We start from the raw sequence: 40976 nt of genomic DNA, 5'->3' as shown, positions 1-40976 counted from the left end.
GAGCTCTCCGGCCCGGTGGCACCTCCCGCCTCCCCTGCCGGGTGGGCGGGGAGGCGGGAGGTGCCACCGGGCCGGAGAGCTCCGGGCAGCCTTGAAGGCTATACCCGGGCTATGGGCTCCGTCCAGCGGCCGCCGCGATCCGGCGGTTCCCCCCGCCTCCGCCGTCAGCGGACGCGGACCGAGAGGCAGGTGACGCAGCCCTCGAGCTTCTCGAACTCCGAGACGTCCACGGTGAGGACGCGGTAGCCCAGGCTCCGCAGCAGCTCGGCGCTCCGGGGAGCGGAGGCGGCCATCAGGAGGGTGTCGTCGTTGAGGACGACCACGTGGGCGCCCGCCTCCTCGGGCATCGGCAGGAAGGAGGGGAACAGGCGCGGCTCGTCGACGACCGGCTCCCAGCCGATGACCGTGCCGTCGGGCAGCGCGGTCACGGCGCTCTTGAGGTGCAGCACCTTGGTCAGCGGGACCGCGACGACGTCGTACCCGCGGGGGCGGAGGATCGCGCGCAGCTGGGCTACCCCCGCCGCGTCGGTCCGGCCTCCGCGGCCGACGTAGACCGTCGATCCCACCTTGAGGACGTCGCCGCCGTCGAGCGTGCCCGGCTCCTCGATGCGGTCGACCGTCAGGCCGAGGGCGCGGACGGCCTCCTCGGCGCCCGCCGTCTCTCCGCGGCGGGACTCCGCTCCGGATCGGGCGATCACGGCGTGGTCGCCGAAGACGACGACCGCGTCCTCGAGGAAGACGGAGTCGGCGAGTCCGGGCGCCGGTGCGGCCTCGACCGTCTCCCAGCCGGCCCGCTCGAGCAGGTCGACGTACGCCTCCCACTGCTGCTGGGCGCGCTGCTGGTCGACGGGGACGCGCTCGAGGTGGGTGAGCTCGCCCGCCGAGAGGTCGGCGGCCGGGGCCCGGACGATCGCGATGCGGCGGTCGGTGACGACGGCGGCCGGAGCGCCCGTGGTGCGGAGGCGGTTCCAGAGCGTGTGGCCGACGCTCGCCGCCGAGACGGTGAACGCGAGCAGGAAGACGAGGTTGAGTCCGGCGAAGGTCTGGAAGATGGAGGCCCAGACGGCGCCCGTGACGGCCTCGCCGGTGGCGCTGGCTTGGACGAGCGTGCCGAACACGGCTCCGACCACACCCGCGACGAGTCCCGCGAGGGCGGCGCTCCAGGTGCGTCCGAGCATCCCCGCGACGGCGAGGACGAGGACGACCACGAAGCCGAGCACGCTCGAGAGCAGGAAGTAGGCGTTGACCTGCGGGATGGAGCCGGGCTGCAGCTGGTTGCCGATGAAGAAGGCCAGCAGGTTGGCGAGGTGCGCCACGAGCGCGGTCGCCGCGGCGGCGAGCAGCGCGACGAGGATCCGGCGGCCCGTCCCGGGCGCGCGGTCCCGGTTCGGGGCGATCGTGGAGGCGGCGGTCGGGGTGTCGGGAGTGGACGCGGGCGTCGAGTCGGAAGGCACCCGGTGACCCTACGCGCCCCCGCCCGCGCCTCGCCTGTCGATCCCCTAGCAGCCCCCTAAGAGCCACTCACCGCACCGCAGAGCGGTTTCAGCGGGAATCGCGTGCCAAGCGATTCCCGTGACCGGCGACGCCCCCACTCCATGGAAAGCCTCACGTCGTGACGCCGACCACGCCCCGCCGCGCGAGGAGCGGCCGGGAAACCGCCCACCGCAAGGCAGAGCCGACTCAGCGGGAATCGCGTGCCAAGCGATTCACGCGGTCGGCGACGCTACCCGCTCTACGGAACGCACCCCGTCGCGAAGCCGACCGCGCCCCGCCGCGCAGGGAGCGGCGGGGAAGACGAGCACCGCAAGGCAGAGCCGGTTCAGCGGGAATCGCGTGCCAAGCGATTCCCGCGACCGGCGACGCGACCCGCTCTACGGAACGCGCCCCGTCGCCGAGCCGACCGCGCCCCGCCGCGCAGGGAGCGGCGGGGAAGACAAGCACGCCAAGGCAGAGCCGGTTCAGCGGGAATCGCGTGCCAAGCGATTCCCGCGACCGGCGACGCACCCCGCTCTACGGAACGCACCCCGTCGCGAAGCCGACCGCGCCCCGCCGCGCAGGGAGCGGCGGGGCGATCGAACACCACTTCTTCCACCGAGTGACGGGCGCGGAGCGCCCGTCACTCAGTGGAAGAAGTGCCGCTCCCCCGTCGTGTACATCGTGACGCCGGCGCGGGCGGCCGCGTCGATGACCTCGGCGTCGCGGACGGACCCGCCGGGCTGGACGACGGCCTTCACGCCGGCGGCGAGGAGCACCTCGAGGCCGTCAGCGAAGGGGAAGAACGCGTCGGAGGCGGCGACGGAGCCGGGGGCGCGGTCGCCGGCGCGGGTGACCGCGAGGTGGCAGGAGTCGACGCGGTTGACCTGGCCCATGCCGACGCCGACGGAGGCGCCGCCCTTGGCGAGGAGGATCGCGTTCGACTTGACGGCGCGGCAGGCCTTCCACGCGAACTCGAGGTCGAGCATCGTGTCGGCGTCGGCGGGCTCGCCGGCGACGAGCTGCCAGCCGGAGCTGACCTCGCCGGGGCCGCCGATGAAGCGGTCCGGCTCCTGCAGCAGCAGGCCGCCGGAGATCTGCTTGAACTCGCGCTCCACGGGGGCGTAGAAGTCGGGGAGCTGCAGCAGGCGCAGGTTCTTCTTGGTCTTCAGCACCTCGAGCGCCTCGGGCTCGTAGCCGGGGGCGACGAGCACCTCGGTGAAGATCTCCTTCACCGTCTCGGCCATGGCGAGGGTGACGGGCCGGTTCGCGGCGATGACGCCGCCGAAGGCCGACACCGGGTCGCACTCGTGGGCGCGGCGGTGGGCGGAGGCGATGGGGTCGATCGCCTTCGAGCTCGCGATCGCGATGCCGCACGGGTTCGCGTGCTTGATGATCGCGACGGCGGGCAGTACGAAGTCGTACGCCGCGCGGACGGCCGCGTCGGCGTCGACGTAGTTGTTGTAGGACATCTCCTTGCCGTGCAGCTGCGTCGCCTGCGCGATGCCGGTGCCGTCGGGCGAGACGTAGAGGGCCGCCTTCTGGTGCGAGTTCTCGCCGTAGCGGAGGACCTGCTGCAGGGTCCCGCGGATCTCGACCGAGCCCTCGACGCCCTCGGCCGCCTCCTGCCCGGCGAACCAGGCGGCGACGGCGGAGTCGTAGGAGGCGGTGTGCGCGAAGGCGCGGGCCGCCAGGGTGCGGCGCGCGGCGAGCGTCGTGCCGCCGTCGGCGAGGGCGGTCTCGATCCCGGAGTAGTCGGCCGGGTCGACGACGATCGCGACGTTCGCGTGGTTCTTCGCGGAGGCGCGGACGAGGGCCGGGCCCCCGATGTCGATGTTCTCGACCACGGTCGCCGGGTCGGCGCCGCCGGCGACGGTCTCGCGGAACGGGTACAGGTTCACCACGACCAGCTCGAACGCGGCGATGTCGAGCTGCTCCAGCTGCTCGCGGTGCGAGGCGAGCCTCAGGTCGGCGAGGATGCCCGCGTGCACGGCCGGGTGCAGCGTCTTCACGCGGCCGTCGAGCGACTCCGGGAACCCGGTGACGGCCGAGACGTCGGTGACCTCGTGGCCGGCTCCGCGGAGGGTCGCTGCGGTCGAGCCGGTGGAGACGAGCTCGACGCCGGCCGCGGCGAGCGCCGCTCCGAGCTCGAGCAGGCCGGTCTTGTCGCTGACCGAGATCAGCGCCCGGCGGACGGGGACCCGGTCGCGGTCGTCGTAGCTGCTGGGATCGTGGGCGGTGATGCTCATGCGCGGGCGAGCTCCTCGAGGTCGACGGTTCCGTGGGCGATGTCGAGCACCGTCTGCACCAGCAGGCGACGCTCGATGGTCTTGATGCGCTCGTGCAGCGCGTCCTCGCTCTCGCCGGGGAGCACGGCGAGGCTCTCCTGGGCGATGACGGGTCCCGTGTCGACGCCGGTGTCGATCACGTGCACGGTGACGCCGGTCTCGGTCGCGCCGGCGGCGAGGGCGTCGCGGACGGCGTGGGCGCCGGGGAAGAGGGGCAGCAGGGCGGGATGCGTGTTGATCATCCGCGGGCTGAGCGCGTCCACCACCACGGGCGGCAGGATGCGCATGAAGCCCGCGCAGACGACGAGGTCGGGCTCCCACTCCTGGATGCGCCCGAGCAGGGCGGCGCCCCACTCGTCGCGGGAGGAGAAGTCGCGCGGCGCGACCGTGAAGGCGGGGACTCCGCGCTCCTCGGCGTGGCGGAAGCCCTCGGCGTCGGTGTCGCTGCCGACCGCGACGATGCGGGCGGGGAAGCCCTCGTCGCCGGCGGAGTCCAGCAGGGCGCGGAGGTTCGATCCGCCGCCGGAGAGGAGCACGACCAACTTCAGCACTGCGCAAGTCTAGGGGGACGCCTCCGCCGGCGTCAGCCGCGTCGGCTGCGGCCCGCGGCGAGGCCCAGGCCCGCGGCCAGCGCGAGCTCGAGGGCGGCGACCGCCCCGACGACGAGCGGGTCCGGGCCCACCTGGGCGAGCCGCCCGGGCCCGGCGGCGCCCGCCGAGAACCAGGCGAGGAGCCCGAGCAGCAGGCCGCCGACCACGCCGATCCCGCCGGCCGCGGCCGCGCCCCAGCGCAGAAGCGAGCGTCCGTCGAGCGCCTCGATCACGCCGCGCCGCAGCCGCCATCCCGCGGCGAACCCGGCGAGCAGCGGCACGAGCAGCCCGAGGAATCCGAAGGCCGAGTCCCCTGCGGGCAGTGCGGCGAGGACCGGGATCGACGGGATCGGTCCGAGCAGCGTCCCGGCCGCGCTCACGGAGGAGCCGGTGCCGAGGGCGAAGCCCGGGCCGATCAGCCAGCTCGCCGCCCAGATCACCAGGTTCGGGAGGAACGCCAGCTGCCCGAGAGTGAGGGCCAGGCCGCCGAGCGCCTCGGCGCCCAGGCTCTCGTAGAGCGCTACGACCGAGGTGTAGTGCACGACCAGCAGCACGGCGATGAGCACCGCCGCGACGCCGACCACGCCCGCCGCGGCGAGCGCTCCCCCGCGCAGCGACGCGAGGACGAGCCCGGGCCCCGGCGCGGGGACGCGGTCGAGCGCGGAGGCGGCCAGCTCGCCGAGGGGGTCGGCCTCGTCGCTGCGGGCGGAGTGGAGCGCTGCTCCGACGAGCACCCCCAGCGCGAAGACGAGCGGCGGCAGCAGCGTCCCCTGCAGGGGATCGACGGTGGCGGCCGGGTCCGCGGATCCGAGCGAGACCAGGAGCGCGATCGCCAGGTAGGTCGCGATCGCGACGAGGACGCCGATGGCCCGGAACGGCGACTCCTGGGCGCGGCGGCCGGTGCGCGCGCCGAGCAGCACGGTGAGGAGTGCGAACGCCAACGGAGCGATCGTCACCGGGAAGGCGTCCGCGCCTCCGGGCAGCGCCACGGCGAGGGCGGAGTCGGGGGCCAGCGCCGCCTGCAGGTCGGCCCCGTGGCCGAGCAGCCAGGCGTCGGCGGCGACCCGCCAGAACACGCCGAAGTCGACCGTCGTGTCGTACTGCACGGCCCAGAGGACGGTCAGCGGGACGAGCGGGATCGCGATCCCGATCAGCGCCGACAGCGCGGCGTCGAAGGCGGCGAGGAGGGCGACGGTGATCCGGTTCATGGGCCTGACGAGCCTAGCGGCGGCGCGCTCGGAGGCGGGTCAGGGGCGCGCCGCCCGGCCCTCTAGTGTCGGAGCCATGACGGGGACCTCGGACGCACGGACGGAGCGCGGCCTGGACCGCCTCGTGAACTTCTCCGACGCCGTCGTCGCCATCGCCATCACGTTCCTCGTCCTCCCCCTGGTCGACGTGGTCGAGGAGGGCCGCGCGGCCGATCTGGGGTCCCTCCTCACAGGTCACTACGGCACCCTCTCCGCCTTCTTCATCACGTTCGCCGTGATCGGGCGGCTGTGGGCGGTCCACCACTCCGTCTTCGAGGGCGTGGCCCGGTACTCGCCCGCGCTCGTCGTCGCGAACTTCGTCTGGCTGGCCGCGGTCGTGCTGCTCCCCTTCGCGGCGAACCTGATCTCGAACGTGCTCGACACCGACGGCAGCGTCATCGCGCTCTACATCGGCACGATGATCGCGGCGAGCGCGGCGACCCTCGCGATGCAGCTCATCGTGCGCCGCGACCCGGATCTCCTGGCCCTGGGGGCGGAACCGCGGCGCTCCCTCTCGAGGTCGCTGATCGTGATCAGCGTCCTCCTCGCGGCCCTCGTGCTCGCCGTCGCCGTGCCGGCCGTCAACATGTTCGCGCTCCTGCTGCTCCTGCTCTCGGGTCCGATCGAGCGCCTGGTGCACCGCGGTCGCCCCGGAGGACGAGCGGCCCACCGCCGGACGGAGCGCGGGCTCGACCGGCTCGTCAACTTCTCGGACGCGACCGCCGCCATCGCCATCACCGTCCTCGTCCTGCCGCTGGTGCAGCTGGCTCCAGAGGTCGCCCGGGAGGGCGGCGGAGTCCCGGCGCTGCTCGCGGAGCACCTGGACTCGGTCCTCGCCTTCGCGCTCTCCTTCGCGGTCATCGCCGTCTTCTGGATCCCCCACCACCGCGTCTTCGAGATCGCCGGGGACTACGACGGCGCCCTGGTGTGGCTGGACCTGCTCTGGCTGGCCGCGCTGGCGTTCTTCCCGTTCTCGACGAGCGCGCTGGCGCTGTTCCCGGACTCCCGGGCGACGTTCGGGCTCTACATCGGCACGATGGCCGCGATGAGCGGGGCGCTGGTCCTGATCGAGCTGCGCCTCTCCCGGCACCCGGAGCTCAGGCGGCCCGGCACAGGGCCCCTGCCGCTCGCGCCCGCCCTGCTGCCTCTCGCGCTGCTCCTCGTCGCACTGGCGCTGGCGCTGCTGGTCCCGTCGGTCGGGCTCTGGTGGCTGCTTCTGCTCCTTCTGCAGCGGCCCGTCCGGGCACTGCTCGCGCGGCGCTGATCCTCAAGCCCCGGGCGTCCAGCCCAGCTGAGGGGCGATGCGCTCGGCGACGGCGCGCAGGATGCGCCGGTGCGACTCCACCCCGCCGACCGCCGGGAGCGTCACCGTGAGCGCGTCCGCCTCCGCGAGCGCCGGATCCGCGGCGAGCGATGCGACGATCCGCTCCGGGCTCCCGACGTGGAGGGGGCTGAAGCGCATCGGGGCGGCGATGATCGACCGGTCGGCCGTGCGGGGGCGGCCCTCGTCGTCCATCCGCGCGAGGTAGCCCTCGATGAAGGGGCGGTGCGCCTCCTCGTCGGCGGCGTCGAGCAGCGGCAGCACGATCCGGCCCGCCGTCACCCTCGACGTGCGCCCCGGGTGCGCTGCGGCGAAGGCCTCGCGGTAGGCGCGGATCTGCACCGCCTGCTGCTCGGCGAACGGCAGGCCCGTCTCCTCCGTGTTGAGCGTGGACACCTGCAGGTGCATGCCCTGCTCGCCTGCCCGGACCGCGGAGGACACCGTTCCCGCCCCGTACCAGAGCCGGTCGGCGAGGCCGGGCGCGTGCGGCTGCTGAACCAGCGGAGCGCCGACCGGGACCGACATCAGGGCCGACTCCGCGACGCCGAGCACGGCGCCCGAGAGCGCCTCGCGGAGTCGCGCGATGCGCTCCTGCGCCTCCTCGCGGAAGTCGCGCTCGGCCTGCCCGAATACCCCGTCGAAGACGGAGGCGAGATGCGCGAAGCCGCTGCTGACGCCGAGGTCGAGGCGTCCGCCCGAGAGCAGGTCCACGGTCGCGGCGTCCTCGGCGAGGCGCACGGGCGACTCGTAGCGGGCGCCGATGACCGCGGTCCCGAGGCGGAGGCGGCGGGTCCGCTGGGAGGCGGCCGCGAAGAAGGTCATCGGAGACGCGAGGTAGCGCTCGAAGTGCCGCACGCGGACCCAGCCGGTGCCGTAGCCGAGCTCCTCGGCGAGCTCGAGCAGGGCCAGCCCGTCCTCGAGGCTCCGCGCGGCGTCGCCGGGCCGCTCGGGGCCCTCCGGGTACGGCACGAAGGTCAGCAGGTCGAGTCCGAGGCGGCGGGTCACGCTGCGACGCTACTCCGGCCGGACCCGCCCCGACGACGGAACGGACGGCGCCGCCCGCCGGAGCAGGGGCACCGTCCGTTCCGACGGTGGTGCGGGGAGGACGGGCGCTAGAGCGCCGCGTAGACCTCGCGGAGCAGGGCGGCCGTCTCGGACGGCGTCTTGCCGACCTTCACGCCCGCGGCCTCGAGGGCCTCCTTTTTGGCCTGCGCGGTCCCGGCCGAGCCGGAGACGATGGCGCCGGCATGGCCCATCGTCTTGCCCTCGGGGGCGGTGAAGCCCGCGACGTAGCCGACGACGGGCTTCGTGACGTTCGCCTTGATGAAGTCCGCGGCGCGCTCCTCGGCGTCGCCGCCGATCTCGCCGATCATCACGATCGCCTTCGTCTCGGGGTCGGCCTCGAACGCGGCGAGCGCGTCGATGTGGGTCGTGCCGATGATCGGGTCGCCGCCGATGCCGATGGCGGTCGAGAAGCCCAGGTCGCGCAGCTCGTACATCATCTGGTAGGTCAGGGTGCCCGACTTCGAGACGAGGCCGATCGGGCCCTTGCCGGTGATCGTCGCGGGGGTGATGCCCACGAGCGACTCGCCCGGCGTGATGATGCCGGGGCAGTTGGGGCCGATGATCCGCGTCTTGTTCCCCTTCTCCTGCGCGTACGCCCAGAACTCCGCGGAGTCCTGCACCGGGATGCCCTCGGTGATGACGACGAGGAGGCCGATCTCGGCGTCGATCGCCTCGATGACGGCGTCCTTCGAGAAGGCGGGCGGCACGAATGCGATGGAGACGTCGGCGCCGGTGGCCTCCATCGCCTCCTTCACGGTGCCGAAGACGGGGAGCTCGACGTCGCCGTGGGTGACGGTCGTGCCGGCCTTGCGGGCGTTGACGCCGCCGACCACGTTCGTGCCGGCCTTGAGCATCAGCGCGGTGTGCTTGGTGCCCTCGCCGCCGGTGATGCCCTGGACGATGACCTTGGAGTCCTTGGTGAGGAAGATCGACATGCTTGTTCTCTGATTCCTTGAGTCGTCGGGTCCGTTACGCGGCGGCGAGTTCGGCGGCCTTGTCGGCGCCCTCGTCCATGGTCGCGGCGAGCGTGATGAGCGGGTTGGCGGCGGCCTGGAGGATCGCGCGGCCCTCCTCGACCTTGTTGCCGTCGAGGCGGACGACGAGCGGCTTCGTGGCCGAGTCGCCGAGGATCTCGAGCGCCTGGAGGATGCCGTTGGCGACCGCGTCGCACGCGGTGATGCCGCCGAAGACGTTGACGAAGACGCTCTTGACCTGCTCGTCGCCGAGGATCACGTCGAGGCCGTTCGCCATCACCTGGGCGGAGGCTCCGCCGCCGATGTCGAGGAAGTTGGCCGGCTTCACGCCGTTGTGCCTCTCTCCGGCGTAGGCGACGACGTCGAGGGTCGACATGACCAGGCCCGCGCCGTTGCCGATGATGCCGACCTCGCCGTCGAGCTTCACGTAGTTGAGGTCGTTCTCCTTGGCCTTCGCCTCGAGCGGGTCGGCGGCGTCCTTGTCCTCGAGCGCGGCGTGGTCCGCGTGGCGGAAGCCGGCGTTCTCGTCGAGCGAGACCTTGCCGTCGAGCGCGACGATGTCGCCCTCCTCGGTGAGCACGAGCGGGTTCACCTCGACGAGCGTGGCGTCCTCGCCGGTGTAGACGTCGTAGAGCTTCACCAGGACGGGCGCGACCTTGGCGATCAGCTCCTCCGGGAACTTCGCCGCGCGGGCGATCTCCTCGGCCTTGGCCTGGTCGATGCCCTGGCCGGGGACGACCTCGACGCGCGCGAGGGCGTCGGGGCGCTCGACGGCGAGCTGCTCGATCTCCATGCCGCCCTCGTAGGAGGTGAGCGAGAGGTAGGAGCGGTCGGCCCGGTCCAGCAGCACCGAGAAGTAGAACTCGCGGTCGATGCGCGCACCGCCGGCGACCATGACGCGCTTGACGACGTGGCCCTTGATGTCGAGGCCGAGGATCGACTGCGCCGCGGCGAAAGCGTCCTCGGGGGTCTTCGCGACCTTCACGCCGCCCGCCTTGCCGCGGCCGCCGATCTTGACCTGCGCCTTGACGACGGTGACGCCGCCCAGCTTCTCCGCCGCGGCGCGCACCTCCTCCGGCGTGTCGGCGACGATGCCCGGGAGCACGGGCACGCCGTACTTCTCGAACAGATCACGGGCCTGGTATTCGAAGAGATCCACGCTGCATTCCCATTCCGCGCCGAGCGCGCTTGCGTTTCGAGTTCGAGGTGGCCCGGACGACGCCGGAGTCTCGGCACTGTCCCTGGGCCGCGCCGAGTCTACTCCGCACCCGCCGCGGGCTTCCCGTGCGGTCGCTCCGCGCCCGCCGGACGCCCGCCGGGGGTCACCGGCCCCTCCTCCGCCCGCCGCTCCCGCGTAGCGTGGAGCCATGTCGTCGGCCACCCGCACCCCGGACGTCTTCCGCGAGGGCGTGTTCCTGCTGGCGGGGGCGCGCGCGATCCTCCTCCAGATTGCGCACCCGGCGGTCGGGCAGGGCGTCGCCGACCACTCCGACTTCGTGCACCGGGCCGTGAACCGCCTGCACGGGACGCTCTCCTACCTCTATGTCCTGCACTACGGCACTCCCGAGGACGTCCGCGCCGTCCGCCGCCGCGTGAACAGGGCGCACGTGCCCGTGCGCGGCCCCGGCTACACGGCCTTCGACCCGGAGCTGCAGCGCTGGGTCGCGGCGACGCTCACCCAGTCGATGCTGCAGCTCTACGAGGGCGCCTTCGGTGCGCTGAGCAAGGAGGAGGCGGACGACATCGTGCGCCGCTCCGTCGTCGTCGGCGCGGCCCTGCAGATGCCCGCGGACCTCTGGCCCGACTCCCGCACCGCGTTCGACGCCTACTGGGAGCGGGAGCTGGAGCGCCTCGACGTCACGCCCGCGGCCCGCCGCGTCGCCCACGACCTGCTGGGCCCGAGCATCGCCGCCTGGTACCTGCGCCCGCTCGGCCCCTACCTCCGCCTGATCACCGCCGGCCTGCTCCCGGCGGCGCTCCGCGAGCCCTTCGGCTTCCACTGGACCGCACGGCAGGAGGCGCGGTTCGAGCGGGCGCTCTCGCGCACCTTCGCCGTCTACCGCCTGCTTCCCGCGATCGTGAGGACGGCGCCCAGCCGCTACTACCTCGCCCGGGTCCGACGCGACGCTCAGAAGCCGGCCACGACCTCCCAGCCCGCGTAGGCGGCGAGCTCCAGCCCGAGCGCCTGCGCGGCCGCGCGCGCCTCGTCGATCCCGCGCTCGTCGCGCACGTCGACGGTGACCGGCACGCTGTCGCCGAACCCCGCGATCTCGACCCGCGCGCTCGTCGGACCGCTGTAGAGCGGAACGTGCGCGTCCGCGGTCCGCGCGCCGACCACTCGCGAGCCGGTCGCCTCCGCGATCACCGCGAGGGCGAACGGAGCCGTCACCACCGCATCCGTGTAGAGCGTCGCCTCGCCGCGCATCGCGCCTCCCGTCGTCCGACCCGCGGAACCGGGCCGCAGCAGTCCGACTGTAGGCAGCCGCCCGCGCCTCCCGCACCCCCTTCCGCTCGGCGCCGGGATGCGCACTCCCCGCCCGTCCGTGCTGAACATCCGGTGCGGATCGCTCGACGCGGCCGCCCGGCGGATCTACGGTGAAGCACCCGGCATCCGCCGCGGCGGTCAACGACGACTGGAGCCTTGATGAGCATCACCGAACCCCGCACGGCCGAGGCCCCCGCCGCTCCCCCGCCCGCCGCCGGCTTCGGCACCCTCTCCGTCGCGGCCATCCTGGCGGAGGCGGCGCGGCGCACCCCTGACACGATCGCCATCCGCGTCGGCGAGCAGGCCGTCGACTACGCGACCCTCTGGCGGCAGACCTGTGCCTACGCCGGAGCCCTGCGCGCCCAGGGGATCGGACCGGGCGATCGCGTGGCCCTGCTCGTCCCGAACGTCCCCGACTTCCCCCGCGGCTACTTCGCCGTCCTCGCGCTCGGCGCCGTGGTGGTCCCCGTGCACGCCCTGCTCAAGCACGACGAGATCGCCTACGTCCTGCGCGACTCCGGAGCCGTCGCGCTCGTGTGCGCCGCTCCGCTGCTCGCCGAGGGGGCCGCCGGAGCGGACCTCGCCGGCGTCCCTGTGCTGAGCGTGATGGTGCCCGACGGCACCGCCTCGCCCCTCCCGCGCCTGGAGGACCTCGCCGCGGAGGCGACTCCGATCGACCGCTACGTGCCCCGCTCCCCCTCCGACACGGCGACGATCCTCTACACCAGCGGCACCACCGGCCGCCCGAAGGGGGCGGAGGGGACGCACTTCGCGATCGTCTCGCAGTCGGACGTGCTGCTGATGAACACGTTCGACCTGCACCGCGGCGACGTGGTGCTCGGGGCGCTGCCGCTCTTCCACACCTTCGGGCAGGTCTGCGCGATGAACACGGCCTTCCGCACCGCCGCGACGGTCGTCCTGGTGCCGAAGTTCGACGGCGACGCCGCGCTCGAGGCGATGATCGCCCACGGCTGCACGGTCTTCGAGGGCGTGCCCACGATGTACGTCGCCCTGCTCGACGCCGCGACCCGGCGCGAGGACCGGCCGCCGCTGCGCTACGCGGTCTCGGGAGGCGCTGCCCTGCCCGTCGCCGTGATCGAGCGCTTCCGCGAGGTGTTCGGCGTCGAGATCTACGAGGGCTACGGGCTCACCGAGACCTCCCCGGTCGCCACCTTCAACCACGTCGGAGTCCCGCCGCGGCCGGGCACGGTCGGCACGCCGATCTGGGGCGTCGAGGTCGAGGTCGCCCGCCCCGACGTGACCGACCGCGTCGAGCTGGTCCCCCGGGGCGAGCTCGGCGAGATCGTGGTGCGCGGGCACAACCTGATGAAGGGGTACCTCGGCAACCCGGCGGCGACCGCGGAGGCGGTGATCGACGGCTGGTTCCGCACCGGCGACCTGGGCACGAAGGACGAGGAGGACTACGTCCGCATCCTCGACCGCACGAAGGACATGATCATCCGCAACGGCTACAACGTGTACCCGCGCGAGGTCGAGGAGGTGCTGATCGGGCACCCGGCCGTGCAGAACGCGGCGGTCTTCGGGATCCCGGACGAGCGCCACGGCCAGGAGGTGATGGCCGCGGTGATCCTCGCCCCGTCGGCGACCGCCACCGCGGAGGAGCTGATCGCCTACGCCAACGAGCACCTCGCCGCCTTCAAGTTCCCCCGCCGCGTCGAGTTCGTCGACGCCCTCCCGCTCGGGCCCAGCGGCAAGATCCTCAAGCGGGAGCTCGTCGCGCGCTACGCAGGCTGACCACTTCCGCGAGATGCCACTCGGGTGAGCCCGCCACGGCGTGCCTCCCACTCGAGTGGAATCTCGCGGAAGGCGACCAGAGGGCACACGGGAAGGGACGGACGTCAGCCGAGCAGGGACCAGACGGTCCCGGCGAGGACGGTGCCGACCGCGGCGCCCGCGAGGACCTGAGCGGGGGTGTGCGCACCGAGGCGCACCCGCGACCAGAGCACCCAGAGGACGATGGGCACGCTGATCAGCAGGGAGAGCGGTCCGTAGGCGATCAGCACGACGACGGCGCAGGTGGCGACCACCGCCGCGTGCCCGGACAGCTTCCAGACCAGGTTGACCACGCCGACGGCGAGCACCACGGCCACCGTCACCACGCCGAACGTGGTCACCGCGGCAGGAGCGCCGAGCACGGCGAGCAGTACCAGGCCGGCCGCGATCGACACCAGCGCCAGCGCGATCGGCAGCGCCCGCTCGCGCCGGTCGGGCACGTGATGGTCGCCGTGGATCCGGCCGGTGCGCATCAGCAGGCGGATGACGAGGTAGGGCACCACGCCGACGAAGAGCGCCGCGAGCGCTCCCCAGGCGACGCCGAGCAGGGGCGGATCCGCGACGCGCGCGCCGACCACGACCGGCACGAGCACCGCGAGGACCGCCGGGGAGAACACCTCCGTCGCGAGCCGCGCGGCCGCCGATCCGGCCGCCACCGGACTAGATTTTCTCGATCGGCGCGACCTTGATCAGCAGCTTCTTCGCGCCCACCTGGTCGAAGAGCACGTGCGCGACGCGCTTCGAGCCCTCGCCCGTCACCGCGTTCACGCGCCCCTCACCGAAGTCGGTGTGCCGGATGCGGTCGCCCGCGATCAGCTCGAGGTCGCCGTTGTCGCGCACCATGCCGGTGATCCGGTTCGGGAACTCGCCCTTGGCCTTCGGCGCCGCGGCGAGCGCCTCCCGGAACTCGGTGTTCGATCGCGACTTGCCGAAGCCGGGCCGCTGAGCGTTCAGGGCCCGGGGCTGCGTGCCGCCGCGCGAGGTCGCCGCGCCGGGCGACTGGCGCCACTGGATCAGCTCTCCCGGGATCTCCTGCAGGAACCGGCTCGGCATCGCGACCGACGTCTCGCCGTACTGCGCGCGGGTCATCGCGAGCGAGAGGTAGAGGCGCTTGCGGGCCCGGGTGATCCCCACGTAGAACAGCCGCCGCTCCTCGGCCGGGCCGCCGGGCTCGTTCGCCGAGATGCGGTGCGGGAGCAGGTCCTCCTCGATGCCGGTGAGGAACACGGCGTCGTACTCGAGGCCCTTCGCCGTGTGCAGCGTCATCAGCGAGACGGTGCCGGAGTCGTCGTCGAGGTCGTCGGCCGCGGCGACCAGCGAGACCTCGGTGAGGAAGTCCACGAGCCCGCCGTCCGGGTTGTTGCGCGCGAACTCCTTGGTGACGGCGATGAGCTCGTCGACGTTCTCGGCGCGGGCCTCGTCCTGCGGGTCGCGGCTGGCGCGGAGCATGTCGAGGTAGCCGCTGCGGGTGAGGAGCGCCGTCAGCACCTCGTGCACCTTCGCCTCGCCGCCCTCCCGTGCGGGGTCGAGCATCAGCGCGCACTCGTCGAGGAGGGTCGCGAGGTCGACGATCGCCTTCGTCACCTTCGGGCCCATCCCGAGCGAGCCGGCGTTGCGCATCGCCTCCCGCAGGGTCACCGCGTTGGTGTCGGCGAACGACTGCAGCTGCGCCTCCGTCGCGGGGCCGATGCCCCGCTTCGGAGTGTTCATGATGCGCCGCAGCGCCAGCACGTCGGCCGGGTTCGCCACCGTGATCAGGTACGCCAGTGCGTCCTTGATCTCGGCGCGCTCGTAGAACTTCGTGCCGCCCAGGATCCGGTAGGGCAGCGCGGAGCGGATGAAGATCTCCTCCAGCGCGCGGGTCTGCGCGTTGGTGCGGTAGAAGACCGCGATCTCGTCGTAGCCCGTGCCCGCCGCGTGCAGGCGGGCGATCTCGTCGACCACGAACTGCGCCTCGTCGTGACCCGAGTACCCGGTGTAGCCGACGATCTTCTCCCCGTCGCCGCTGGAGGACCAGAGGTTCTTCGCGCGACGGTCGAAGTTGTTCGAGATGACGGCGTTGGCCGCCGAGAGGATGTTCTGCGTCGAGCGGTAGTTCTGCTCGAGCAGGATCACGCGGCAGCCCGGGAAGTCGCGCTCGAACTCGACGATGTTGCGGATGTCGGCGCCGCGGAACGCGTAGATGGACTGGTCCGAATCGCCGACGACGGTGAGCGAGGCCCCCGGGATGGAGCCGTCGGCCGTGACCGGTCCGCGGTAGGGGCGGTCGAACTGCGCCGCCGCCATCGTCGCCGGCGGCACGGGCCGGGTCAGCTCGTGGATCAGCGAGTACTGGGCGTGGTTCGTGTCCTGGTACTCGTCGACCAGCACGTGGCGGAAGCGCCGCTGGTACTTCGCGGCGACGTGCGGGAAGGCGCGGAAGAGGTAGACGGTCTGCGCGATCAGGTCGTCGAAGTCGAACGCGTTCGCCCCCTCGAGCGCCCGCGAGTAGGCCCGGAAGACCTGGAGGAACATCTCCTCGTTCGGGTCGCTGAGGTTCGCGGTGCGGGCGTAGGAGTCGACGTCGGCGAGCTCGTTCTTGAGCTTGGAGATCTTCGCGGAGGCGCTCGCGACGGTGATCCCGAGCGAGTCGGCCTCGAGGTCCTTCACGATGCGCTTGAGCAGGGCGCGCTGATCGCCCGAGTCGTAGATCGTGAACGACTTGGTCATGCCGAAGTTCTCGGCCTCGCGGCGCAGGATCCGCACGCACGCGGAGTGGAACGTCGAGATCCACATCCCCTCGGCGCTCTGCCCCACCAGCTTCTCGACGCGCTCGCGCATCTCGGCCGCGGCCTTGTTGGTGAACGTGATCGCGAGGATCTGGCTCGGCCAGGCCTCGCCGTTGCCCAGGAGGCTCGCGATGCGCCGGGTGAGGACGCTGGTCTTGCCCGAGCCCGCACCCGCGACGATGAGCAGCGCGTCTCCGCGGTACTCGACCGCCTCGCGCTGCTGGGGGTTCAGCCCCGCGACGAGCTGCTCGTGCGCCGGGTCGGTGCGGGGCGCGTCCCCGGGGCCGCCGGGGGGACCGACGATGACCGGGGTGGCGCGGGAGTCGCTCGGATCGAAGAGGAAGCTCATGTCCCTCCGAGTGTAGATCGCCCCTCCGACACCGGGAGCGGTCAGGCGGTCCGCTGACGCGGCGCGGGCGAGGTGAGCGCCCCACCGACGTCCAGTCCGCGCCACGCGAGGGAGAAGCCGAGCACGGCGAGCGCCGACGTCGACACCGCCAGGAGCTGCAGGAGCGCGAAGGCGGTGAGGTCCTTCGTGTCGTCGGGGTAGTACTGGATGCCCTGGACGGCGAGAGCCGCGAGCAGCACCACCACGATCACCGAGCACACCAGGAGCAGCCGGTTCACCCCGCGCCGCGCGGGCCTCTTCGGCGCTCGGCCCACCTGGGCCCTGGTGGTCAGCCACGCGCAGGCGGCGGAGGCGGAGGCGAGCGCGACGAGGTCGGCCCCGAGGACGTCGCTCGCCCGGTGCCAGGAGGCGGCCATCGTCAGGTTGCCGACCAGCACCACGACCGCGCCGCCCAGCGCGAGCACGACGGTCCGCGCGCGCCCGGGGACGACCATCGCCAGGGCGAAGACCACCGAGACGGCCGCCGCGGTGTGCCCGCTCGGGAAGCTGCCGCCGGTGTACCAGGAGTCGGTGTCGACCAGCTCGGGCCGCTCGAGGACCACGTTCTTGAGCAGCTGGGTGAGCCCGGCCGTGACGACGATCGAGCCGACGGAGGCGACGGCCAGCGCCGGGCGTCTCCGGATCAGCGCGATCGCCGCGACGAGCAGGGCGCCGACGACCATGGAGAGCGGGGTGACGTCCGCGAGCGCCCCCGCGGCGGCGCCGGTGGCCCGGCCGAAGACGAGGTCGGCGCCCCGGAGCCCCGAGTTCTCGACGCCCTGGCCCTGAGGGGTGAGCACGGCGAGCCAGTAGACGACGGCGACGCCGATCACGGCGAGGACGGCGGTGGTGATCCAGCGGCGGGTGATGCGCTCTCGGGTGGACACGGGGCCTCCTCTCGAGGGTCGGGCGGGCGGTGGTGAGCCGATGATGCCAGCGCAGCCTCCGCGTCCGCTCGGCACGCGCCGGACGAGAACCCGATCGGCGGACCGGTCAGCCGCGGAGCAGGCGCTCCTGCTCGGCCGCCCGCGCCTCGATCGCCAGATCGGGCTGGTCGGCGAAGACGCCGTCCACTCCCGAGCGGAGGATCATCGCGAACTCCTCCTGCCAGCCGCCGTACTCCGCCGGGTCCTTCCCGCGGCGGTGCACCTTCTCGAGGAACCGGTTCTCGGCGCGCAGCGTCCAGCAGTAGACCTCGAGCCCGGCCGCGTGGGCGTCCTCGACGAGCGGACCGGTCCCCGTCGCCCGGCCGGCCGCGTCCCGCGAGAAGAGCATGCTCTTGTCGACGCTGATCCCGTCGACGGCTCCGGCGAGGTTCCGCAGTCCCGCCGGCGTGGTGAAGGCGGAGTAGGGGGCCGCGTCGGCGCCGTGGGCGGCCACGAGGTCGGGCGGGGCGCCGCGCGACTCGAGCAGGTAGATCCGGCGGGTGCCGACTCCGCTCACCGCGAGCCGCTCCAGCACGGTCTTCTCGAAGCTCTCGATCGTGAGCCGCGGGTCGCGCGGACCCCAGCCCGCGGCGGCGAGCTCCTCGCGCAGCAGCACGTCCAGCGGCAGCCCTATCCCGGCGAAGTACGTCGCGTGCTTGATCTCGGCGACGAGCCCCGGCGGAGCGAGCGGATCGTCCTCCGCCGCCCGGTCCAGCAGCGCCAGCAGCTCGCTGAAGCGCAGCAGCGGGAACTGGCCGTCGAACGTGGCGCTGGAGCTGCGCACCGCCGGCAGCCGCTCGCGGGCCCGCAGCTCCGACAGCTCGTCCCAGGTGAAGTCCTCGGTGAACCAGCCGGTGATCTCGCGGCCGTCGATCCGCTTGGTGGTGCGGCGCGCAGCGAACTCCGGGCGCTTCTCGACGTCCGTCGTGCCGGAGATCTCGTTCTCGTGGCGGAGGACGAGCACGCCGTCGCGGGTCGCCACCAGATCGGGCTCGAGCGCATCGGCGCCCAGCGCGATCGCCAGCTCATAGGCGGAGCGGGTGTGCTCCGGTCGGTAGCCGCTCGCTCCGCGGTGGCCGATGACGAGCGGTGACTGACGCGCGGGCATGCCGCGATCCTACGGGCGGCACTGCGCGGCACGCAGCGGAGTCGAGGTCCGCTCGAAGAGAACAGCCAGACTCTGAGAGGTGCTCTCAGATATGGTGGTGTCCATCGTCGCAGTCCTCTCGGATCCGCGGCGCACCCCGCACCCACAGCGACTCAGATCCGCGAGTTCCCTCGGAGACCAGCGCACCTGAGAGAAGAGGAACCATGGCAAGCAACAATCCGGCCTTCGGACGCCCGGAGTTCAGCAACCGCGGCTACGCCGGCCGCGTGCAGGACCTCCCGGACGTCTCCCCCGGCACACTCGACCAGATGTACTCCCGTCCGGCCGCCGGCTCCGTCGAGACCGACCGGATGACCGTCGAGGACACCCTCGCCAAGACCGCCCTCGCCTTCGTCGTGCTCCTCGCGGGTGCGGCCGTCGGCTGGTTCGTCCCGGGCCTGATGCTCCCCGCCGTGCTCGTCGCGCTGGTGCTGGGCATCGTCAACGCCTTCAAGAAGCAGCCGTCGCCCGCCCTGATCCTCGGCTACGCCGCGACCCAGGGCATCGCGGTCGGTGCGATCTCGAAGTTCTTCGAGAGCGCGTACGCCGGAGCGGTCGTCCAGGCCCTCATGGCGACCGTCATCGTGATCGGCGTCACCCTGGCGCTGTTCATGAACGGCAAGATCCGCACCTCGCCGAAGCTCAACAAGATCTTCTTCATCGGCATGATCAGCTACGCGGTGTTCTCGCTGGTGAACCTGGGCCTCGGCCTCTTCGGCGTCGGCGGCGGCTTCGGTCTCCGCACCGGCTTCATCGGCATCGTGATCGGCCTCATCGCCGTCGCGCTCGCCACGTACTCGCTCGTGATGGACTTCGAGTTCATCCAGCAGGGCGTGCGCAACCGCCTCCCCCGCATCTACGGCTGGACCGGCGCCTACGGCATCCTGGTCACCGTCGTCTGGATGTACCTGGAGATCCTGCGCCTCGTCGCGATCTTCCGCGAGTAGCACGGCGCACCACGTCCGACGGGCGCTCGACCTCCGGGTCGGGCGCCCGTCGTCGTTCCCGGCCCCAGCGTCGTTCCCGGTGCACTGCCGGGAGCGCCTGGCACGATGGAGGGATGAGCGCCGCAGACTCCCGGATCGTCGGCCTCGACGTCGCACGCGGCCTGGCCGTCCTCGGCATGTTCGCCGCCCACCTCGCCCCCGTCGAGAGCGAGATGCTCTGGAACGGCCGCAGCTCCGTCCTCTTCGCCGTGCTGGCGGGAGTGTCGATCGGGCTGATGACGGGCGGCGCACAGCGCTCCTCGCGGCCCTGGCAGGACACTGGATCGATCCTGCTCCGCGGGCTGTACCTGCTCGTCATCGGCGTCGCCCTCACCCTGCTCGGGACGCCGATCGCGGTGATCCTGCCGCACTACGGGGTGATGTTCCTCGTCGCGGCGCTGCTGCTCTTCCTGCCGCGGGCGGTCCTCGCCCTGCTGGTCGCGGTCGCGGCGATCGCCGGGCCCCTCGCGGTCGACGCGCTGACGAGCGCCGGCGGCTCCTGGCTCTCGACCCTGTCGCCCGACGAGGCGCTCCTGGCCGCGCAGCCCCTCATCTGGCTCACCCAGTACTACCCGGTGCCGTCGTGGCTGGCGTACGTGGTACTCGGCCTCCTGATCGCGCGCTGCGACATCCGGTCCGCGACCACCCAGCGCTGGGTCGTCGTCGGCGGCGCCGTCTCGGCCGTGCTCGGCTACGGCGGCGGGCTGCTGCTCGGGGGTCCGGAGGCGGTGGAGGCGCACGCCAGCACCACTGCCGAGCTGCTCGGGGCGGGCGGGGTCGCCTGCGTCGTCCTCGGCGCGCTGACGGCTCTGCTGCAGCGGCTGCCGCTCCTGGCGCGGGCGGCGACTCCGATCGCGGCCGTCGGTGCGATGCCGCTGACGATCTACTCGCTGCAGCTCGTGGCGCTGGCGGTGTACCTGGTCCCGTACGAGCCGTTCGACTTCGAGGCGTGGCGCAGCTGGGCGCTGCTCGGCGTCTTCGTGGTCGGCTCGATCGTCGCCGCTCTCCTCTGGAGGCGGCTCGTGGGGCAGGGCCCGCTGGAGTGGCTGCTCGCGCGCGCGTCGCTGCGGCCTCGGGGTCCGCGCGCGGCGCTGGGTTAGGGTGGCCGGATGATCACGCGTCGCGAGGCCGCTCAGCGCCTCGACATCCCCCTCGAGATGGCGACGCGGCACGGCATCCCCACCCGTCTGTCGGAGGAGGAGCTCGCCGCCCTCGAGCAGGATCCGCCCGCCTGGCTCGTCCAGTCGCGCGCGAACCGCACCGGCAGGCGTCCCGTGTGGGTGACCCTCGACTGCGCCGTCTGCGGCCGCTCCGAGGCCGCCCGCCCGAAGAAGTGGTGGCCCGAGTTCACGTTCCTCGTCTGCGAGGACCACTCCCCCGCCTCCTGGCCGCACCACCCCGAGGGCCACCGCCGCGACGAGTACGACGGCATCGGCACCCGCTTCATCGGCGTGCTCGACACCCCCGCCTGACCCGCGCTCGCGCGCCTGCCGCCTCCGCCTGCACCACGGCCCCCGGACCAGCGCAGACCCGCGTTCCCCGACCACCCGGCAGAAGCCCGCCTCTCGATCGGCACCCCCGGAACGTCCCCGCAGGGCCTCGAACCCCTGACCGCCACTCGGTATGCCTCGCCAGGCACCGGTCACCCCTCACCGATCCCCCGGCCGCACCGCGGCCACCCGTTCCCTGAACAGCCACCCGAGCTCGTTCCCCGACCTGCACCCGGGAACGGCCCCGCAGGGGCTCGTTCCCCTCTACCTGCACCCGGGAACGGCCCCGCAGGGGCTCGTTCCCCTCTACCTGCACCCAGGAACGGCCCCGCAGGGGCTCGTTCCGCACCCGCTCCCCTCAACAAGAAACGGCCCCCTTCGAAGGGAGCCGTTCCTGACGTTCCGCGGGTCTCCGCGCGGTCAGCTGCAAGGCGGAAAAGGGCGCGATACCGGAGGTATCGCAACCGCCGACAACGCCGCAGATGACCGTGCGGAGACCCGCGGAATCATTCCCACTCAATGGTGCCGGGGGGCTTGGACGTCACATCCAGCACCACCCGGTTCACGCCGCTCACCTCGTTGGTGATGCGGTTGGAGATTCTGGCGAGGAGGTCGTAGGGCAGGCGGGTCCAGTCGGCGGTCATCGCGTCTTCCGAGGAGACGGGGCGCAGGACGATGGGGTGGCCGTAGGTGCGGCCGTCGCCCTGGACTCCGACGGAGCGGACGTCGGCGAGGAGGACGACGGGGCACTGCCAGATCTCGGTGTCGAGGCCGGCGGCGGTGAGCTCGGCGCGGACGATGGCGTCGGCGTCCTGGAGGAGGTCGAGCCGCTCCTGGGTGACCTCGCCGACGATGCGGATGCCGAGGCCGGGTCCGGGGAAGGGCTGGCGGCCGACGATGACCTCGGGGAGGCCGAGCTCGCGGCCGATCGCGCGGACCTCGTCCTTGAAGAGGGTGCGCAGCGGCTCGACGAGGGCGAACTGCAGGTCCTCGGGGAGTCCGCCGACGTTGTGGTGGGACTTGATGTTGGCGGTGCCGGTGCCGCCGCCGGATTCGACGACGTCGGGGTAGAGCGTGCCCTGGACGAGGAAGTCGATCGTCTCGCCCTCGCCCTGCGCTTCGAGCACGAGCGCTTCGGCGGCGGCCTCGAAGGTGCGGATGAACTCGCGGCCGATGATCTTGCGCTTCTGCTCCGGGTCGCTGACGCCGGCGAGCGCGTCGAGGAACTGCTCGCGCGCGTCGACGGTGACCAGGCGGACGCCGGTCGCGGCGACGTAGTCCTCCTCGACCTGGCGGCGCTCGTCCTTGCGGAGGAGTCCGTGGTCGACGAAGACGCAGGTGAGCTGGTCGCCGATGGCACGGTGCACGATCGCAGCGGCGACGGCGGAGTCGACTCCGCCGGACAGGCCGCAGATGACGCGTCCGGTGCCAACCTGCTCGCGGATCACGGCGACCTGGTCGTCGATCACGTTGGAGGAGTTCCAGTCGGCCGGGATGCCCGCGGCGCGGTGGAGGAAGTTCTCGATGACGGCCTGGCCGTAGGCGGAGTGCTTGACCTCCGGGTGCCACTGCACGCCGTAGAGGCGGCGCTCGTCGTTGCCGAAGGCGGCGACCGGGGTGGAGCTCGTGGAGGCGAGGACCTCGAAGCCCTCGGGTGCCTGTGCGACCGAGTCGCCGTGACTCATCCACACCGTCTGGTCGGCGGGCTGCTCGCCGAGGAGCACGCCACCGTCGGTCGAGAGGGCGGCGTCCGTCGCTCCGTACTCGCGCAGCCCCGTGTTGGCGACCTCGCCGCCGAGCGTCTTCGCCATCACCTGGAAGCCGTAGCAGATGCCCAGGACCGGGACCCCGAGGTCGAAGATCGCGGGGTCGAGCTGCGGGGCGCCCTCCTCGTACACGCTGGAGGGGCCGCCCGAGAGGATGATGCCGACGGGCGACTTCGCGGCGATCTCGGCGGCCGTGGCGTTGGAGGGCACGATCTCGGAGTAGACGTTCGCCTCGCGGACCCGGCGGGCGATCAGCTGCGCGTACTGCGCGCCGAAGTCGACGACGAGGACGGGCTGCGCGGCCAGGTGCGGCTGGGGAGCGGTGGGCTGCTCGCTAATGGGGGGCCTCCACGGAGTCGGTCGGGGTCTTCGGGTCGGTGCCGGCGGTCCGGCGCTCGAGGTACTGCTCGACCTCGCGGGCGATGCGGGTCTCGACGAAGAAGGAGAGGGTGGGCACCACGCCGCCGAGCGCGATGAGCACGAAGCGCGTGAACGGCCAGCGCATGAGGCTCCACAGGCGGAAGTCGGCGAAGAGGTAGACGACGTAGAACCAGCCGTGCGCGATCAGGATGCCGGTGGACAGGTTCGCGCCGGTGCCGCTCGACGTGAACTCGCCTCCGGGCACCTCGTACATCGGGGCGAAGTGCAGGACGCCCTGCTGGCCGAAGGCGAACAGCTCGAGGTGGAAGACGTACTTGAGGAGCATCTCCGCGCAGAGCAGGAGCAGCATCACGCCGGTGATGATCGAGGTCACCCGGTAGAAGCGCAGCGCGCTCCGGATCGCAGGGAACTGCGCGGGCTTGGGCTCGAGGGGCATGACGACCAGTTTACGGTGCGGGGGCGGGGGCCTCGGCCCGGTCGCCCAGGTCGGCGCGGGCGCGCTCCTCGGCGTCGAGCGCCTCCTCGGCCTCGCGCTCCCACGCGTCCTTGACGAGGCGGAACCAGAGGTAGAGGGCGAAGCCGGCGAAGACGACCCACTCGATCGCGTAGAAGACGTTGAGCCAGTTCAGCGAGACGTCGCTCACGCGCGCCGGGGAGTCGATGGCCCCGAGTCCGGCGACCGGCTCGTCGACGACGACGTAGCCCTGGTAGACGTCCTGCGGCGGGTCCGGCCAGCGGTTGATCAGCGCGGGGACGGAGAGCGCGGTGAGGGTGGCGGGGTCCAGGCCGTCCGCCGGCGCCTCCGCCGCCTCGTTGGCCACGAGGCGGCCGGTGAAGGAGGAGGGCGCCTGCTCGCTCCCGCTGTTGAGCGCGTCCGCGACGAACTGCGCCTGCGCCTCGTCCTGCGTCCAGCCGTAGGCGAGCACCAGGTCGGCGTCGGCGGTGCGGGTGCGGGCGATGACCCACCAGCCCGGCTGCTCGCCGTTCAGGCGGCCGCCGAGGATCTCGGCACCGCCCGGCACGAAGACGGACGAGCCCTCCACGCGCTGTCCGTCAGCGGTCGCCGTGATCGAGCGGGAGGGGGTCGCGACCTCGGCGAGCGGGAGCGTCGTCTCCGACACTCCGGAGTCGGGCGCGGCGGCTTCGACCGCGCGGCCGACCTGCCACTGCCCGAGCGCGGCGAAGAGCCCGGCGATCAGGAGTGCGAGCGCCAGCGCGGCGATCCAGCGCGGGCGCCGGGCCACCTGCCCGACCGTGCTCTGCGTCATTCGTCCCTCGTCCGCCCTCGATCCGTGCGGTGTCCCGCGGGCCGGATCGAGCCTAACCCGTGAGTGTGGGAGCTCCGTGGGATCAGTAGTCGGGCTCCCTCGGGCGGCGGGGCCGGGCGTCGTCGGCGCCGTCGGACTGCTGCATCGCCTGGTCGATGAGCGCCTGGCGCATCGGATCGGGGAACTCGTCGTCGAGCTCGTCCGGCTCCGCGGGGCGCCTCGGAGGAGCGGGAACCTCCTCCGCGGAGACGGCGGGCGCGGCCATCGCCGCCTCCACGAGCGCGAAGTCCTCCTCGTCCATGGCCGTGGCCGCTGCGGGTGCCGGGCGGTGCCGCCGCCGCGAGAGGAACGCGCCGATGCTCTCGGAGCGCGAGGCGAGGATCGGCCCGACGATCGCCATGATCAGCACGTAGAGGCCGGCGAAGGGCTGGATCCGCTCGTCGAGCCCCGCCGAGAGCGAGAGCGTCGCCAGGATGAGCGCGAACTCGCCGCGGTTGTGCAGGATGAACGCCGCGTTCAGGCCCGCGCGCGGTCCGAGCTTGTTGAGCCACGCGACGAACTGCCCCGCGCCGAGGTTCAGGACGATGGTCATCACCGCGGCGATCAGCACCGGGACCACGACGCTCGGGAACGCGCCGGGATCCAGTCCGAGACCGAAGTTGACGAAGAAGAAGGCTCCGAACACGTCGCGCAGCGGGATCGCGATGTGCTCGACCCTCGACCGGAACCGCGTCGCTCCGATGACCAGTCCGATCAGGAACGCGCCGATGGCGTCCGTCACTCCGAGGACCTCGCCGATGCCGCCGAACAGGATGGCGAGACCGAAGAACAGGATCGTGAACAGCTCGTCGTCGCGGGTGCGGAAGAAGCGGGAGACGACCTTCCCGCCCCAGCGGGCGATCGCGAACATCACCACGAGGAACGCGAACGCGATGACGAGCTTGAGCACCACCGGCCACGGCTCCGTCTCGCCCGAGAGCACGACGGACACGATCGCCAGGTAGACCGCGATGAAGATGTCCTCGACGACCGTGACGCCCAGGATCATCGGCGTCTCGGGGTTCGCCAGGCGCTTGAGCTCGATCAGCAGCTTGGTGACGATCGCGCTCGAGCTCGTCGCCGTGATGCCGGCGATGATCAGCGCCTCGCGGCTCCCCCAGCCCAGCGCGAAGCCGAAGCCGAGGCCGACGGCCATGTTGACCGCGATGTAGGAGCCGCCGGAGAGGATCAGGCGGCCGGCGTTCCCGAAGAACTCGTCCTGGTCGAACTCCAGGCCGAGGTTGAACAGCAGGAGTATCAGCCCGAAGACCGCGGTCAGCTCGATGTAGCTCGACTCGAAGTCGAGCGGGAAGAGGTGGAAGTTCGGGCTCGCGAGGAGCCCGACGACCATGTAGATCGGGATGGCCGGGAGCCCGATCGTCCTCCCCAGCCGGCCGAGGACGTAGGCGACGACGAACAGGACGCCGAGGACGATGAGGTCTTCGCCGTGGTGCATCCTCAGGCTCCGGGCGGGGCGTCGACCGTCTTGGCGAAGCTGCCGGTGCGGAAGAACGCGAACGCCTTGGCGACCTTCTCGGGGCTGCCGGCGACCACGAGGGTGTCGCCGGGGAAGACGCGGAAGTCAGGGGCCGGCGCCGGGTTGGCGGCGTCGCCCCGGACCACGGCGACGACGGTCAGCCCGACGATCCCTCGGTCGGCGGGCTTGCCGAGCTGCTGTCCGGCGATGTGGTCGTCGTAGTCGACGGTGAACCAGTCGATCGAGAGGCCCGGGATCTGGTCGAGCGCGGTCAGCGACTCCGTGATCTGCGTGCCGCCGAGCAGCTCGGCGAGGGTGTGCGCCTCGTCGTCGCTCAGGCGGAGGGACACCTTGGCGCCGTCCTGGTCGCCCTCGGCGAACGTGATCAGGTCGCTGTGGCCGGAGCGGTGGGCGATGACCCCGACCTTGCCGCCGTCGGCCGTCAGGAACGTGTGCAGAACGCCGACACCGGGCAGTTTGACCCTGCGGACCTCGACCATGCGTGCTCCCTCCGCGCCGTGCGGCGCTCCCACTCGGGACTTCCAGCTTAGGCGCGTGCGGAGCCCTCCTGCCGAGGGAACCCCGACCCGTCGAGGGATCCCGCGGTTCCCGGCCGGCTCGGCGGTCCTGCGTTCCCTCGCTGCCCACAGGTGGTGGGGGGAGTCTCCACAGGAGGAGCGGAGGGAGGGAAAGGGGGCGGAAGCGTGCAGTGGGGATCTGTCGAGACGGGGCGTGCCGCCGGTCGGACGAGTCCGTGCGGCTGCGCCGCGGTACGCGCCGACCGGCGAGTGGGCGGGGGCCTCCGCGGACGAGCGGCAGCAGGCGCGGATCGACGCCGTGGCCGCGACCTGGAGCGCGCCCTTCGTCCTCCGCGAGTCGGCGGCGGCGGCGGTCCGGGACTCCCCTTAGTCGAGCCTCTTGCGGAGACCGTGCATGTCGAGGGGCGACGGACCCGGGCAGCCGGACGTGGAACGGCGTCGCGGAGCGCGCGTCCGCCCTCACCCGCACTGATCGACGGACTCGCCGTCTCGGATCTCGCGCAGACCGCCGTCGATCCGAACCGACCCGGCGTTCCTCGGGGGCCGCTCGCCCGAGCACGTGCTTCTCGCCGACAAGCGCCGGGAAGACCGGGTTCGCGCGCGCGGGTCAGCAGCGTCGTCCGCCGGGCTGGCGCGAGGCCTACGACGCCAGCCCGTCCGGCCGGCCCGCTCCGGCGTCCGCCGCGTCCAGGGACCCCCGGGCCGTCGAGGGAGCCCGCTGTTCGCGGCGGCCTCGACGGTCAGGATCGCCTCGGTCAGTGAGCGTCAGCTGGGCTGGTACGGCGCGACGACGACCTCGACCCGCTGGAACTCCTTGAGGTCGGAGTAGCCGGTCGTCGCCATCGAGCGGCGCAGGGCGCCGATGAGATTCGCCGTGCCGTCGGCGCCGGTTGCCGGGCCGTAGAGGACCTGCTCGAGGGTGCCGACGGTGCCGACCTCGACGCGGCGGCCGCGCGGCAGCTGCGGGTGGTGCGCCTCCGCGCCCCAGTGCCAGCCCCCGCCGGGAGCGTCGGTCGCGCGGGCCAGCGCCGAGCCGAGCATCACGGCGTCCGCGCCCACCGCCACGGCCTTCACGATGTCGCCGGAGGTGCCGAGGCCGCCGTCCGCGATGACGTGCACGTAGCGTCCGCCCGACTCGTCGAGGTAGTCGCGGCGAGCGCCGGCGACATCGGCGACCGCGGTCGCCATCGGAGCCTGGATGCCGAGCGTCGTGCGGGTGGTGGAGGCGGCACCGCCGCCGAACCCGACGAGGACGCCCGCGGCGCCCGTGCGCATGAGGTGCAGGGCCGCGGTGTAGGTGGAGGCGCCGCCGACGATGACGGGCACGTCGAGCTCGTAGATGAACTTCTTGAGGTTCAGCGGCTCGGTGTCGCGCGAGACGTGCTCGGCCGAGACGGTCGTGCCGCGGATGACGAACACGTCGACCCCGGCGTCGACGACGGTCTGGTACAGCTCCGCGGTCCGCTGGGGCGACAGGGCCCCGGCGACGGTCACGCCCGCGGCGCGGATCTCGGCCAGGCGCGCGGTCACCAGCTCGGGGCGGATCGGAGCGGAGTAGATCTCCTGCATCCGCTGCGTCGCGGTCTCGGCCGGAAGCCGGCGGATCTCCTCGAGCAACGGCTCCGGGTCCTCGTACCGCGTCCACAGACCCTCGAGGTCGAGGACGCCCAGCGCCCCCAGATGCCCGAGCCGGATCGCCGTCGCCGGCGACACCACCGAGTCCATCGGCGCGGCGAGGATCGGCGTCGCGAACTGGTACGCGTCGATCGACCACTTCACCGACACGACCTCGGGGTCGCGCGTCCGGCGGCTCGGGACGACGGCGATGTCGTCGAAGGCGTACGCGCGGCGGGCGCGCTTGGCGCGACCGATCTCGATCTCCATGACGCTGAGTTTACTGTGGCTCGCTCCTCGCTCCGCTCGTCGCTCGCCCGCGGTCGGCCCGAGCGGGCGGTCGCGTTCCGCAGAGCGTCACGCGTCCGCGCTACGCCGATCCGCTCGCACGCGGATCGCCGGTTACCGCTGAGCGGTGTCAGCCGTGGCTCACGACCGCCCGCTCGCCGCTCGCCCGCGGTAGGCCCTAGCGGATGGTCACGTTCCGAAGAGCGGGTCGCGTCCGCGCTACGACGATCCGCTGGAGAGCGGATCGCCTGCTACCGCTCCTACCGGGCTCCTCACCGGGCCGCGATCGACGCGAGCGGGCGCACTCCACCAACAGGTGAAGCCTGCGCGGCCGCCACCACCATTCGCTGCAAGGCGGGAAGCCCGTCCCCACTCCGTCGCGCTCGCGCGCGGCGCACGACCACTCCCCCGTCGGCACAGGCGGAAGCCTCCCCCCGCAGTCGCGGCGGCGCATCGCGCCGCTCGCGCTGCGTCCCCCGCCCCTCAGCCGAGGACCGGTGCTCGTCTCCCGGAGGGAGGCGGCGGATCGGGATCGCGGCCCCTCCGGCGTGGTGGGCGTATGGGCCGCAGGCCCATCGGGCAGAGGGGCCGCGATCCCGATCCGCCGCCGGCCCCCACCAGACCCCTCAGCGCCGGTAGTTCGGCGCCTCCACCACCATCTGCACATCGTGCGGGTGCGACTCCTTCAGCCCGGCCGCCGTGATGCGCACGAACTTCCCGCGCTCCTTCAGCTCGGGGATGGTGCGCGCTCCGACGTAGAACATCGACTGGCGGAGCCCGCCGGCGAGCTGGTACGCCACGTTCGCGAGCGGGCCGCGGTAGGGCACCTGGCCCTCGATGCCCTCGGCGATCAGCTTGTCGTCGGTGGGCACGTCGGACTGGAAGTAGCGGTCCTTCGAGTAGGAGGTCCGCTCGCCGCGGGTCTGCAGGGCGCCGAGGGAGCCCATGCCGCGGTAGGTCTTGAACTGCTTGCCGTTCTGGAACACGAGGTCGCCGGGGCTCTCCTCGCAGCCCGCGAGGAGCGAGCCGAGCATCACGGTGTCGGCGCCGGCGACGAGCGCCTTGGCGATGTCGCCGGAGTACTGGAGGCCGCCGTCGGCGATCACCGGCACGCCGGACTCGCGCGCGGCGAGGGACGCCTCGTAGACCGCGGTGACCTGCGGGACTCCGACGCCGGCGACGACGCGGGTGGTGCAGATCGAGCCGGGGCCGACGCCGACCTTGATGGCGTCGGCGCCCGCGTCGACGAGGGCCTGCGCCCCGGAGCGGGTCGCGACGTTGCCGCCGATGACGTCGACGCCGGCGAAGGCGGAGTCGGACTTCAGGCGGCGGATGATGTCGAGCACGCCGGCGGAGTCGCCGTTGGCGGTGTCGACGACGATCACGTCGACGCCCGCGTCGAGCAGGGCGGTGGCGCGCTGCCAGGCGTCGCCGAAGAAGCCGATCGCGGCGCCGACCCGGAGGCGGCCCTCGTCGTCCTTCGTGGCGTTGGGGTACTGCTCCGACTTGTCGAAGTCTTTGACCGTGATGAGGCCGGCGAGCTTGCCCTGCGCGTCGACGAGCGGCAGCTTCTCGATCTTGTGCTGCGCGAAGAGGGCGATGACCTCGCTGTCGGGGATGCCGACGCGGCCCGTGACCAGGCCGGTGCTGGTCATCACGTCGCGGACGAGCGTGGTCGCCTTCTCGAACGGCGAGACGAAGCGCATGTCGCGGTTGGTGATGATGCCCACGAGCACGCCGGTGGAGTCGACGACGGGGAGGCCGCTGATCCGGTACTGGCCGCAGAGGTCGTCGACCTGGGCGACGGTGGCGTCCGGGGTGGTGGTGACGGGGTTCGAGACCATGCCCGACTCGCTCCGCTTCACCCGGTCGACCTGGTCGGCCTGGTCGGCGATGGAGAGGTTGCGGTGCAGGACGCCGAGGCCGCCCTGGCGGGCCATCGCGATCGCCATGCGCGCCTCGGTGACGGTGTCCATCGCCGCGGAGAGCAGCGGGGTCGCCACGCTGACGCGCTTGGTGAGACGGGAGGCCGTGTCGGCCTCGCTCGGTATGACGTCGGTGTGCCCTGGGAGGAGCATGACGTCGTCGTAGGTGAGTCCGAGGAATCCGAAGGGATCCGGCTGGTCCATCAATGCCCCTTAGCAGGTCGAGTGCGGGAGCCCGGAGAGGACGGGAGGAGTCCGCTCACGAGCGCCACGGTTGTTCGATCTTAAGCGCCGGGAGGCTCGCGGTATTCCTCGACGGCGCGGCCGCCGGGCCGCGGATGGGCGCTGGAGCGCTCTCCTCTCCCTCATAATGTCGTCACGCGTAAGTGCGGACGGTGAAACACCGCCGACACATGCGGAACGTATGGTCAACCAACGTTGTTTGACGACGGCGATTCGGGCGTGCCCGGAGACCCCATCCGTCTGTGCACCCTGACGAGAGGTAGACGTCTTGCTCACAGCCAGCCGTTCGATGCGCCGCCAGCGCTCGACGACCCTGCATCCGACGGACCGGGAGGCGCCCCGTGGATAGGAGACGCCCGAGGCTCCGAGACCGGCTCCTGGCCCTGGGTCTGCTCGCCGCGACCCTCACCGGGATCGCCGCGGCGGCCCCCGCCGCACTCGCCGCCACCACCGCCGACCAGTCGATCATCGCCTGGGTCCGCGTGCAGGGGACGAACGAGAACCTGACGGGGGTGACCGTCGAGATCGGAGGCGACGCCTCCGCGACCGTGACCACCGGCGAGGACGGCCGGGCCACGTTCCCCCTCGACGCCGCGGGCACCTACACGGTGACCGTCGACGAGGAGTCCCTGCCCGCCGACAAGGGCTACCCCGCCGCGGGTCAGAACCCGAAGCAGGTGAAGATCGTCGCCTCGCAGAACCAGATCGTGAACTTCATCGTCTCGACGGCCAACCCGAAGGGCTCCGCAGCGACCGTCCCGGTCCCGACGGACTCCGCGGCTCCGACGAGCCCCGCGACCGAGGGCACGACCGGCAACGACGCGACGAACCCCGACGGGACGTCCAACGCGGTGAACCAGCCGGTGTCGGCCGACACGTTCTGGATCATCTTCTGGCCGAAGGTCGTCACCGGCCTGATCTTCGGGCTCCTGATCGCCCTCGCGGCGATCGGCGCCTCGCTGATCTACGGCGTGACCGGCCTGAACAACTTCGCCCACGGCGAGCTGGTCACCTTCGGGGCGCTGATGGCGTACCTCTTCTCCGGGGTCTTCGGACTCCCGGCGCTGCTGGCCATCCCGATCGCGGTGATCCTCGGCGGGGCCTTCGGCTTCGTCCAGGACGGGCTGCTCTGGAAGCCGCTGCGGAAGAAGGGCATCCAGCTCATCCCGCTGATGATCGTGACGATCGGCCTCTCGCTGGCCCTGCGCTACGTGTTCGTCTTCTTCTTCGGAGCCGACCGCCTCTCGCTCCCCAACAGCACCGCTCCGTTCTTCACGGTGCCGGAGCTCGGGATCAGCCTGAAGTTCACCGACATCGTCGGCGCCGTCGTCGGCGTCGTCTGCATCGTCGCCGTGGCCTACGTCCTCACGAAGACGAAGATCGGCAAGGCGATGCGGGCGGTCTCGGACAACCGGGCCCTCGCCTCCGCCTCGGGCATCAACGTCGAGCGCGTCATCCGCGTCGTCTGGGTGATGTCGGGCGCTCTCGCCGCGCTGGCGGGCGTCTACATCGGCTACTACCAGTCGCTGCGCTGGGACACGGGAGCGTCGATCCTGCTGCTGATCTTCGCGGCGATCACGCTCGGCGGACTCGGCTCCGCCTACGGCGCGCTGGTCGGCTCGCTCATCATCGGACTGATGATGAACATCTCGACGATCTGGATCCCGGAGAACCTCAAGTACGTGGCTCCGCTCGTTCTCATGATCATCATCCTCCTGGTCAGGCCGCAGGGAATCCTGGGCCGCAAGGAACGGATCGGCTAGGACACCATGAACCTCAACTTCATCTGGCTGGCGATCGGGCAGATCGTCGATCCCACTGTCGCCGCGTACGCGCTGGCGACCATCGGCCTGGTCATCCACTTCGGATTCACGGGGCTGCTCAACTTCGGACAGGCCGGCTTCATGGCAGTGGGCGGCTACGCCTTCGCCATCACCTCGGTCAAGTTCGAATGGCCCGTCTGGGGCTCCTTCCTCGCGACGATCGTCGCGGCGACCGTCTTCGCGCTCATCCTAGGCATCCCGACGCTCCGGCTGCGGGCCGACTACCTCTCGATCGTGACGATCGCGGCGGCGGAGATCATCCGGCTCTCGGTCAAGACCCCCGAGTTCTCGGCGATCACCGGCGGCTCGGAGGGCATCAACGGCGCGGCGAAGGCGTTCAACGACCTCAACCCGCTCCCCGAGGGCCGCTGGGGCATCGGCGTCCTCACCTACAGCCAGGACCAGTGGTGGGTGCGGATCGTCGGCTGGGGCCTCGTGCTCCTGGCCTGCCTCCTGGTGTTCCTCCTGATGCGCAGCCCCTGGGGCCGCGTCATCAAGGGCATCCGCGAGGACGAGGACGCCGTGCGTTCGCTCGGCAAGAACGTCTTCTCGTACAAGATCCAGGCGCTCATCCTGGGCGGCGTGCTCGGAGGCCTCGCAGGAGCGCTGTTCATCCTCCCCCGCTCGCTCCAGCCCGACAACTACGGCACCCAGCTCACGTTCTTCCTCTACACGATCATGCTGCTGGGCGGCGCCGCGACGGTCTTCGGACCCGTCGTCGGCTCGATCATCTTCTGGGTCGTTCTCGGTCTGACCGACGGACTGCTCACGCTCGGGATCGACACCGGGGTCCTCAACAACGACCTCATCCGCCTCACCACCGTGCAGACCGGACCCATCCGGTTCATCGTGGTGGGGGTAGCCCTCATGCTCCTGGTGATCTTCAGACCCCAGGGGATCTTCGGCAAGAAGAAGGATCTGCACTTTGCCTAAGACGCCGGTCTCGGACATCACCGAGGAAGCAATCGTCCCCGGGGTCAGGAAGAAGGACCCCATCGTCGTCGCCGACAACGTCAGCCGCCGCTTCGGCGGCCTGACCGCGGTCGACGTCGAGCACCTCGAGATCCCCCGCGGATCCATCACCGCCCTGATCGGCCCGAACGGGGCCGGAAAGACCACGTTCTTCAACCTGCTGACGGGCTTCGACAAGCCCAACACCGGCAAGTGGAACTTCAAGGGCAAGAACCTCGCCAACGTCCCGGCCTACCGGGTGTCGCGGATGGGCATGGTGCGCACGTTCCAGCTCACCAAGGCGCTCGGCGGCATGACGGTGCTCGAGAACATGCTGCTCGGCGCGAAGGGGCAGAAGGGCGAGAACATCTTCACCTCGCTCATCCGCCCGCTGTGGTCGAAGGAGGAGGACTCGATCGAGCAGCGCGCGATCCGCCTGCTCGAGAAGTTCAAGCTGGACACCAAGCGGGACGACTACGCGTCGAGCCTGTCGGGCGGCCAGAAGAAGCTGCTCGAGATGGCGCGGGCGTTGATGTCGGAGCCCGAGCTCGTCATGCTCGACGAGCCGATGGCCGGGGTGAACCCGGCGCTGACGCAGTCGCTCCTGGGTCACATCGTGAACCTGAAGGACGAGGGCATGACCGTGCTCTTCGTCGAGCACGACATGCACATGGTCAACACGATCGCCGACTGGGTGATCGTGATGGCCGAGGGCAAGGTAGTCGCCGAGGGCCCGCCCTCGACCGTGATGAACGACCCGGCCGTCATCGACGCGTACCTGGGCGCGCACCACGACACCGACCTGGGCACGATCGAGGGCCAGCTCGAGATCGCCGAGGAGATGGACTCCGACCTCGTCCGCGAGGACGTGGAGCGGCAGGCGGAGCAGGCCGGCGTCCCGACGCCCGGCCACGACGCTCCGGCCGCCGGAACGGCGTCCCCGTCGGCCTCCGCGTCGACGAGCGTCGCCCCGACGACCGACGCCCCGGCCGTCGAATTCGAGAAGGACGAGAGATGACCGCCGACACGACGACTCCGAACACCCTCGAGACGCACGATCTGCACGCGGGCTACGTGCCGGGGGTCAACATCCTCAACGGCTCGAACGTCTACGTGAAGCGCGGCGAGCTCGTCGGGATCATCGGCCCGAACGGTGCAGGCAAGTCGACGCTGCTGAAGGCGATGTTCGGCCTGGTCAACATCCGCCAGGGCACCGTCCTGCTGAACGGCGAGGACATCACCGGCCTCAAGGCCGACAAGCTGGTGTCCAAGGGCGTGGGCTTCGTGCCGCAGAACAACAACGTCTTCCCGTCGCTCACCATCGAGGAGAACCTCGAGATGGGCATGTACCAGAAGCCGAAGCTGTACAAGGAGCGGCTCGAGTTCGTCACCGAGCTCTTCCCGGAGCTCAGCAAGCGGCTCAAGCAGCGCTCGGGGTCGCTCTCGGGCGGTGAGCGCCAGATGGTGGCGATGTCGCGGGCTCTGATGATGGACCCGTCGATGCTGCTGCTCGACGAGCCCAGCGCCGGCCTGTCCCCGATGCGGCAGGACGAGACCTTCGTCAACGTGCAGCGGATCAACCGCGCGGGCGTCTCGATCATGATCGTCGAGCAGAACGCGCGGCGGGCGCTGCAGATCTGCGACCGCGGCTACGTCCTCGACCAGGGCCGCGACGCCTACGAGGGCGCGGGCCGGGAGCTGATGAACGATCCGAAGGTCATCGAGCTCTACCTGGGCACGCTCGCGACGACCAACGAGGTCACCACGAGCACCCCGACCGTCGGCGGCTGACCCCCGCTGCGAAGGGCCCGTCGTCTCCGGACGGCGGGCCCTTCGTCGTTGCCGGGGCGCGGAGCGGGCGCGAGCGGGCCGAGGGGCCGGTGCGGCTCCGGGGCGGAGGCGGGGCCGCTCGCGCAGGGCGCCGGGCGGCTCGGAGACCACTCAGAGCAGGGCGGGAAGGCAGGCGGCTCGGTGCCCGGAGACGCGCCGGCACGGGGTGCCGCAGAAGGGAGGCGGGGGGGCCGCTCTCCCGGCGCGGACAGGCCTTCACCGGTCTCTCCGCGATGCCCGCCGAACCCCCGGGAAGTCGGCGGAACGGCGGGCCAGACCCTCGGTCTCCTGTCCGCGGGACGAGGGCAGGACAGCGAGAGTCTCTCCGCACCAGCGACACCCACGAGGGGGACAGGATATCGCCCTGCCTGCCGTAGTTTTGGGTACACGGGACAGCCCTGCAGGGGGACGTCCCGCTCCCCTCTCCCCCGGTAGGGACCGCGATCGGCCGCCGATCTCCTCCCCTCCCCGCAGCGCCTCGAGCGCCGCGTCGTCCGCCTCGAAGGAGCCGACCATGAAGAGATACACCCCCGCCCCTGTGGAACTCGGAGCCGGCTTCGGCACCGGTGCGATCGGCGACTACGAGCGCTGGCGCGTCGTCGGCGTCTACGCCCAGGTCGTCATCGCCGAGACCACCGGCGGCAAGCGCCGCAACTACAGCCGTTCCTTCGTCACGTACCGCCTGGCGCAGGAGGCGGAGCTGCTCCGCGCCTCCTAGGCCCTCCGCACTCCACGAGCGCGCGTCCTCCCACTGGAGGGCGCGCGCTTCTGCGTTCCCGCTCGACGTCGTCGCTCCCGCCCGCGGTTCGGCAGGGCGCCCCCTCGAGGCCGGGAGAGGCGCTCGGAGGCGCGTACAGGCCGTCAGAGCCGCTCCTCCTCCCGGGTGGCTCCTCGACGCCACGCCGGGCCCTGGACGCCGCGGAGCCGTCCGCCCGCACCCGACAGCGGCCACCCTCCCGGACGACCGCCGCGCCTCGCTGCGTCCGCACGACCGGCGCGTCTCCTGCTCTCCGCTCCGGGAACGGCGGAGGGGCCCGGTCCGAAGACCGAGCCCCTCAGGGATGCGGCAGGAGCCGCGTCACCGCGTCGTCAGTTCAGCGAACCCTCGACGGTCTCCTCGAAGGAGGTGGTGTTGCCCGTGCCGTACTTGTAGATCGAGACCGAGGCCTCGCTGGTGTCGCCGTTCTCGTCGAACGAGATCGGGCCGGAGAGGCCGTCGTAGTCGACGTCCTCGCCGTCGGCGATGAGCTTCGCGCAGTCGGCGAAGGTCGTGCACTTGGTGCCGCCCTCCGAGACCGACATGAGGTTGTCGCGGATGGTCGCACCGTCCGTCGCCTTGCCCTGGAGCGCGGCGAGAGCGGTCAGGACCGTGGCGTCGTACGACTCCGGCGCGTAGCTGAACACGGTCAGCGCGTCGTTGCCCTGCGACTCGACGAGCGACTGCAGCTTGCCCTGGAAGTCCTCGGACGCCTGGACGCCCGGGTTGGTGAACTGGGCGCCGGCGATGTCGACGTTGGTGTCGGACTCGCCGATGACGCCGTAGTTGCCGTCCGTGCCGTAGAGCTTCGAGAAGTCGAAGCCCTTGGCCGAGAGCTGCTCCGCGATGGTCTTGATCTCGTCGAACGAGATGACGACCAGCGCGTCGGGGTTCGGGGCGAGGACCGAGGTCAGCGCCGAGTTGAAGTCGGTCGAGGCCGGCTCGAAGATCTCCTCGGCCGCGACGGATGCTCCGCCCGCCTCGAGGGTCTCCTTGATGTTCTTCTCGAGGCCGGTGCCGTACGCGTCGTTCATGTACAGGATCGAGACGTTGGTCTTGCCGTCGCCGAGGATCTTGTTGCCGAGGATGCGGCCCTGGAGCACGTCCGAGGGAGCGGTGCGCCAGTAGTAGCCGTCGTCGTCGTAGGTCGTGAAGTCCGGCGAGGTGTTGGCCGGCGAGATCTGGACGACGCCCGCCTGGGTCACCTGGTCGATGAAGGTCTTCGAGACGCCCGAGGACGCCGCGCCGATGATGGCGGAGACGTTGTCGGCGATGAGGGACGTGGCCGACTGCGTCGCGATGTCGGTCGTGGTGTCGCCCGAGTCCTTCTGCTCCACGTCGATCGTGATGCCGGCCTTGGCGTCGTTGATGTCGACGACCGCCTGGTCGACGCCCGCGATCTCGGGCGGGCCGAGGACGGCGAGGGTGCCGGTCTGCGGGAGGATCGTGCCGATCTTGAGGGACAGGTCGCCCGAGCCGCTGTCGCCGCTCGATCCGCTGTCGCCGCCGCCGGCGCAGCCGGCGAGGACGAGAGCGCTGGCGCCCAGAATGGCGACGCCGCCGAGGGTTGCCCGGAGGGACCGCGCGCGGGCCGAGCCGGCCTTCGCGTAAACGCCCATGTTGCTCCTTGAGAGGTGTGTGTCAGTGGGAGCGGCGCCGGTGGCAACCGCTCGGCCAACCTAACCTTCGAAGCAGCCGTGAACAATACAGGGGTGTTACCAATACGTTTCGCGACCGGATCGTTACCATTCCGCTGTCGCGCCGCGCCAGGACGACGCGTTCCGCAGATCAGACGGAGGATCGGCGCCGTCTGCGCTCCGCGGCGACGAGGTCGCCTGAGAAGATCGCCAGGGCGGCCCACACCAGCGCGAAGCCGATCCAGCGCTCGAGCGGCATCTCCTCGTGCAGGACGAAGGCCCCGACGAGGAACTGCAGGAACGGCGTCAGGTACTGCACGAAGCCGACGATCGACAGCGGGAGGCGCCGGGCGGCGCCCGCGAACAGGAGCAGCGGGACGGCCGTGACGATCCCGGCCGAGGCGAGGATGAGGGCGTGCCCCGTCCCCTCCGTCGTCAGGGTCAGCCCCACCGTGGAGCCGACGACCGCCAGCTGCACCACGGCGAGCGGCGTCAGCCAGAGCGTCTCGAGCGTCAGCCCGCCGACCGCGTCCACCGTGCCGCCGACGCGGCTCTTCACCAGGCCGTAGAGGCCGAACGAGAAGGCGAGGGCGAGCGAGATCCACGGGAAGGATCCGTAGCCCACCGCGATGACCAGCACCGCGACCGCGCTGACGCCCATCGCGGCCCACTGCAGGGGCCGGAGGCGCTCGCGCAGCACCAGGACGCCCAGCAGCACCGTGACCAGCGGGTTCATGAAGTAGCCCAGGGCCGCCTCGATGACGTGGCCCGTGGTCGTGGCGATCACGTAGACCTGCCAGTTGACGTAGATGAGCACGCCCGCGATCGCCATCACGCCGAGCAGGCGGGGGCGGCGCAGCAGCGCGCCGAAGGAGCGCCAGCCGCGGAGGACCGTGAGCAGGATCACGCAGAAGACGAGCGAGAAGAGCACCCGGAACGCGACGATCTCGAACGGCGAGGCCGGCGCCATCGCGATGAAGTAGAGGGGCATCGCACCCCAGAGCAGGTAGGCCGAGAACGCGAACAGCAGCCCCGTGCCGGACATCCCGCCCGGGCGTCCCGCCGCTCCGAGCGCCTCCACTCCTTCGCCGACGGGCACGTCCGAAGGGGACGGCGAGACGGCCTCGGCAGGGGTGCGGGAGCTGGTCACTCCCCCGATGCTACGCAGGCGCGAGGTGGGAGGACGGCCCCGCAGCGGGCGGATCAGGCCACTGGTCGCGAGGAGGACCGGGAACGACGGAAGGGCCCGCCGACCGAGGTCGACGGGCCCTTCCGAGGGATGCTGCCTAGCGGACGACGACCGCGAGGACGTCGCGAGCGGAGAGGACCAGCAGGTCCTCGCCACCGAACTTGACCTCGGTTCCGCCGTACTTGGAGTAGATCACCTTGTCGCCGACGGCGACGTCGAGCGGCACGCGGTTGCCGTTGTCGTCGATGCGACCGGGTCCGACGGCGACGACCTCGCCCTCCTGCGGCTTCTCCTTGGCGGTATCGGGGATGACGAGACCGGAAGCGGTCACCTGCTCCGCCTCGACCTGCTTGATGACGATGCGATCTTCGAGCGGCTTGATGGACACCGACACGGTTGACCTCTTTCTTGACGACGATGTGGGCGGAACGCGGTTCTGGCACACACGCTCCGAGAGTGCTAGATCCATCGTAGGGGCTCCGCTGGCACTCGTGCAATCAGAGTGCCAAGCGGAGCGGCGGACCCGCCGGGAGGCCGTGGCCTACCATGGCCGGATGCGACGCGACGAGCTGGTCGAGCTCCTCTCCCCCGAGGGCCTCCGGCTCCTCGACTCCCTCGACGGCTACCGGTCCGACGACCTGGTGCGGGCCGTGGCACGCCTCCGGGCCGCCGGCCACTCCCCCGTCCTCGTCGCCGCGGTGCTCACCCAAGCGAGGCTCCGGCAGAAGGCGGAGGCGAAGTTCGGAGAGTTCGCCCGCTCGATGCTCTTCACGGACGCGGGACTCGAGCAGGCGACGCGGCTGCGCGTCGCCGCCCTGCACGCCGGCCGGTTCGCGGCTGCGGGAGCGGCGCGCGTCGCCGACCTCGGCAGCGGGATCGGCGGCGACGCCCTCGCGATGGCCGCGATCGACCTGGCGGTCACCGCCGTCGAGGCCGACGAGGTCACCGCGACCCTGGCCAGCTTCAACCTCGCCCCGTTCCCCGCGGCGAGCGCCGTGCACTCGACGGCCGAGGCCTTCGACCTCGACGGCTTCGACGCCGTCTACCTGGACCCGGCACGCCGCACGGCCGGCCACCGCGAGACCCGCCGGCTCGACGATCCGGACGACTACTCCCCCTCGCTCGACTTCGCGTTCGGCCTGGCCGAGCACCGTCCCGTGGGCGTGAAGGTGGGTCCCGGCTTCGACCGCGAGCGCCTGCCGCGGGACGCCGAGGCGCAGTGGGTCTCGGTCGACGGGGAGCTGGTCGAGACCGGGCTCTGGTTCGGTTCTCTGGCGCGCCCGGGCGTGCGCCGCTCCGCTCTGCTGCTCGGCGCGACCGGCTCCTCCGAGCTCACCGCGGCGGGCGACAGCGAGGACGAGGAGGTCGGCCCCCTCGGCGCGTTCGTGCACGAGCCGGACGGCTCCGCGATCCGCGCGCGCCTCCTGGGCGAGCTCGCGCGCTCCAGCGGCTCGCGGATGCTCTCGCCCGGCATCGCCTACCTGACGGGCGACGATGCGGCCGCCTCGCCCTTCCTCCGCAGCTTCCGGGTCCTCGCCGAGCTGCCGCTGGACGAGCGCACGCTGGCGAAGGAGCTGCGCACCCGCGGCATCGGCGTGCTCGAGATCAAGAAGCGCGGGGTGGACGTCGACCCCGCCCGCTTCCGCAAGCGGCTGGGCCTCTCCGGCACCGGCAGCGCGGTGCTGATCCTGACGCGGATCGCCGGGCGCCACCGCGCGCTGCTCGCAGAGCGCGTCGAGCGGCCCGCGCCGGCTCAATAGCCGGAGGTGCCGGCGGCGAGGGCGACCACGACGAAGACGAGGAAGACCGCCAGGTAGATCAGCGAGACGGCGATGCCGGCGAACCCGGTGATGATCGCGGTCAGCGCGAAGCCGCGTGCGGCCGGCTCGCGCCGGCGTCCGAGGAAGCCGAGCACGACGGCCGGAGCCGACAGCAGGAAGCCGAAGCCGGCGGCGAAGAGCGTGATGACCAGGCCGACGATGCCGAGGATCATCCCGACGAGGCTCAGCGTGCGGGGGACGACGGGCGCCGGTGCGCCCGCGTAGGCGGCGGGGTGGCCGGGCGCGGAGGAGTAGGCGGGCGCGGAGGAGTAGGCGGGCGCCGAGGGGTACGCGGGCGGAGGCGGCGGCGACCCGTAGGCCGGCGGCGCGGAGTCGGCGAGCGGCACCGACGGCTGCGACGCGGCCGAGGGCGGAGCGGGCGGGGCCGGGGGCTCGGCTTCGGGGCCGACTCGACCCTCCCGGTCACCGAGATCCAGGTCCGCTGAGGCCTCTACCGGGCGGCGGCCGGGCCGCGCAAGCGCCGTCC

General features: G+C 71.9%; 35 protein-coding genes. 12 read left to right on the top strand and 23 right to left on the bottom strand.

Translation table 11 applies throughout. The features are described from left to right. Positions 1–164: 164 nt before the first annotated feature. From ddaH to C5B98_RS14690, 4 genes are all read right to left on the bottom strand, one after another. Positions 165–1454, bottom strand: a complete 1290-nt coding sequence (ddaH, locus tag C5B98_RS17415; RefSeq protein ID WP_308471265.1) for a dimethylargininase — start codon at positions 1452–1454, stop codon at positions 165–167. A 666-nt stretch (positions 1455–2120) separates the two neighbouring features. Then, a complete protein-coding gene (gene purH / locus C5B98_RS14700) occupies positions 2121–3722 on the bottom strand; it encodes a bifunctional phosphoribosylaminoimidazolecarboxamide formyltransferase/IMP cyclohydrolase (RefSeq protein WP_104327994.1) in 1602 nt (533 codons plus the stop codon). Continuing rightward, positions 3719–4312, bottom strand: coding sequence for a phosphoribosylglycinamide formyltransferase (purN, locus tag C5B98_RS14695; protein ID WP_104327993.1), 594 nt, complete (start codon positions 4310–4312; stop codon positions 3719–3721). Before purN ends, purH begins: the two co-directional genes overlap by 4 nt. A gap of 32 nt (positions 4313–4344) precedes the next feature. Further along, the gene (locus C5B98_RS14690; protein ID WP_104327992.1) at positions 4345–5559 is read right to left on the bottom strand and encodes a DUF6350 family protein; all 1215 of its coding nucleotides are present in this window, start codon (positions 5557–5559) and stop codon (positions 4345–4347) included. A gap of 76 nt (positions 5560–5635) precedes the next feature. Here C5B98_RS14690 and C5B98_RS14685 point away from each other — a divergent pair, with 76 nt between their 5' ends. Beyond that, entirely contained in the window at positions 5636–6862 is a 1227-nt protein-coding gene (locus C5B98_RS14685) for a TMEM175 family protein (protein WP_181065558.1), read from the top strand. Between the two features lie 3 nt (positions 6863–6865). Here C5B98_RS14685 and C5B98_RS14680 read toward each other — a convergent pair whose 3' ends face one another. The 3 genes from C5B98_RS14680 to sucC all read right to left on the bottom strand — a co-directional run bounded on the left by C5B98_RS14680 (position 6866) and on the right by sucC (position 10117). Continuing rightward, the gene (locus tag C5B98_RS14680) at positions 6866–7924 is read right to left on the bottom strand and encodes an LLM class flavin-dependent oxidoreductase (RefSeq protein ID WP_104267783.1); all 1059 of its coding nucleotides are present in this window, start codon (positions 7922–7924) and stop codon (positions 6866–6868) included. A 107-nt stretch (positions 7925–8031) separates the two neighbouring features. After that, on the bottom strand, positions 8032–8919 hold the full coding sequence (gene sucD, locus C5B98_RS14675; RefSeq protein WP_104224929.1) for a succinate--CoA ligase subunit alpha: 888 nt from the start codon (positions 8917–8919) through the stop codon (positions 8032–8034). Positions 8920–8953: 34 nt separating this feature from the next. Then, complete coding sequence (sucC, locus tag C5B98_RS14670; protein ID WP_104327990.1) at positions 8954–10117, bottom strand: ADP-forming succinate--CoA ligase subunit beta; 1164 nt, start codon at positions 10115–10117, stop codon at positions 8954–8956. Positions 10118–10325: 208 nt separating this feature from the next. Between sucC and C5B98_RS14665 the strand changes: the two genes are divergently transcribed. Next, positions 10326–11120: an oxygenase MpaB family protein gene (locus C5B98_RS14665; protein ID WP_104327989.1), complete on the top strand. Its 795-nt coding sequence runs from the start codon at positions 10326–10328 to the stop codon at positions 11118–11120. Here the strand turns inward: C5B98_RS14665 and C5B98_RS14660 are convergent. Next, positions 11087–11383, bottom strand: a complete 297-nt coding sequence (locus C5B98_RS14660) for a hypothetical protein (protein WP_104224926.1) — start codon at positions 11381–11383, stop codon at positions 11087–11089. The genes C5B98_RS14665 and C5B98_RS14660 overlap by 34 nt on opposite strands. A gap of 219 nt (positions 11384–11602) precedes the next feature. On the opposite strand from C5B98_RS14660, the gene C5B98_RS14655 reads away from it, so the two are divergent. Then, complete coding sequence (locus C5B98_RS14655) at positions 11603–13198, top strand: long-chain fatty acid--CoA ligase (RefSeq protein ID WP_104327988.1); 1596 nt, start codon at positions 11603–11605, stop codon at positions 13196–13198. A 104-nt stretch (positions 13199–13302) separates the two neighbouring features. Here the strand turns inward: C5B98_RS14655 and C5B98_RS14650 are convergent, their stop codons facing one another. The 4 genes from C5B98_RS14650 to C5B98_RS14635 form a co-directional block, all read right to left on the bottom strand. Then, the gene (locus C5B98_RS14650; RefSeq protein ID WP_104227299.1) at positions 13303–13893 is read right to left on the bottom strand and encodes a phosphatase PAP2 family protein; all 591 of its coding nucleotides are present in this window, start codon (positions 13891–13893) and stop codon (positions 13303–13305) included. A 4-nt stretch (positions 13894–13897) separates the two neighbouring features. Continuing rightward, the gene (locus C5B98_RS14645; protein WP_104261607.1) at positions 13898–16354 is read right to left on the bottom strand and encodes an ATP-dependent helicase; all 2457 of its coding nucleotides are present in this window, start codon (positions 16352–16354) and stop codon (positions 13898–13900) included. Between the two features lie 41 nt (positions 16355–16395). After that, positions 16396–17280, bottom strand: a complete 885-nt coding sequence (locus tag C5B98_RS14640) for a phosphatase PAP2 family protein (protein ID WP_104224743.1) — start codon at positions 17278–17280, stop codon at positions 16396–16398. A gap of 106 nt (positions 17281–17386) precedes the next feature. Then, on the bottom strand, positions 17387–18427 hold the full coding sequence (locus C5B98_RS14635; RefSeq protein WP_104224742.1) for a glycerophosphodiester phosphodiesterase family protein: 1041 nt from the start codon (positions 18425–18427) through the stop codon (positions 17387–17389). A gap of 203 nt (positions 18428–18630) precedes the next feature. On the opposite strand from C5B98_RS14635, the gene C5B98_RS14630 reads away from it, so the two are divergent. From C5B98_RS14630 to C5B98_RS14620, 3 genes are all read left to right on the top strand, one after another. Continuing rightward, complete coding sequence (locus C5B98_RS14630) at positions 18631–19413, top strand: Bax inhibitor-1/YccA family protein (RefSeq protein ID WP_104224741.1); 783 nt, start codon at positions 18631–18633, stop codon at positions 19411–19413. 113 nt (positions 19414–19526) lie between these two features. Further along, entirely contained in the window at positions 19527–20552 is a 1026-nt protein-coding gene (locus tag C5B98_RS14625) for a DUF418 domain-containing protein (protein ID WP_104327987.1), read from the top strand. A gap of 9 nt (positions 20553–20561) precedes the next feature. Further along, positions 20562–20924 carry a DUF5997 family protein gene (locus C5B98_RS14620; RefSeq protein WP_104224739.1) on the top strand — a complete coding sequence of 121 codons (363 nt, stop codon included), beginning with the start codon at positions 20562–20564 and terminating at the stop codon, positions 20922–20924. 524 nt (positions 20925–21448) lie between these two features. Here the strand turns inward: C5B98_RS14620 and guaA are convergent. The 7 genes from guaA to guaB all read right to left on the bottom strand — a co-directional run bounded on the left by guaA (position 21449) and on the right by guaB (position 30443). Further along, entirely contained in the window at positions 21449–23014 is a 1566-nt protein-coding gene (gene guaA / locus C5B98_RS14615; RefSeq protein ID WP_104227304.1) for a glutamine-hydrolyzing GMP synthase, read from the bottom strand. A 28-nt stretch (positions 23015–23042) separates the two neighbouring features. After that, entirely contained in the window at positions 23043–23525 is a 483-nt protein-coding gene (locus tag C5B98_RS14610) for a DUF3817 domain-containing protein (RefSeq protein ID WP_104234169.1), read from the bottom strand. 10 nt (positions 23526–23535) lie between these two features. Beyond that, positions 23536–24357, bottom strand: coding sequence for an SURF1 family cytochrome oxidase biogenesis protein (locus C5B98_RS14605; protein ID WP_104327986.1), 822 nt, complete (start codon positions 24355–24357; stop codon positions 23536–23538). Between the two features lie 82 nt (positions 24358–24439). Further along, positions 24440–25852, bottom strand: coding sequence for a cation:proton antiporter (locus C5B98_RS14600; RefSeq protein WP_104224735.1), 1413 nt, complete (start codon positions 25850–25852; stop codon positions 24440–24442). Positions 25853–25854: 2 nt separating this feature from the next. Further along, positions 25855–26373, bottom strand: coding sequence for a cation:proton antiporter regulatory subunit (locus C5B98_RS14595; protein WP_068256939.1), 519 nt, complete (start codon positions 26371–26373; stop codon positions 25855–25857). 804 nt (positions 26374–27177) lie between these two features. Next, on the bottom strand, positions 27178–28296 hold the full coding sequence (locus C5B98_RS14590) for a GuaB3 family IMP dehydrogenase-related protein (RefSeq protein WP_104224734.1): 1119 nt from the start codon (positions 28294–28296) through the stop codon (positions 27178–27180). Between the two features lie 644 nt (positions 28297–28940). Further along, positions 28941–30443, bottom strand: a complete 1503-nt coding sequence (gene guaB, locus C5B98_RS14585; RefSeq protein ID WP_104327985.1) for an IMP dehydrogenase — start codon at positions 30441–30443, stop codon at positions 28941–28943. A 380-nt stretch (positions 30444–30823) separates the two neighbouring features. Here guaB and C5B98_RS14580 point away from each other — a divergent pair, with 380 nt between their 5' ends. From C5B98_RS14580 to C5B98_RS14560, 5 genes are all read left to right on the top strand, one after another. Further along, positions 30824–32245 carry a branched-chain amino acid ABC transporter permease gene (locus C5B98_RS14580; RefSeq protein WP_104327984.1) on the top strand — a complete coding sequence of 474 codons (1422 nt, stop codon included), beginning with the start codon at positions 30824–30826 and terminating at the stop codon, positions 32243–32245. A 6-nt stretch (positions 32246–32251) separates the two neighbouring features. Then, entirely contained in the window at positions 32252–33238 is a 987-nt protein-coding gene (locus C5B98_RS14575; RefSeq protein ID WP_104224731.1) for a branched-chain amino acid ABC transporter permease, read from the top strand. Then, positions 33231–34274, top strand: coding sequence for an ABC transporter ATP-binding protein (locus C5B98_RS14570; protein WP_104327983.1), 1044 nt, complete (start codon positions 33231–33233; stop codon positions 34272–34274). The genes C5B98_RS14575 and C5B98_RS14570 overlap by 8 nt, the downstream gene beginning before the upstream one ends. After that, positions 34271–35047 (top strand): ABC transporter ATP-binding protein, encoded by a 777-nt coding sequence (locus C5B98_RS14565; RefSeq protein ID WP_104224729.1) that lies wholly within the window; start codon positions 34271–34273, stop codon positions 35045–35047. Before C5B98_RS14570 ends, C5B98_RS14565 begins: the two co-directional genes overlap by 4 nt. A 553-nt stretch (positions 35048–35600) precedes the next feature. Beyond that, on the top strand, positions 35601–35804 hold the full coding sequence (locus C5B98_RS14560; RefSeq protein WP_146076626.1) for a hypothetical protein: 204 nt from the start codon (positions 35601–35603) through the stop codon (positions 35802–35804). 371 nt (positions 35805–36175) lie between these two features. Here the strand turns inward: C5B98_RS14560 and C5B98_RS14555 are convergent, their stop codons facing one another. From C5B98_RS14555 to groES, 3 genes are all read right to left on the bottom strand, one after another. Further along, a complete protein-coding gene (locus C5B98_RS14555; protein ID WP_104234163.1) occupies positions 36176–37462 on the bottom strand; it encodes an ABC transporter substrate-binding protein in 1287 nt (428 codons plus the stop codon). A gap of 169 nt (positions 37463–37631) precedes the next feature. After that, entirely contained in the window at positions 37632–38525 is an 894-nt protein-coding gene (gene rarD / locus C5B98_RS14550; RefSeq protein ID WP_104224726.1) for an EamA family transporter RarD, read from the bottom strand. A gap of 241 nt (positions 38526–38766) precedes the next feature. Continuing rightward, positions 38767–39063: a co-chaperone GroES gene (gene groES, locus C5B98_RS14545; protein WP_097167691.1), complete on the bottom strand. Its 297-nt coding sequence runs from the start codon at positions 39061–39063 to the stop codon at positions 38767–38769. Positions 39064–39223: 160 nt separating this feature from the next. Here groES and C5B98_RS14540 point away from each other — a divergent pair, with 160 nt between their 5' ends. Further along, positions 39224–40429, top strand: a complete 1206-nt coding sequence (locus tag C5B98_RS14540) for an SAM-dependent methyltransferase (protein WP_104251055.1) — start codon at positions 39224–39226, stop codon at positions 40427–40429. On the opposite strand, the gene C5B98_RS14535 is transcribed toward C5B98_RS14540, so the two are convergent. Continuing rightward, positions 40423–40836: a hypothetical protein gene (locus C5B98_RS14535; protein WP_104327982.1), complete on the bottom strand. Its 414-nt coding sequence runs from the start codon at positions 40834–40836 to the stop codon at positions 40423–40425. The genes C5B98_RS14540 and C5B98_RS14535 overlap by 7 nt on opposite strands. Positions 40837–40976 lie beyond the last annotated feature (140 nt).

Origin of the sequence: Rathayibacter sp. AY1A5 (assembly GCF_002930875.1) — a bacterium.
Taxonomy (GTDB): Bacteria; Actinomycetota; Actinomycetes; order Actinomycetales; family Microbacteriaceae; genus Rathayibacter.
The sequence above is the reverse complement of the archived record's forward strand: the minus strand, read 5'-3'. Positions and strand labels throughout refer to the sequence as shown.

Coding starts and splice junctions, on each gene's coding strand:
- purH (WP_104327994.1), bottom strand. CDS start 3,722: ATGAGCATCACCGCCCACGATCCCAGCAGCTACGACGACCGCGACCGG.
- C5B98_RS14690 (WP_104327992.1), bottom strand. CDS start 5,559: ATGAACCGGATCACCGTCGCCCTCCTCGCCGCCTTCGACGCCGCGCTG.
- C5B98_RS14685 (WP_181065558.1), top strand. CDS start 5,636: ATGACGGGGACCTCGGACGCACGGACGGAGCGCGGCCTGGACCGCCTC.
- sucD (WP_104224929.1), bottom strand. CDS start 8,919: ATGTCGATCTTCCTCACCAAGGACTCCAAGGTCATCGTCCAGGGCATC.
- C5B98_RS14665 (WP_104327989.1), top strand. CDS start 10,326: ATGTCGTCGGCCACCCGCACCCCGGACGTCTTCCGCGAGGGCGTGTTC.
- C5B98_RS14660 (WP_104224926.1), bottom strand. CDS start 11,383: ATGCGCGGCGAGGCGACGCTCTACACGGATGCGGTGGTGACGGCTCCG.
- C5B98_RS14655 (WP_104327988.1), top strand. CDS start 11,603: ATGAGCATCACCGAACCCCGCACGGCCGAGGCCCCCGCCGCTCCCCCG.
- C5B98_RS14645 (WP_104261607.1), bottom strand. CDS start 16,354: ATGAGCTTCCTCTTCGATCCGAGCGACTCCCGCGCCACCCCGGTCATC.
- C5B98_RS14635 (WP_104224742.1), bottom strand. CDS start 18,427: ATGCCCGCGCGTCAGTCACCGCTCGTCATCGGCCACCGCGGAGCGAGC.
- C5B98_RS14630 (WP_104224741.1), top strand. CDS start 18,631: ATGGCAAGCAACAATCCGGCCTTCGGACGCCCGGAGTTCAGCAACCGC.
- C5B98_RS14625 (WP_104327987.1), top strand. CDS start 19,527: ATGAGCGCCGCAGACTCCCGGATCGTCGGCCTCGACGTCGCACGCGGC.
- C5B98_RS14620 (WP_104224739.1), top strand. CDS start 20,562: ATGATCACGCGTCGCGAGGCCGCTCAGCGCCTCGACATCCCCCTCGAG.
- C5B98_RS14610 (WP_104234169.1), bottom strand. CDS start 23,525: ATGCCCCTCGAGCCCAAGCCCGCGCAGTTCCCTGCGATCCGGAGCGCG.
- C5B98_RS14605 (WP_104327986.1), bottom strand. CDS start 24,357: ATGACGCAGAGCACGGTCGGGCAGGTGGCCCGGCGCCCGCGCTGGATC.
- C5B98_RS14600 (WP_104224735.1), bottom strand. CDS start 25,852: ATGCACCACGGCGAAGACCTCATCGTCCTCGGCGTCCTGTTCGTCGTC.
- C5B98_RS14595 (WP_068256939.1), bottom strand. CDS start 26,373: ATGGTCGAGGTCCGCAGGGTCAAACTGCCCGGTGTCGGCGTTCTGCAC.
- C5B98_RS14590 (WP_104224734.1), bottom strand. CDS start 28,296: ATGGAGATCGAGATCGGTCGCGCCAAGCGCGCCCGCCGCGCGTACGCC.
- guaB (WP_104327985.1), bottom strand. CDS start 30,443: ATGGACCAGCCGGATCCCTTCGGATTCCTCGGACTCACCTACGACGAC.
- C5B98_RS14575 (WP_104224731.1), top strand. CDS start 32,252: ATGAACCTCAACTTCATCTGGCTGGCGATCGGGCAGATCGTCGATCCC.
- C5B98_RS14565 (WP_104224729.1), top strand. CDS start 34,271: ATGACCGCCGACACGACGACTCCGAACACCCTCGAGACGCACGATCTG.
- C5B98_RS14560 (WP_146076626.1), top strand. CDS start 35,601: ATGAAGAGATACACCCCCGCCCCTGTGGAACTCGGAGCCGGCTTCGGC.
- C5B98_RS14555 (WP_104234163.1), bottom strand. CDS start 37,462: ATGGGCGTTTACGCGAAGGCCGGCTCGGCCCGCGCGCGGTCCCTCCGG.
- rarD (WP_104224726.1), bottom strand. CDS start 38,525: ATGTCCGGCACGGGGCTGCTGTTCGCGTTCTCGGCCTACCTGCTCTGG.
- C5B98_RS14540 (WP_104251055.1), top strand. CDS start 39,224: ATGCGACGCGACGAGCTGGTCGAGCTCCTCTCCCCCGAGGGCCTCCGG.